55 protein-coding genes (1 of these 55 cut by a window edge) are annotated in these 56,698 nt (G+C 59.7%); 46 read left to right on the top strand and 9 right to left on the bottom strand.

The window, feature by feature from the left end:
- Positions 1-17 precede the first annotated feature (17 nt).
- The 11 genes from ACSJLU_RS17305 to hisP all read left to right on the top strand — a co-directional run bounded on the left by ACSJLU_RS17305 (position 18) and on the right by hisP (position 10,345).
- Positions 18-680, top strand: coding sequence for a DedA family protein (locus tag ACSJLU_RS17305; RefSeq protein WP_380824482.1), 663 nt, complete (start codon positions 18-20; stop codon positions 678-680).
- 232 nt (positions 681-912) lie between these two features.
- Positions 913-1,821 (top strand): acetyl-CoA carboxylase, carboxyltransferase subunit beta, encoded by a 909-nt coding sequence (gene accD, locus ACSJLU_RS17300; protein WP_025303691.1) that lies wholly within the window; start codon positions 913-915, stop codon positions 1,819-1,821.
- A gap of 191 nt (positions 1,822-2,012) precedes the next feature.
- Positions 2,013-3,278 carry a bifunctional tetrahydrofolate synthase/dihydrofolate synthase gene (folC, locus tag ACSJLU_RS17295; protein ID WP_043140120.1) on the top strand — a complete coding sequence of 422 codons (1,266 nt, stop codon included), beginning with the start codon at positions 2,013-2,015 and terminating at the stop codon, positions 3,276-3,278.
- The gene (gene dedD, locus ACSJLU_RS17290) at positions 3,279-4,016 is read left to right on the top strand and encodes a cell division protein DedD (protein ID WP_089196117.1); all 738 of its coding nucleotides are present in this window, start codon (positions 3,279-3,281) and stop codon (positions 4,014-4,016) included.
- Between the two features lie 234 nt (positions 4,017-4,250).
- Positions 4,251-4,751: a colicin V production protein gene (gene cvpA / locus ACSJLU_RS17285; RefSeq protein ID WP_004936119.1), complete on the top strand. Its 501-nt coding sequence runs from the start codon at positions 4,251-4,253 to the stop codon at positions 4,749-4,751.
- 21 nt (positions 4,752-4,772) lie between these two features.
- The gene (purF, locus tag ACSJLU_RS17280) at positions 4,773-6,290 is read left to right on the top strand and encodes an amidophosphoribosyltransferase (RefSeq protein WP_025303688.1); all 1,518 of its coding nucleotides are present in this window, start codon (positions 4,773-4,775) and stop codon (positions 6,288-6,290) included.
- 131 nt (positions 6,291-6,421) lie between these two features.
- Positions 6,422-6,994, top strand: a complete 573-nt coding sequence (locus tag ACSJLU_RS17275) for a UbiX family flavin prenyltransferase (protein WP_019453741.1) — start codon at positions 6,422-6,424, stop codon at positions 6,992-6,994.
- Positions 6,995-7,297: 303 nt separating this feature from the next.
- Complete coding sequence (gene hisJ / locus ACSJLU_RS17270) at positions 7,298-8,080, top strand: histidine ABC transporter substrate-binding protein HisJ (RefSeq protein WP_004936109.1); 783 nt, start codon at positions 7,298-7,300, stop codon at positions 8,078-8,080.
- An 82-nt stretch (positions 8,081-8,162) separates the two neighbouring features.
- A complete protein-coding gene (locus tag ACSJLU_RS17265) occupies positions 8,163-8,849 on the top strand; it encodes a histidine ABC transporter permease HisQ (protein WP_025303686.1) in 687 nt (228 codons plus the stop codon).
- Positions 8,846-9,550: an ABC transporter permease gene (locus ACSJLU_RS17260; RefSeq protein ID WP_025303685.1), complete on the top strand. Its 705-nt coding sequence runs from the start codon at positions 8,846-8,848 to the stop codon at positions 9,548-9,550. Before ACSJLU_RS17265 ends, ACSJLU_RS17260 begins: the two co-directional genes overlap by 4 nt.
- 21 nt (positions 9,551-9,571) lie before the next feature.
- Positions 9,572-10,345, top strand: coding sequence for a histidine ABC transporter ATP-binding protein HisP (gene hisP / locus ACSJLU_RS17255; protein WP_004936098.1), 774 nt, complete (start codon positions 9,572-9,574; stop codon positions 10,343-10,345).
- A 7-nt stretch (positions 10,346-10,352) separates the two neighbouring features.
- Here hisP and ACSJLU_RS17250 read toward each other — a convergent pair whose 3' ends face one another.
- The 3 genes from ACSJLU_RS17250 to yfcG all read right to left on the bottom strand — a co-directional run bounded on the left by ACSJLU_RS17250 (position 10,353) and on the right by yfcG (position 12,396).
- Positions 10,353-11,267, bottom strand: a complete 915-nt coding sequence (locus tag ACSJLU_RS17250; RefSeq protein ID WP_043140109.1) for a TIGR01777 family oxidoreductase — start codon at positions 11,265-11,267, stop codon at positions 10,353-10,355.
- Positions 11,268-11,283: 16 nt separating this feature from the next.
- A complete protein-coding gene (folX, locus tag ACSJLU_RS17245; RefSeq protein ID WP_025303682.1) occupies positions 11,284-11,655 on the bottom strand; it encodes a dihydroneopterin triphosphate 2'-epimerase in 372 nt (123 codons plus the stop codon).
- 111 nt (positions 11,656-11,766) lie between these two features.
- A complete protein-coding gene (gene yfcG / locus ACSJLU_RS17240) occupies positions 11,767-12,396 on the bottom strand; it encodes a GSH-dependent disulfide bond oxidoreductase (protein WP_043140104.1) in 630 nt (209 codons plus the stop codon).
- Between the two features lie 233 nt (positions 12,397-12,629).
- Here yfcG and yfcE point away from each other — a divergent pair, with 233 nt between their 5' ends.
- Together yfcE and yfcD are read left to right on the top strand one after the other, a co-directional pair.
- A complete protein-coding gene (yfcE, locus tag ACSJLU_RS17235; RefSeq protein ID WP_025303680.1) occupies positions 12,630-13,181 on the top strand; it encodes a phosphodiesterase in 552 nt (183 codons plus the stop codon).
- A gap of 99 nt (positions 13,182-13,280) precedes the next feature.
- Positions 13,281-13,826, top strand: a complete 546-nt coding sequence (gene yfcD / locus ACSJLU_RS17230) for an NUDIX hydrolase YfcD (RefSeq protein ID WP_004936086.1) — start codon at positions 13,281-13,283, stop codon at positions 13,824-13,826.
- Between the two features lie 54 nt (positions 13,827-13,880).
- Here the strand turns inward: yfcD and ACSJLU_RS17225 are convergent, their stop codons facing one another.
- Entirely contained in the window at positions 13,881-14,900 is a 1,020-nt protein-coding gene (locus ACSJLU_RS17225; RefSeq protein ID WP_089181150.1) for a LacI family DNA-binding transcriptional regulator, read from the bottom strand.
- Positions 14,901-15,210: 310 nt separating this feature from the next.
- Here ACSJLU_RS17225 and ACSJLU_RS17220 point away from each other — a divergent pair, with 310 nt between their 5' ends.
- From ACSJLU_RS17220 to ACSJLU_RS17200, 5 genes are all read left to right on the top strand, one after another.
- Positions 15,211-15,654 carry a PTS sugar transporter subunit IIA gene (locus ACSJLU_RS17220; protein ID WP_025303677.1) on the top strand — a complete coding sequence of 148 codons (444 nt, stop codon included), beginning with the start codon at positions 15,211-15,213 and terminating at the stop codon, positions 15,652-15,654.
- Positions 15,655-15,746: 92 nt separating this feature from the next.
- Positions 15,747-16,028, top strand: a complete 282-nt coding sequence (locus tag ACSJLU_RS17215; RefSeq protein ID WP_025303676.1) for a PTS sugar transporter subunit IIB — start codon at positions 15,747-15,749, stop codon at positions 16,026-16,028.
- Between the two features lie 23 nt (positions 16,029-16,051).
- Positions 16,052-17,431 carry a PTS ascorbate transporter subunit IIC gene (locus ACSJLU_RS17210; RefSeq protein ID WP_043140091.1) on the top strand — a complete coding sequence of 460 codons (1,380 nt, stop codon included), beginning with the start codon at positions 16,052-16,054 and terminating at the stop codon, positions 17,429-17,431.
- Positions 17,432-17,443: 12 nt separating this feature from the next.
- A complete protein-coding gene (locus tag ACSJLU_RS17205; protein ID WP_089196114.1) occupies positions 17,444-18,295 on the top strand; it encodes a transketolase in 852 nt (283 codons plus the stop codon).
- Positions 18,288-19,247, top strand: coding sequence for a transketolase family protein (locus ACSJLU_RS17200; RefSeq protein WP_043140084.1), 960 nt, complete (start codon positions 18,288-18,290; stop codon positions 19,245-19,247). Before ACSJLU_RS17205 ends, ACSJLU_RS17200 begins: the two co-directional genes overlap by 8 nt.
- A 63-nt stretch (positions 19,248-19,310) precedes the next feature.
- On the opposite strand, the gene pta is transcribed toward ACSJLU_RS17200, so the two are convergent.
- Entirely contained in the window at positions 19,311-21,473 is a 2,163-nt protein-coding gene (gene pta, locus ACSJLU_RS17195; RefSeq protein WP_043140081.1) for a phosphate acetyltransferase, read from the bottom strand.
- Between the two features lie 74 nt (positions 21,474-21,547).
- The gene (gene ackA / locus ACSJLU_RS17190; RefSeq protein ID WP_025303669.1) at positions 21,548-22,750 is read right to left on the bottom strand and encodes an acetate kinase; all 1,203 of its coding nucleotides are present in this window, start codon (positions 22,748-22,750) and stop codon (positions 21,548-21,550) included.
- 358 nt (positions 22,751-23,108) lie between these two features.
- On the opposite strand from ackA, the gene yfbV reads away from it, so the two are divergent.
- The 4 genes from yfbV to ACSJLU_RS17170 all read left to right on the top strand — a co-directional run bounded on the left by yfbV (position 23,109) and on the right by ACSJLU_RS17170 (position 26,806).
- The gene (gene yfbV / locus ACSJLU_RS17185) at positions 23,109-23,564 is read left to right on the top strand and encodes a terminus macrodomain insulation protein YfbV (RefSeq protein WP_004936061.1); all 456 of its coding nucleotides are present in this window, start codon (positions 23,109-23,111) and stop codon (positions 23,562-23,564) included.
- A gap of 143 nt (positions 23,565-23,707) precedes the next feature.
- A complete protein-coding gene (locus ACSJLU_RS17180) occupies positions 23,708-24,202 on the top strand; it encodes a YfbU family protein (RefSeq protein ID WP_016926898.1) in 495 nt (164 codons plus the stop codon).
- Between the two features lie 17 nt (positions 24,203-24,219).
- Complete coding sequence (locus ACSJLU_RS17175) at positions 24,220-24,876, top strand: sugar phosphatase (protein ID WP_049207312.1); 657 nt, start codon at positions 24,220-24,222, stop codon at positions 24,874-24,876.
- A gap of 97 nt (positions 24,877-24,973) precedes the next feature.
- The gene (locus ACSJLU_RS17170) at positions 24,974-26,806 is read left to right on the top strand and encodes an SLC13 family permease (RefSeq protein ID WP_043140070.1); all 1,833 of its coding nucleotides are present in this window, start codon (positions 24,974-24,976) and stop codon (positions 26,804-26,806) included.
- Between the two features lie 27 nt (positions 26,807-26,833).
- Here ACSJLU_RS17170 and yfbR read toward each other — a convergent pair whose 3' ends face one another.
- Together yfbR and ACSJLU_RS17160 are read right to left on the bottom strand one after the other, a co-directional pair.
- Positions 26,834-27,433: a 5'-deoxynucleotidase gene (yfbR, locus tag ACSJLU_RS17165; RefSeq protein ID WP_025303666.1), complete on the bottom strand. Its 600-nt coding sequence runs from the start codon at positions 27,431-27,433 to the stop codon at positions 26,834-26,836.
- Positions 27,434-27,540: 107 nt separating this feature from the next.
- A complete protein-coding gene (locus ACSJLU_RS17160) occupies positions 27,541-28,755 on the bottom strand; it encodes a pyridoxal phosphate-dependent aminotransferase (RefSeq protein WP_025303665.1) in 1,215 nt (404 codons plus the stop codon).
- Positions 28,756-29,611: 856 nt separating this feature from the next.
- Between ACSJLU_RS17160 and lrhA the strand changes: the two genes are divergently transcribed.
- The 14 genes from lrhA to nuoN all read left to right on the top strand — a co-directional run bounded on the left by lrhA (position 29,612) and on the right by nuoN (position 46,332).
- On the top strand, positions 29,612-30,556 hold the full coding sequence (gene lrhA / locus ACSJLU_RS17155) for a transcriptional regulator LrhA (protein ID WP_025303664.1): 945 nt from the start codon (positions 29,612-29,614) through the stop codon (positions 30,554-30,556).
- A gap of 708 nt (positions 30,557-31,264) precedes the next feature.
- The gene (gene nuoA / locus ACSJLU_RS17150) at positions 31,265-31,702 is read left to right on the top strand and encodes an NADH-quinone oxidoreductase subunit NuoA (protein WP_025303663.1); all 438 of its coding nucleotides are present in this window, start codon (positions 31,265-31,267) and stop codon (positions 31,700-31,702) included.
- A 15-nt stretch (positions 31,703-31,717) separates the two neighbouring features.
- The gene (locus ACSJLU_RS17145) at positions 31,718-32,392 is read left to right on the top strand and encodes a NuoB/complex I 20 kDa subunit family protein (RefSeq protein ID WP_004936039.1); all 675 of its coding nucleotides are present in this window, start codon (positions 31,718-31,720) and stop codon (positions 32,390-32,392) included.
- A 96-nt stretch (positions 32,393-32,488) separates the two neighbouring features.
- Positions 32,489-34,285, top strand: a complete 1,797-nt coding sequence (gene nuoC, locus ACSJLU_RS17140) for an NADH-quinone oxidoreductase subunit C/D (protein WP_025303662.1) — start codon at positions 32,489-32,491, stop codon at positions 34,283-34,285.
- A gap of 2 nt (positions 34,286-34,287) precedes the next feature.
- Positions 34,288-34,839 carry an NADH-quinone oxidoreductase subunit NuoE gene (gene nuoE, locus ACSJLU_RS17135; RefSeq protein ID WP_004936034.1) on the top strand — a complete coding sequence of 184 codons (552 nt, stop codon included), beginning with the start codon at positions 34,288-34,290 and terminating at the stop codon, positions 34,837-34,839.
- Positions 34,836-36,182 (top strand): NADH-quinone oxidoreductase subunit NuoF, encoded by a 1,347-nt coding sequence (gene nuoF / locus ACSJLU_RS17130; RefSeq protein WP_015378579.1) that lies wholly within the window; start codon positions 34,836-34,838, stop codon positions 36,180-36,182. Before nuoE ends, nuoF begins: the two co-directional genes overlap by 4 nt.
- Before the next feature lie 77 nt (positions 36,183-36,259).
- Positions 36,260-38,998 carry an NADH-quinone oxidoreductase subunit NuoG gene (gene nuoG, locus ACSJLU_RS17125; protein WP_060447996.1) on the top strand — a complete coding sequence of 913 codons (2,739 nt, stop codon included), beginning with the start codon at positions 36,260-36,262 and terminating at the stop codon, positions 38,996-38,998.
- Entirely contained in the window at positions 38,995-39,972 is a 978-nt protein-coding gene (nuoH, locus tag ACSJLU_RS17120; protein WP_025303661.1) for an NADH-quinone oxidoreductase subunit NuoH, read from the top strand. Before nuoG ends, nuoH begins: the two co-directional genes overlap by 4 nt.
- A gap of 14 nt (positions 39,973-39,986) precedes the next feature.
- Positions 39,987-40,529, top strand: coding sequence for an NADH-quinone oxidoreductase subunit NuoI (gene nuoI / locus ACSJLU_RS17115; RefSeq protein ID WP_025160170.1), 543 nt, complete (start codon positions 39,987-39,989; stop codon positions 40,527-40,529).
- A gap of 13 nt (positions 40,530-40,542) precedes the next feature.
- Positions 40,543-41,100 (top strand): NADH-quinone oxidoreductase subunit J, encoded by a 558-nt coding sequence (nuoJ, locus tag ACSJLU_RS17110; protein WP_019453717.1) that lies wholly within the window; start codon positions 40,543-40,545, stop codon positions 41,098-41,100.
- Positions 41,097-41,399, top strand: a complete 303-nt coding sequence (gene nuoK, locus ACSJLU_RS17105; protein ID WP_004936014.1) for an NADH-quinone oxidoreductase subunit NuoK — start codon at positions 41,097-41,099, stop codon at positions 41,397-41,399. The genes nuoJ and nuoK overlap by 4 nt, the downstream gene beginning before the upstream one ends.
- Positions 41,396-43,243, top strand: coding sequence for an NADH-quinone oxidoreductase subunit L (gene nuoL / locus ACSJLU_RS17100; RefSeq protein WP_019453716.1), 1,848 nt, complete (start codon positions 41,396-41,398; stop codon positions 43,241-43,243). Before nuoK ends, nuoL begins: the two co-directional genes overlap by 4 nt.
- Before the next feature lie 95 nt (positions 43,244-43,338).
- On the top strand, positions 43,339-44,868 hold the full coding sequence (gene nuoM / locus ACSJLU_RS17095) for an NADH-quinone oxidoreductase subunit M (RefSeq protein ID WP_025303660.1): 1,530 nt from the start codon (positions 43,339-43,341) through the stop codon (positions 44,866-44,868).
- Positions 44,869-44,874: 6 nt separating this feature from the next.
- Positions 44,875-46,332 (top strand): NADH-quinone oxidoreductase subunit NuoN, encoded by a 1,458-nt coding sequence (nuoN, locus tag ACSJLU_RS17090; RefSeq protein WP_025303659.1) that lies wholly within the window; start codon positions 44,875-44,877, stop codon positions 46,330-46,332.
- Positions 46,333-46,391: 59 nt separating this feature from the next.
- On the opposite strand, the gene ACSJLU_RS17085 is transcribed toward nuoN, so the two are convergent.
- A complete protein-coding gene (locus ACSJLU_RS17085) occupies positions 46,392-47,267 on the bottom strand; it encodes a LysR family transcriptional regulator (RefSeq protein WP_142591687.1) in 876 nt (291 codons plus the stop codon).
- 288 nt (positions 47,268-47,555) lie between these two features.
- On the opposite strand from ACSJLU_RS17085, the gene ACSJLU_RS17080 reads away from it, so the two are divergent.
- The 10 genes from ACSJLU_RS17080 to menE all read left to right on the top strand — a co-directional run.
- Positions 47,556-48,791, top strand: coding sequence for an MFS transporter (locus tag ACSJLU_RS17080; RefSeq protein WP_380824520.1), 1,236 nt, complete (start codon positions 47,556-47,558; stop codon positions 48,789-48,791).
- 130 nt (positions 48,792-48,921) lie between these two features.
- Positions 48,922-49,431: a DUF1097 domain-containing protein gene (locus ACSJLU_RS17075; RefSeq protein WP_025303656.1), complete on the top strand. Its 510-nt coding sequence runs from the start codon at positions 48,922-48,924 to the stop codon at positions 49,429-49,431.
- 239 nt (positions 49,432-49,670) lie between these two features.
- Positions 49,671-50,435, top strand: coding sequence for a gluconate 5-dehydrogenase (gene idnO, locus ACSJLU_RS17070; RefSeq protein ID WP_025303655.1), 765 nt, complete (start codon positions 49,671-49,673; stop codon positions 50,433-50,435).
- 22 nt (positions 50,436-50,457) lie between these two features.
- The gene (gene idnD, locus ACSJLU_RS17065; RefSeq protein WP_043136539.1) at positions 50,458-51,489 is read left to right on the top strand and encodes an L-idonate 5-dehydrogenase; all 1,032 of its coding nucleotides are present in this window, start codon (positions 50,458-50,460) and stop codon (positions 51,487-51,489) included.
- 81 nt (positions 51,490-51,570) lie between these two features.
- Positions 51,571-51,882 (top strand): stress response protein ElaB, encoded by a 312-nt coding sequence (elaB, locus tag ACSJLU_RS17060; protein ID WP_025303653.1) that lies wholly within the window; start codon positions 51,571-51,573, stop codon positions 51,880-51,882.
- A gap of 380 nt (positions 51,883-52,262) precedes the next feature.
- A complete protein-coding gene (gene menD / locus ACSJLU_RS17055; protein WP_164068449.1) occupies positions 52,263-53,939 on the top strand; it encodes a 2-succinyl-5-enolpyruvyl-6-hydroxy-3-cyclohexene-1-carboxylic-acid synthase in 1,677 nt (558 codons plus the stop codon).
- Positions 53,936-54,706 (top strand): 2-succinyl-6-hydroxy-2,4-cyclohexadiene-1-carboxylate synthase, encoded by a 771-nt coding sequence (menH, locus tag ACSJLU_RS17050; protein ID WP_043136534.1) that lies wholly within the window; start codon positions 53,936-53,938, stop codon positions 54,704-54,706. Before menD ends, menH begins: the two co-directional genes overlap by 4 nt.
- Before the next feature lie 11 nt (positions 54,707-54,717).
- On the top strand, positions 54,718-55,575 hold the full coding sequence (menB, locus tag ACSJLU_RS17045; RefSeq protein ID WP_043136531.1) for a 1,4-dihydroxy-2-naphthoyl-CoA synthase: 858 nt from the start codon (positions 54,718-54,720) through the stop codon (positions 55,573-55,575).
- Positions 55,575-56,558 (top strand): o-succinylbenzoate synthase, encoded by a 984-nt coding sequence (menC, locus tag ACSJLU_RS17040; protein ID WP_060447946.1) that lies wholly within the window; start codon positions 55,575-55,577, stop codon positions 56,556-56,558. Before menB ends, menC begins: the two co-directional genes overlap by 1 nt.
- On the top strand, positions 56,546-56,698 hold the 5' portion of the coding sequence (gene menE / locus ACSJLU_RS17035) for an o-succinylbenzoate--CoA ligase (RefSeq protein WP_049207303.1). The gene runs 1,233 nt beyond the window's last position; only the first 153 of its 1,386 coding nucleotides appear in the window; it begins with the start codon at positions 56,546-56,548; the stop codon falls past the right edge of the window. The genes menC and menE overlap by 13 nt, the downstream gene beginning before the upstream one ends.

Raw genomic sequence — 56,698 nt, 5'->3', positions numbered from 1 at the left:
TATCAATGAGAGAATTTATGGACATCATCAAGTTTATTATTGATTTCATTTTGCATATTGATGTGCACCTGGCCGAGCTGGTCGCACAATACGGCATGTGGATCTACGCTATTCTGTTCCTGATCTTGTTTTGCGAAACCGGCCTGGTGGTGACGCCGTTCCTGCCGGGGGATTCTTTGCTGTTTGTCGCCGGCGCGCTGGCGGCGTTGCCGACCAACGATCTCAACGTGCACACCATGGTGGCGTTGATGGCCGTAGCGGCGATCATTGGCGATGCGGTGAACTACACTATCGGGCGGTTGTTCGGCGAGAAGCTGTTCAGCAACCCGAACTCGAAAATTTTCCGCCGTAGCTACCTGGACAAGACGCATCAGTTCTATGAGAAGCACGGTGGGAAAACGATTATTCTGGCGCGATTCGTGCCGATCGTGCGTACTTTTGCGCCGTTCGTCGCCGGCATGGGGCATATGTCCTATCGCCACTTCGCCGCCTACAACGTGATTGGTGCACTGGTTTGGGTGCTGCTCTTCACTTATGCTGGCTACCTGTTCGGCGATCTGCCGGTGGTGCAGGAGAACCTGAAACTGTTGATCGTCGGGATCATCATCGTTTCGATTCTGCCGGGCGTGATTGAAATTTGGCGTCACAAGCGCGCGGCCGCCCGCCAGCAAAAACAGTAAAAACATCGCTTAACCTGTCGGTTCGACCAGTTTTTTGTCCACAGCGCCGGGCCGATATGGTTTAATGAGCGACATTATGGTCTGTTCCTGCGAACAACCCTGAAGCCGATGCCTCAGTCGCCGCGCTTGCCGCGCCGCGAACGGGCATTTTTTCATTGGGGTGTTTTCAGGGGGATTGTTAAAGCATGAACAGCGGACTGGCGTGTGCCAGGTTCAAACAGAAAGGTCATCGATGAGCTGGATTGAACGAATTCTTAACAAGAGCAATATCACACAAACCCGTAAGGCGAGCATTCCTGAAGGGGTCTGGACCAAATGCGACAGCTGCGGCCAGGTTCTCTACCGCGCCGAGCTGGAGCGTAATCTGGAAGTGTGTCCGAAGTGCGACCACCACATGCGTATGGGCGCGCGCGCGCGTCTGCATACCCTGCTGGACGAAGGCAGTGAAGTGGAGCTGGGCAGCGATCTGGAGCCGAAGGACGTTCTGAAATTCAAGGATTCCAAGCGCTATAAAGATCGTCTGGTCGCCGCACAGAAAGCGACCGGCGAGAAAGATGCGCTGGTGGTGATGAAGGGCACGCTGTACGGTATGCCGATCGTCGCCGCATCCTTCGAATTCGCTTTCATCGGCGGCTCAATGTCTTCCGTGGTCGGCGCGCGTTTCGTGCGTGCGGTTGAGCAGGCGCTGGAGGACAACTGTCCACTAGTGTGCTTCTCCGCCAGCGGCGGCGCGCGCATGCAGGAAGCGCTGATGTCGCTGATGCAGATGGCGAAAACCAGCGCGGCGTTGGCTAAGATGCAGGAGCGCGGCTTGCCGTACATCTCCGTGCTGACCGACCCGACCATGGGCGGCGTCTCTGCCAGCCTGGCGATGCTGGGCGACATCAATATCGCCGAGCCGAAAGCGTTGATCGGCTTTGCCGGCCCGCGCGTCATCGAGCAGACCGTGCGCGAGAAACTGCCGCCTGGCTTCCAGCGCAGCGAGTTCCTGATCGAAAAAGGCGCGATCGACATGATTGTTCGCCGTCCGGAGATGCGCCAAACGTTGGCGAGCATTCTGTCCAAGCTGACCAACCAACCGCAGCCGCATTTCGATGAGGCCGCGCCGGTCATTGAGCCGGAGCCGCAGGCCGACGCCTGAGGCAAAGACAGATCCCGCCCGGGTTCAGCCGCCACTTTGTGGCTAAGTGACGGCTGATGCCCGTTCCCTGCCGGCCGTGGCCTATCGCGCCATGGTTTGCGGGTTGGCGGCGGTTACGAAGCGCATCGCCTTTACCGCGGTGAGGGTGGTGCCCTGATGGATTAATGAACCCAAGTTCAGTGACGGGACTCATGCAAAACCACCAAATTCCCCAAGCCACGTCGCCATTGAGCTCGTGGCTTTACTATCTGGAACGTCTGCACAGCCAGGCGATCGAACTCGGTCTTGAGCGCGTACAGCGCGTCGCGGCGCATCTGGATTTACTGACCCCCGCTCCTACGGTGTTCACCGTTGCCGGCACCAACGGCAAAGGCACGACCTGTCGTACCCTCGAAGCCATTCTGCTGGCCGCTGGCCTGCGCGTCGGCGTCTACAGTTCGCCGCATCTGGTGCGCTATACCGAACGCGTGCGCATTCAGGGGGAAGAGCTGAGCGAAGCAGAGCATAGCCGCTCGTTCGCCGCCATTGAAGCCGGCCGCGGCGAAACGTCGCTGACCTATTTCGAATTCGGCACCCTGTCGGCGCTGCAGCTGTTCAAACAGGCGCGGCTCGACGTGGTGATCCTGGAAGTGGGCCTGGGCGGGCGTCTCGACGCCACCAATATCGTCGATCCGAGCGTGGCGGTGATCACCAGCATTGCGCTCGATCATACCGACTGGCTGGGCAACGATCGCGAAAGCATCGGCCGTGAAAAGGCCGGTATTTTCCGCAGCGGCAAGCCGGCGGTGGTGGGCGAACCCGACATGCCGGACAGCATTCGCCAGGTCGCCGAAACGCTGGGCGCACCGCTGTATCGCCGCGGTGAAGCCTGGAGCTTCAGCGAGCAGGGCGATCGCTGGCAGTGGCAGGGCGGCGACACGCAGCTGACCGATCTGCCGACGCCGAACGTACCGCTGGCCAACGCCGCTACCGCGCTGGCGGCGCTGAACTGTTCCCCGCTGGAAATCGACGAACGCGCGATCTTCACCGGGCTGCAGCAGGCGACGCTGCCGGGGCGTTTCCAGATCGTGCGGCGGGAGCCGATGCTGATCCTCGACGTGGCACACAACCCGCACGCCGCCGGCTATCTGGCCGGGCGTCTGGCCAAGCTGCCGCGCGACGGCGGCAAGGTACGCGCGGTGGTGGGCATGCTGTCCGACAAGGACATCGCCGGCACGCTGGCCTGCCTCAGCGAGCAGGTGGATGAATGGTACTGCGCACCGCTCGACGGACCGCGCGGTGCCAGCGTCGAACAGCTGGCGCAGCATCTGACGGAACCGCGCCGCTTTAATGATGTCGAAACTGCCTGGCGGCAGGCTATGCAGGATGCTGATAAACAGGATATTGTGATCGTCTGTGGATCGTTCCACACCGTGGCGCAGGTGATGGCGGCGTTAGACGAGATGCGGGGAGTGTGAGTGGCGAGTAAATTTCAGAACCGACTGGTTGGAACCGTGATTCTGGTGGCGCTGGGGGTAATCATCCTGCCAGGGTTGCTGGACGGCAAAAAGAAGCATTACGAGGATGAGTTCGCGGCCATTCCATTGGTGCCGAAGGCGGGCGACGTCGAAGAGAACGACGTGCTGCCGCCGGTGACGCAGCCGTTGCCGGCGCAGCCGCCGGAAGGGGCGGGCGCGCTGGTCGAGCAGCAGGCGGCCAACGAAGCGGCGGCGCAACAGGCGGTGCGGCAGAGCGCTCAGCAACCGACGCAGGTGGCGCCGCCGCCGGTCGAGACGCGTCCTCAGCCGGTGCAGCAGCCTAAGCCGAAGCCGGTGGAAACCAAACCGGTGGAAGTGAAACCAAAACCGGTACCGCAGCCGAAGCCGGTGGAGGTGAAACCGGTGCCGAAGCCGGAACCGACGCCGAAACCAGAACCGGCGCCGCAGCCAAAACCGGCGGAAGAAAAAGCGCCGGCCGGGCAAGCCTATGTCGTGCAGCTCGGGGCGCTGAAGAACGCCGCCAAGGCGAACGAGATTGTCGCTTCGCTGCGTCTCTCGGGCTATCGCGCCTTTACCGTGCCGTCAACGCCGGTGCAAGGGCAGATCACCCGCATCTACGTTGGCCCGGACGCTTCCAAGCAGAAGCTGCAGGCGGCGCTGCCGTCGCTGAACTCGATCAGCGGGCTGAGCGGGCAGGTGAAGCCGTACGGCCGTTAAACCCCGCGGGGGCGCAGCAGGATGCGCCCCTGAATTCAGGAGTGGTGGAGAGAAAGCGAGAGAAACCGCGCCTTTTACAGGCGAAATCACCTATGTAGGCGCGGCGATTGGGAATTTTTTAATCGCCGCTTTTTATTTGTAACGTGGTAGGAAATCCCCTACGCAAACGTTTTCTTTTTCTGTTAGAATTCGCCGCGAATTGGATGCAGGGGCGATTCATCATTGGAATAGTTCATGGTCTGGATTGATTACGTCATTATAGCGGTGATTGGATTTTCGGCTCTGGTGAGCCTGATCCGAGGGTTTGTTCGCGAAGCATTGTCACTTGTGACATGGGGATGTGCGTTTTTTGTTGCCAGCCATTTCTACTCTTACCTTGCGGTCTATTTCACTCGTTTTGAAGATGAACTGGTGCGAAACGGCATCGCGATCGCGATTTTGTTCATCGCGACCCTGATCGTAGGGGCTATTGTTAACTATGTGATTAGCTCACTGGTAGAGAAAACCGGGTTGTCGGGCACCGACCGGGTGCTGGGCATCTGCTTCGGCGCACTGCGCGGCGTGTTGATTGTCGCGGCGATCCTGTTCTTCCTGGATACCTTTACCGGCTTTTCACAAAGTGCCGACTGGAAACAGTCGCAGCTGATCCCCCAGTTCAGTTACGTCATCAGGTGGTTCTTTGACTACCTGCAGAGCACGTCGAGTTTCTTGCCGACCCAATTGCCGGGGCGGTAGCGCTGATGAGGAAAAGACAACATGTGCGGTATTGTCGGTATCGCCGGTTTCATGCCGGTAAACCAGTCGATTTATGATGCGCTGACGGTGCTTCAGCACCGTGGCCAGGATGCCGCAGGCATCGTCACCATTGACGCCCACAACGGGTTCCGTTTGCGTAAAGCCAACGGCCTGGTGAAGGATGTGTTTGAGGCGCGCCATATGCAACGCTTGCAGGGCAACATGGGCATTGGCCATGTGCGTTACCCGACGGCCGGCAGCTCGAGCGCCTCTGAGGCCCAGCCTTTCTACGTCAACTCGCCGTTCGGCATTACGCTGGCCCACAACGGCAACCTGACCAACGCCCATGAGCTGCGCCAAAAGCTGTTCGAAAGCGGCCGCCGCCATGTCAACACCACCTCCGACTCGGAAATCCTGCTGAACGTGCTGGCCAGCGAGCTGGATCGCTTCCCGCACTATCCGCTGGAAGCCGACAACATCTTTACCGCGGTCGCCGCTATGCATCAGCAACTGCGCGGCGCTTACGCCTGCGTGGCGATGATCATCGGCCATGGCCTGCTGGCGTTCCGCGATCCCAACGGTATTCGTCCGCTGGTGATCGGCAAGCGCACGCTGGAGGATGGCCGCAGCGAGTACATGGTGGCTTCCGAGAGCGTGGCGCTGGATACCCTGGGCTTTGAGTTCCTGCGCGACGTGGCGCCGGGCGAAGCGGTGTACATCACCACCAAGGGCCAGCTGTTCACCCGCCAGTGCGCAGAGAACCCGAAAACCAACCCGTGCCTGTTCGAATATGTTTATTTTGCGCGCCCAGACTCCTTTATGGACAAGATCTCGGTCTACAGCGCCCGCGTGCGCATGGGCCAGAAGCTGGGTGAGAAGATCGCCCGCGAGTGGGAAGATCTGGATATCGACGTGGTGATCCCGATTCCTGAAACTTCCTGCGATATCGCGCTGGAGATCGCGCGTATTCTCGAGAAGCCATACCGCCAGGGCTTCGTGAAAAACCGCTACGTTGGCCGCACCTTTATCATGCCGGGCCAGCAGGCGCGTCGCCAGTCGGTACGCCGCAAGCTGAACGCCAACCGTGCCGAGTTCCGCGACAAGAACGTGCTGCTGGTGGATGACTCCATCGTGCGCGGCACGACCTCTGAGCAAATCGTCGAGATGGCGCGCGAAGCGGGCGCCAAGCGCGTGTATCTGGCTTCCGCCGCGCCGGAAGTGCGTTTCCCTAACGTCTACGGCATCGACATGCCGAGCGCCAACGAACTGATCGCCCACGGGCGTGAAGTGGATGAAATCCGTCAGATTATCGGCGCCGACGGGCTGATCTTCCAGGACCTCGACGATCTGATCGAAGCGGTGCGCGAAGAGAACCCGGACATCATCCAGTTCGAATGCTCGGTCTTCAATGGTATCTACGTGACCAAAGACGTTGACCAAAGCTATCTGGAATACCTGGAGTCGCTGCGCAGCGACGATGCCAAGGCGATGCGGGTGCAAACCGAAGCGGAAAATCTGGAACTGCACAACGAAGGCTAACGGTCTGCGTTGATCCCTCAAGGTGCATCGCCGCGTCTGCGGCGGTGCACCTTGTTCCTCTGACTTGCTTATCCCTCGCCATTGCGGCAAAGTCTGCCTGATCTTACTTTTTACGGCAGAGGCCATTCTTCATGAAACGACTCATCATCGGCATTTCCGGCGCCAGCGGCGCTATCTACGGCGTGCGCCTGTTACAGGTTTTGCGCGACGTCGCAGAGGTGGAAACCCATCTGGTGATGAGTAATGCTGCACGGCAGACGCTGGCGCTGGAAACGCCGTACAGCCTGCGTGAAGTGCAGGCGCTGGCCGACGTGGTGCACGATGCGCGCGACATCGCCGCCGGCATCTCCTCGGGCTCTTTCAAAACGTTGGGCATGGCGATCCTGCCTTGTTCGATCAAAACCCTGTCTGGCATCGTTAACAGCTACAGTGACGGATTGCTGACCCGCGCCGCCGACGTGGTGCTCAAAGAGCGCCGCCGTTTGGTCTTGTGCGTGCGTGAAACGCCGTTGCATCTTGGTCATTTGCGGCTGATGACGCAGGCGGCGGAGATGGGCGCGGTGATCATGCCGCCGGTGCCGGCGTTTTACCACCAGCCGAAAAGCGTGGAAGACATCATCGATCAAACCGTCAATCGGGTGATCGACCAGTTTGATATCGAATTGCCGACCGATCTGTTCACCCGCTGGCAGGGTGCTAATTAACAGTTTTATCCCTAAATTGGTACATTTGTGCAACACCGCACTGAATTGGGGCGGAGTATGCACCATAATGATCCCACTTCATCACGCTCACTGTTTCATGGTGCCGCCTTATTGCGGTTGCCAGTGGCGCGGCCCCAACCGGCCGATTTAATTTTGCGGTTATCGTCCCAGGAAACAGTATTGTGAAGGCCGGAGCCGTTCCCTCCGCCCGTAGCACCTAATGTGGCACGATTACTGCAAATTGATTTGGTGGGGAAAGTAATGCCCGTAGTGGCATCAAAAAAATCAATTTGAGGGTAATTTATGAAAAAGCGGGTTTTGATTTTGCCGTTAGTTCTGGCTTTGAGCGCCGCCAGCAGCGCCTTTGCCGCCATTCCTTCCACGCTGAAGATTGGCACCGATCCGACTTACGCACCGTTTGAATCCAAAAACGCCAAAGGCGAATTGGTTGGCTTTGACATTGATTTGGCCAAAGAGCTGTGCAAACGCATCAATACCCAATGCACCTTCGTGGAGAGCGACTTCGACGCGCTGATCCCCTCCCTCAAGGCGAAGAAAATCGACGCCATCATCTCTTCGCTGTCCATCACTGAAAAACGCCAGCAGGAAATCGCCTTTACCGACAAGCTGTATGCCGCCAACGCGCGTCTGATCGCGCCGAAAGGGTCCAAGCTGTTGCCTACCGTGGACGCTCTGAAAGGCAAGAGCGTGGGCGTGCTGCAGGGCACCACCCAGGAAGCCTACGCCAACGCCATGTGGCAGCCGAAGGGCATCACCGTCGTGCCTTACCAGAACCAGGATCTGGTTTACGCCGATCTGGCTTCCGGCCGTATTGACGCCGCCTTCCAGGATGAAGTGGCGGGCAGCGACGGCTTCCTGAAACAGCCGCCGGGCAAAGACTATGCGTTCGCCGGCGAATCGGTGAAGGATGACAAGTTCTTCGGCGTCGGCACCGGCATGGGGCTGCGCAAGACCGATACCGAGCTGAAAGCGGCGCTGGACAAAGCCTTCGCCGAGATGCGCAAAGACGGCACCTACGACAAATACGCGAAAAAGTACTTCGACTTTGACGTCTACGGCGGGTAATCCGCTTACCGTTCCATGCTGTGACTGCGGGGCCGGCGTGCCGGCCCCGATGGTTCGGATCCTAGACCACAGGGTGAAGTAGATGCTGCAAGGCTATTCCCAACTGATTTTCGAGGGGGCTCTGGTGACGTTGGAGCTGGCCCTCAGTTCCGTGTTGCTGGCGGTGGTGATCGGCCTGATCGGCGCCGGTGGCAAACTGTCTCATAACCCCTTTATCTCCGGTCTGTTCGGCGCCTATACCACGCTGATCCGCGGCGTGCCCGATCTGGTGCTGATGCTGCTGATCTTTTACGGCCTGCAAATCGCGCTGAACAACATCACCACGCTGCTCGGCTTCTCGCAGATCGATATCGATCCGCTCGGCGCCGGTATCATTACCCTCGGCTTTATCTACGGTGCTTACTTCACTGAGACCTTCCGCGGCGCCTATCTGGCGGTGCCGAAAGGGCAGATCGAAGCGGCGACGGCCTACGGCTTCAGCGGCGCGCAGATCTTTCGGCGCATTCTGTTCCCGGCGATGATGCGTTTCGCTTTGCCGGGCATCGGCAACAACTGGCAGGTGATCCTGAAGGCGACGGCGCTGGTGTCGATCCTCGGCCTGAACGACGTGGTGAAAGCCACGCAGCTGGCGGGGAAAGGCACCTATCAGCCGTTCTTCTTCGCCATCGTGGCCGGCGTGGTGTACCTGATCTTCACTACCGTTTCCAACGGCGTGCTGCTGTGGCTTGAACGGCGTTACTCACTGGGCGTCAAGAGGGCCGAGCTATGATCGAGATTTTGCAACAGTATTGGCAGTCGCTGCTGTGGAGCGACGGCTACCGTTTCACCGGCGTGGCAGTCACGCTGTGGCTGCTGATCGCCTCGGTGGTGATGGGCGGGCTGCTGGCGATCCCGATGGCGGTGGCGCGCGTCTCTTCCCTTCGCTGGGTGCGTTTCCCGGTGTGGCTTTACACCTATGTGTTTCGCGGTACGCCGCTGTACGTGCAGCTGCTGGTGTTCTACTCCGGCATGTACAGCCTCGAGATCGTGCGCGGCACCGAGTTTCTTAATGCGTTTTTCCGCAGCGGGCTTAACTGCACCATCCTGGCGCTGACGCTCAATACCTGCGCCTATACCACCGAGATCTTCGCCGGGGCGATCCGCGCGGTGCCGCACGGTGAAATCGAGGCCGCCAACGCCTACGGTTTCTCGCGCTTCAAGATGTATCGCTGCATCATTTTGCCTTCGGCACTGCGCACCGCGTTGCCGGCTTACAGCAACGAAGTGATCCTGATGCTGCACTCCACCGCGCTGGCGTTTACCGCCACCGTGCCGGATCTGCTGAAGATCGCGCGCGACATCAACGCCGCGACCTACCAGCCGTTCTACGCTTTCGGCATCGCGGCGGTGCTGTACCTGATCATCTCCTACGTGTTAATCAGCCTGTTCCGCAAAGCTGAAAAACGCTGGATGGCACACGTTAGTCACTGATAAATGACGGGAAGAAAAACCATGTCTGAGAATAAATTAGCCGTCACGGAACTGCACAAACGCTATGGCGACCACGAAGTGCTGAAAGGCGTCTCGCTGGCGGCCAACGCCGGGGATGTGATCAGCATCATCGGCTCCTCTGGCTCCGGCAAAAGCACCTTTCTGCGCTGCATCAACTTCCTCGAGAAGCCGAGCGAAGGCTCGATCAGCCTGAACAACGAAGATATTCGCATGGTGCGCGACAAGGACGGCCAGCTGAAAGTGTTCGACAAGAAGCAGCTGCAGCTGCTGCGCACCCGCCTGACCATGGTGTTCCAGCACTTTAACCTGTGGAGCCATATGACGGTGCTGGAGAACGTGATGGAGGCGCCGGTGCAGGTGCTGGGGCTGAGCAAGGCCGACGCGCATGAGCGCGCGGTGCGTTACCTGGATAAAGTGGGCATCGACGAGCGGGCGCGCGGCAAGTACCCGGTGCACCTGTCGGGTGGCCAGCAGCAGCGCGTCTCCATTGCTCGCGCATTGGCGATGGAGCCGGAGGTGCTGCTGTTTGACGAACCGACGTCGGCGCTGGATCCCGAGCTGGTGGGCGAGGTGCTGCGCATCATGCAGAAGCTGGCGGAGGAGGGAAAAACCATGGTGGTGGTGACGCACGAAATGGAATTTGCGCGCCACGTTTCCAACCACGTGATCTTCCTGCACAAAGGGTTGATCGAAGAGCAGGGGCCGCCGGCCGAGCTGTTCGGCAACCCCAAAAGCCCGCGCCTGCAGCAGTTCCTGTCCGGCGCGTTGAAGTAACCTCAGATCAGCGGGCTTCGGCCCGCTGATTAATCACGTCATCCAATGCCTGTTCCAATTCCAGATAGCGGAAGTGGAAGCCGGCCTCTTCCAGGCGCTTCGGCACCGCCCGCTGGCCGCCGAGCACCAGCACCGCCGCTTCCCCCATCAACAGCCGCATGGCGAACGCCGGCACCCGCAGAAACGCCGGGCGATCGAGCACGTTGGCCAATTGGGCGGCGAACTGCTCGTTGTGCACCGGGTAGGGCGCGACCATGTTAAACGGGCCGCTCAGCGTGGCGTGATCCAGTAGATAAATAATGCCGTTGACCATGTCGTCGAGATGGATCCACGGCAGATATTGGCGACCGTCGCCGATCGGGCCGCCCAGCCCGAAGCGGAACGGCGGCAGCATTTTGGCCAGCGCGCCGCCCTGTGGCGCCAGCACCACGCCGGTGCGCAGCAGGCAGACGCGGGTGGCATCGCTTTGCGCCTGCAGCGCCAGCGTTTCCCAGCGTTGACACAGCTGGTGGGTGAATTCGTCGTGCGGTGGCTCCTCTTCGGTCACCACCGCCTGCCCCTGATCGCCGTAGTAGCCGACGGCGGAACCGGAAATCAACACACCGGGCGGCGTGCTGCCGGCCTTGATCAGCTGCGCCAATCGTTCGGTCAGATCCCAACGGCTGCGGCACAGGCGCTCTTTCTGCTGTGCGCTCCAGCGCTTGTCGGCGATAGGTTCGCCGGCCAGGTTGATCACCGCGTCGAATTCATCCAGCGACTGCCGGTCGTCCAGCGTTTGCCAATAGTTCGGCCGATCGCCCAGCCGGGCTCGGGCTCGCCGCTCGTCTCGGGTCAACACCGTAATGTGGTGAGAAAGCGCCAGCAGCCTGGCCGTCAGACTGCTGCCTATCAATCCCGTTGCGCCGGTGATCAGGATCCGCATGGTCGACCTCCCTGAGTTAGTCCCGGCGGTAGCTCATGGTCATGGAAACCGAATCGGCGTAGCGCAGGGCCAGAAGTTTATCTATCTCCACTTCAGCATAGGTTACCCAGGCGTGTTCTTTTACGATGTCGAGCACATCCTGCGTTAATTTTTCCAGCAACGCGAAACGGTTATCTTCCACATGGCGGATGATCGCTTTGGTGATGGTGCGGTAGTTGAGTGCATCGGCGATGTCTTCGCTGTTGCGCGCTTTGTCCGCCGGGTAGTGGATCACCACGTTGATCAGGACGTCCTGTCGGTTGTTGATTTCCTCTTCCTTGATACCGATGAACGTGCGCAGCCGCAGATTTTTAATGCGAATAACGGCGTCGGGTTGACTGAAAGACATCAGAGATTCTCCATAGGTCTGATTATTAGCGTTCAGAATACACGGAAAGTAAGGAAAAGATAACGAGGGGACGATGTGACTCCCCGGCCGACGGGGAGTCGGGGAAGGCGCTTAGCCTTGTTCGGCCAGTTTGTAGGCGCGCTCGGTCGCCGGGCGGTTGCTGATGCGCTCGAACCAGTTGCGCACCGCTGGGTAATCTGCCAGATCGATGCGTTGACGCGGATGCGATACGACCCACGGATAGGTGGCGATATCGGCGATGCTGTAGTTGTCGCCGCCCAGGTACGGGTGTTTTTGCAGTTCAGCTTCCAGCACGCCGTACAGCCGCTTGGTCTCCAGATGGTAACGCTCGATGGCGTAAGGCACCGGCTGCGGCGCGTAGTGATTAAAGTGGTGATTCTGCCCGAGCATCGGCCCGAACCCGGCCACCTGCCAGAACAACCACTGTAGGGTCGCGGCGCGTTCGCGCAGGCCGGTGCTCAGCAGCTTGCCGGTCTTCTCCGCCAGATACAGCAGGATTTCCCCGGATTCGAACAGGCTGATTGGCGCGCCGCCGTCCACCGGTTGCTGATCGACGATCGCCGGGATTTTGTTGTTGGGAGAAATGCTCAGAAAGTCCGGTTTGAACTGGTCGCCGGCGCTGATGTTTACGCGATGGATACGGTAGGGTAAGCCGACCTCTTCCAAAAACAAGGTGATCTTGTGACCATTGGGAGTAGGCGCGTAATACAGGTCAATCATGTTGCCTCCTGCGGTAAGGTGATCTGTAATTCATTACACGTTGCTGCGGTCTTCGCCGCGCACAAAGGTATATCAGAGATCCAACAATAGCAGCTAAGGATAGCAGGCTATGTGGGATTCGTCCGATGCTATCTGCGCAGTTGGATCACAATTCTCTACCGGGGCGGGCGGCGGTTTGCCGTACGGCGCCGGCGCGGTAAAATGACGCTTATTTCCCTCTATAGGACAAGGTTATGAAGCTGATGTTCGCCTCGGATATCCACGGATCGCTGCCGGCCACCGAACGCGTGCTGGAATTATTCGCACAACACGGCGCTGACTGGCTGATTCTTCTGGGTGATTTGCTGAATCACGGCCCGCGCAACGCGCTGCCGGCCGGCTATCAGCCCGCTCAGGTTGCCGAACGATTGAATCGCTATAGCGACAAGATCATCGCCGTTCGCGGCAATTGTGACAGCGAGGTCGATCAGATGCTGCTGACGTTTCCTATCGAGGCGCCGTGGCAACAGGTTCTACTGCAAAAAAGACGATTGTTTTTGACCCACGGTCACCTTTATCATCCTTCGGCACTGCCGCCGTTATCCCGCGGTGACGTCCTGGCCTACGGCCATACGCATCTGCCGCAGGCGGAGCGGCAGGGTGAGATCTATTGCTTCAATCCGGGCTCGGTCAGCATCCCGAAAGGGGGCTTCCCGGCTAGCTACGGCATGTTGGATCGGGGCACTTTGCGCGTGCTGACGCTCGACGACGGCAAGGTCGTCGCGGAGGTGGCGTTAACACGCTAAACGCACTAATTTATACACACACAATAAAAATCTTTGAAAAACACTCATTGATTAACCAGCGCGCGGGATGCATCGCGCCAAAATAGAAGGTTTTAGAGGATGGCGGAACAGGGTCAGGCTGCAGATACCGAATGGGTTGATATCGTCGACGAGCAAAACGAGGTGATTGCGCAATCCAGTCGTCAACAGATGCGGGCGGAGCGGCTGCGTCATCGTGCGACCTATATTGTGGTGCATGATGGGATGGGAAAAATTCTGGTGCAGCGTCGCACCGAGATTAAAGACTTCTACCCGGGCTGGTTGGACGCGACGGCGGGTGGCGTAGTGCAAAGCGGTGAAAACGTGCTGGATTCGGCGCGCCGCGAGGCGGAAGAAGAGCTGGGCATCGCCGGCGTGCCTTTCGCCGAACATGGTCTGTTCTACTTCGAAGAAGAGCAGTGCCGGGTGTGGGGCGCGCTGTTCAGCTGCGTGTCACACGGCCCGTTTGCACTGCAGGAAGAAGAAGTGGCCGAGGTGTGCTGGCTGACGCCGGAAGAGATCACCGCTCGCTGCGACGAGTTTACCCCGGATTCGCTGAAGGCGCTGTCGCTGTGGCTGACGCGCAACAACGAACAGGATTACGGTAAGCCGCTCGACAACCACTGAGGCGCCAACGCGTGAGAAAGCCGGTCATCGACCGGCTTTTTTTACGGTTCGGATTCAGCAGCTGTCGCGGCGGCACAGCGTGGCGGGCAGGGTGCCTTCCGGCAGCCAGGGCTGTTCGTTCAGCCGTGCCAGCAGCGCCTGGCCGGCCTGAATGCCGATATCGCGATGCGGAATGGTCATGGTGGTCAGCGGCGGCTGGCACACCCGGCCGAACTCGCTGTTGCCGAACCCCACCACCGCCAGATTGTCCGGCACCCTGATGCGCCGCCGCTGGCATTCGTACAGTGCGCCGCCGGCCAGTTCGTCCGAGGCGCACACCAGCGCGTCCAGTTCCGGCCAGGCCAGCAAGAATTCCGGCAGCTGCTGCGCACCGGTGCTGAAGCTGGCGGGCTGCGCGGCGTTGATCACCCGATGCGGCGACATATGGTTGCGCAGCAGCGCCTTGTGCCAGCCCTGCAGGTGCTGCTGGAAAATCCACTGTTCCTGATTGGCGCACAGCAGCCCGATATTCTGATAGCCGCTGGCGATCACCGTTTGCGTCAGCTGATACATGGCCGCCACATAGTCGATGCCGATGCTCATATCGATCGGATCGGCGCGCACGGCGCCGATCTCCACCACCGGAATGTTGGCGGCGATCAACGCGTTGCGGGCGTTTTGCGAATGCTCGACGCTGAGCAGCACCGCCGCCGCGAGGTTGTAAGAGAGCAGCGTCTCCAGCAGCTTTTCTTCGCGCTCCAGGTGGTGCTGCGACTCCGCCAGCATGATGTGATAGCCGGCCGGCTGCAGCACTTTCTGCAGGCCGGCGAACATCTCGGCGCAGCCAGATTCGGACAGGCTGGGCACCACCATGGCGATGGTGTAGGACGAGGCCGACGCCAGCGAACTAGCGGCCAGATTGGGCAGGTAGCCCAGTTCGCTCACCGCGGCTTCAATCTTCTCGCGCAGTTTGTCTGAAACCTGCTCCGGCGTGCGCAGCGCGCGCGACACCGTCATGGTGCCGACGCCCGCCAGCTGCGCTACGTCAGCCAACGTCACCCTGCCTGTGCTGCGTCGTTTTTTACCGATCGACATGCCTAATCCCGACTGAAATGCGCGAGCGGCGCATAAAAATGGTGAGGGTGGGAAGCCGACGGCGCGGCTTCGACGATCCCCGTATGCGGCACATTCTACCCCGTTACCCGAAAGAGCGAGAAAAAATTGTGGTTAACGCCATGCCGCCACGCGGTGTTTTGATAGCGCTATCACAGATTCGCATGATAGCGCTTTGGTAGCGCTATCTTTGTGATATCCATCACTGTGTCGCCGAGAGGGGTTGATTAAAGTTTTACCGTCGTCGGTGAATTAATCACCGGCCGAAACCATCAACGTTTGGGAGGGTAATGTGCTGAAAGAGTGGCTGACCGCCGATCATATACAGCTGTGCGAACGGGTGGAGGACTGGCGCCAGGCGGTCACGCTGAGCGCGCAGCCGCTGCTGCAAGGCGGCGTGATTACGCCGAATTACCTGACGGCTATCTTTCATCAGCAGGAGAAGCTCGGCCCTTACTTCGTCCTGGCGCCGGGCATCGCCATGCCGCACGCCAGGCCGGAGGAGGGCGCCAACGCGCTGGGGCTGTCGCTGTTGAAGATCCATCAGGGCGTGAATTTCCATTCCGCGGATAACGATCCGGTTCAGGTGGTGGTGATGCTTTCGGCGCCCGACGGCAACAGCCACATTGAAATGATTTCGCAGTTGGCGGAATTATTTTCCGATAACTCGGCGATGGAGGCGTTATTTCACGCCACAGATAAACGGCAAATTGAGGATATTATCGCCCGCTATTAACGTTTAATCACCAGGAACACGATTAATGCTAACAACGCTGGGAATATGACCGGCGGCGCTACCCTACACGCTAAATTCAACAGGTGGATATTATGAAAATCATGGCGATTTGCGGTTCCGGTCTCGGCAGCAGTTTTATGGTGGAAATGAACATTAAAAAAGTGCTGAAAAAGATGGGGGTGGAGGCCGAAGTCGAACACTCCGATCTGTCGTCCGCTACCCCCGGCGCCGCCGACGTGTTCGTGATGGCGAAAGACATCGCCGACAGCGCCAGCGTACCGGCCGAGCAGCTGGTGGTGATCAGCAACATCATCGACATTAATGAGCTGGAAGCCAAGCTGCGCGCTTACTTCGAAGCCCACTCAATCATCTAAATAAAACGATTGGCGAGGTGGATATGTTTATCCAGGAAACGCTTAAGTTTGTGGTGGATATATTAAAGGTGCCTTCGGTGCTGGTCGGGCTTATTGCGCTGATCGGTTTGCTGGCGCAAAAGAAATCGTTTTCCGACGTGGTGAAAGGCACGGTAAAAACTATTCTCGGCTTTATCGTTTTGGGCGGCGGTGCCACGGTATTGGTCGGATCGCTCAATCCGCTGGGCGGCATGTTCGAACATGCGTTCAATATTCAGGGCATCATTCCGAACAATGAAGCGATCGTCTCCATCGCGCTGGAGAAATACGGCGCCTCCACCGCGTTGATCATGGCGTTCGGCATGGTGGCGAACATCGTGGTGGCACGGTTCACCCGGCTGAAATACATCTTCCTGACCGGCCACCACACCTTCTACATGGCCTGCATGATCGGCATCATCCTGACGGTGGCGGGCTTCGAGGGCGTGCAGTTGGTGTTTACCGGTGCGCTGACCCTGGGGCTGGTGATGGCGTTCTTCCCGGCGATCGCCCAGCGCTATATGCGCCGCATTACCGGCAACGACGATATCGCTTTCGGCCACTTCGGCACCCTGGGCTATGTGTTGTCCGGCTGGATCGGCTCGAAGGTGGGCAAAAACTCGCGCTCGACCGAGGAGATGAACCTGCCGAAAAACCTCAGTTTCTTGCGTGACAGTTCCATTTCGATCTCGATGACCATGATTGTCATCTACCTGATCCTGGCGATCTGCGCCGGGCGGGCCTATGTGGAAAGCGAGCTCAGCGGCGGCCAGAACTACCTGGTGTATTCGATTATCCAGGCCATCACCTTCGCCGCCGGGGTATTCATCATTCTGCAAGGCGTGCGCTTGATTCTGGCGGAGATTGTGCCGGCGTTCACCGGTTTCTCGGAAAAGCTGGTGCCTAACGCGCGGCCGGCGCTGGATTGCCCGGTGGTCTATCCCTATGCCCCCAACGCGGTGCTGATCGGCTTCCTGTTCAGCTTCCTTGGCGGGTTGGCCGGGCTGTTCCTGCTGGGGCAGCTGAAAATGGTGTTGATCCTGCCCGGCGTGGTGCCGCATTTCTTCACCGGCGCTACCGCCGGGGTGTTCGGCAACGCCACCGGCGGGCGGCGCGGCGCGATGCTGGGCGCCTTTGCCAACGGGCTGCTGATCACCTTCCTGCCGGTGCTGCTGTTGCCGGTGCTGGGGGCGCTTGGCTTTGCCAACACCACCTTCTCCGACGCCGACTTCGGCGTGATCGGCATCCTGCTGGGCAACATGGCGCGCTTTATGTCGAAGGAGATGATCATGCTGGCGATCGTCGCCGTGTTCGCGCTGCTGGTGGCGCATAACTTCCTGGGAAAACGCAAAGGCGCGCCGGCCGCTGACCGCGTCGAGAAATAACGAGGCAGACTGATGAACTACACAACGAGCGAAACGGAAATTGAAGAGCTGCAGACCCTGGCGCGCGCGATCCGCCTGGAAACATTGAAGGCGTTGACCGGGCTGGGCTTCGGCCACTACGGCGGCTGCATGTCGGTGGTGGAGACGCTGGCGGTGCTGTACGGCAGCGTGATGCGTATCGATCCGGCGGATCCGGACTGGCCGGAGCGCGATGACTTCGTGCTGTCGAAGGGGCACGCCGGCCCGGCGCTGTACAGCACGCTGGCGATCAAGGGCTACTTCCCGCTGGCGGAGCTGAAGACCCTCAACCAGAACGGCACGCGTCTGCCTAGCCACCCGGACCGATTGCGCACGCGCGGCGTGGACGCCACCACCGGTTCACTGGGGCAGGGCGTGTCGATCGCCGCCGGCATGGCGTTATCCCATCGGCTGGCGGGGCGTCGTAACCGGGTGTTCAGCATCCTCGGCGACGGTGAGCTGAACGAAGGGCAGTGCTGGGAGGCGTTCCAGTTTATCGCCCACCACAACCTGAACAACCTGACGCTGTTCATCGATTACAACAAGCAACAGCTAGACGGTGCGCTGGACGAGGTGATCCAACCGTTCGATCTGGCCGCCAAGTTCCGCGCTTTCGGCTTTGAGGTGCAGACCATCAAGGGCGACGACATCGCGGCGCTGCTGGCGGCGGTGGCGCCGGCGCGCGTCGGTGAACAGCGGCCGCTGGCGATCGTGCTCGACAGCATCAAGGGACAGGGGGTGACCTATCTGGAAAACCTGTCGAACTCACACCACCTGCGCCTGACGCCGGACGTGCAGCTGGAAATCGAAAAAGCCATCGCCGAACTGGAGGCCGCCCATGTTTAACGTAGTGACCCAGTTGGAAAACGACGCCGTCGAAATGCGCAAAGTCTATGCCGGCGCGGTGCGTCGGCAGATAGAAGCGGGCGCACCGATCATCGCGCTGGAGGCCGATTTGATGAGCTCGATGGCGATGGACGGCGTGCACAAGGATCACCCGCAGCACGTGATTAACTGCGGCATCATGGAGGCCAACGTGATCGGCGTCGCCGCCGGGCTGTCGCTCACCGGCAGGGTGCCGTTCGTGCATACCTTTACCGCCTTCGCCAGCCGCCGCTGTTTCGATCAGCTGTTCATGTCGCTGGATTATCAGCGCAACAATGTCAAGGTGATCGCCTCCGACGCCGGGGTGAGCGCCTGCCACAACGGCGGCACCCATATGTCGTTCGAGGACATGGGCATCGTGCGCGGGCTGGCGCACTCGGTGGTGCTGGAAGTGACCGACGCCACCATGTTCGCCGACATTCTGCGCCAGCTGATGGATCTACGCGGCTTCTACTGGGTGCGCACCATCCGCAAGCAGGCGACGCGCATCTACCAGGAAGGCTCGCGCTTTACCATCGGCAAGGGCAACCTGCTGCGCGACGGCGACGACATTACGCTGATTGCCAATGGCATCATGGTGGCGGAGGCGCTGAAGGCGGCGCAGATGCTGGCGCGGCAGGGCGTCAGCGCGGCAGTGATCGATATGTTCACCCTCAAGCCTATCGACCGTGAACTGATCAAAACCTACGCGGCCAAGACCGGACGCATCGTCACCTGTGAAAATCACAGCATTCATAACGGGCTGGGATCCGCAGTGGCGGAGGTGCTGGCGGAAGAGTGCCCGACGCCGATGCGGCGCGTGGGGGTGAAGGAGCGTTACGGTCAGGTGGGCACCCAGGCGTTTTTACAGCAGGAGTACGGCCTGACCGCCGAGCATATTCTGGAGGCTGCCGGGCAGTTGCTGGCGCGTTAGGGAACGCAAAAGAAAAGCGCCGGTCAATGACCGGCGCTTTTTTATCGCTCAACCTGAAGAATATCAGGCCTTGGCGGCGGCAGCGTCAGCCTGGGAAGACTGGATCGCCGTCAGCGCAACGGTGTAGACGATATCGTCAACCAGTGCGCCGCGCGACAGGTCGTTCACCGGCTTGCGCATGCCTTGCAGCATCGGCCCGATGGAAACCAGGTCAGCGGAGCGCTGTACCGCTTTGTAGGTGGTGTTGCCGGTGTTCAAATCCGGGAAGATGAACACGGTCGCCTGGCCAGCCACCGGTGAGTTCGGCGCCTTGGACTTGGCAACGTCGGCCATGATGGCGGCGTCGTACTGCAGCGGGCCGTCGATGATCAGATCCGGGCGTTTTTCCTGCGCCAGACGGGTCGCTTCGCGCACTTTCTCGACGTCGCTGCCCGCACCGGAGTTACCGGTGGAGTAGGAGATCATCGCTACGCGCGGCTCGATGCCGAAGGCCGCGGCGGAATCCGCAGACTGGATGGCGATTTCAGACAGCTGCTCGGCGGTCGGATCCGGGTTGATCGCGCAGTCGCCGTAGACCAGTACCTGGTCAGGCAACAGCATGAAGAATACGGAGGACACCAGCGAGCTGCCCGGTGCGGTTTTGATCAGCTGCAACGGCGGACGGATGGTGTTGGCGGTGGTGTGAACTGCGCCGGAGACCAGACCGTCGACTTCGCCTTGTTCCAGCATCAGGGTGCCGAGCACCACGTTGTCTTCCAGCTGCTCGCGCGCGACCACTTCGGTCATGCCCTTGCTCTTGCGCAGCTCAACCAGACGCGGCACGTAGTTTTCACGTACGGCGACCGGATCGACGATTTCGATGCCTTTGCCCAACTCAACGCCCTGTGCTGCCGCTACGCGCTGGATCTCGTCCGGGTTGCCGAGCAGCACGCATTCCGCGATGCCGCGTTCGGCACAGATGGCCGCCGCTTTCACGGTACGCGGCTCGTCGCCTTCCGGCAGCACGATGCGTTTGCCGGCTTTACGCGCCAGCTCGGTCAGTTCGTAACGGAACGCCGGTGGAGACAGGCGGCGTGAACGCTCAGAGGTGGCGGTCAGCGAGTCGATCCACTCGGTGTTGATGTGGCTGGCCACGTAGTTCTGCACTTTCTCGATGCGCTGGTGGTCGTCCGCCGGCACTTCGAGGTTGAAGCTCTGCAGGCTCAGCGAGGTTTGCCAGGTGTTGGTGTCAACCATGAACACCGGCAGGCCGGTTTGGAAGGCGCGTTCGCACAGCTTCTTGATCGGCTCGTCGATGGCGTAGCCGCCGGTCAGCAGGATGGCGCCGATTTCCACGCCGTTCATCGCCGCCAGGCAGGCGGAGACCAGCACGTCAGGACGGTCTGCGGAGGTCACCAGCAGAGAGCCTGGGCGGAAGTGTTCCAGCATGTGCGGGATGCTGCGCGCACAGAAGGTCACGGACTTCACGCGGCGGGTCATGATGTCGCCTTCGTTGACCACGCGGGCCTTCAGGTGGCGAGCCATGTCGATGGCGCGGGTGGCGATCAGATCGAAGCTCCACGGCACGCAGCCCAGAACCGGCAGCGGGCTGTTGGCGAACAGCTGCGCAGGATCGACGTGGGCGATGCTGGCTTTGGTGGAGTCGTCGAAGATTTCGGACAGGTCAGGACGGGTACGGCCCTGATCGTCGACCGGTGCGTTCAGCTTGTTGATGATAACGCCGGTGATGTTTTTGTTCTTGCTGCCGCCGAAGCTGGTGCGCGCCAGTTCGATGCGCTCTTTCAGCTGCGCCGGGGAGTCGTTGCCCAGCGCCAGCACGAAGACGATCTCGGCGTTCAGGGTTTTGGCGATCTCGTAGTTCAGCGCGTTGGCGAACTGGTGTTTGCGAGTCGGCACCAGGCCTTCGATCAGCACCACTTCCGCGTCTTTGGTGTTCTCGTGGTAACGCGCCACGATCTCTTCCATCAGCACGTCTTGCTGGTTGGAGCTCAGCAGGCCCTCAACGTAGTCCATGCGCAGCGGTTCGGCCGCCGTAATGGTGGAGTTGCTGCTGCGGATGATGGTGGTGGTCTGGTCGAGCGCGTTGTCGCCGGTGCGCGGTTGAGCGATAGGCTTGAACACGCTCAGACGAACGCCTTTTTGCTCCATGGAGCGGATGACACCCAGGCTGACGCTGGTCAGGCCGACGCTGGTGCCGGTGGGGATCAACATAATAGTACGTGACACAGAATAGTCCTCTTCACGATTAACATGAGGCTAAAACAACACCGTCAGCCTGGGCTGACGGTGTTTTGAGAGCATTACGCGGTCAGGCGGGATGCGTCCTGCGCGATGACCAACTCTTCGTTGGTCGGGATCACCAGCGCCAGGCGGCTGCCGTCTTTGGTGATGGCGCCGGATTTGCCGAAGCGAGCGGCCATGTTGCGGTCGTGGTCGATTTCGAAGCCCAGCAGGCCCAGTTTGTTCAGGGTCAGCTCACGCACCATGCCGGCGTTCTCGCCGATGCCGCCGGTGAAGATCACCGCGTCCAGACGGCCTTCCATCAGCGCGCTGTAGGCGCCGACGTATTTGGCCAGACGGTGGCAGAACACGTCCATGGCGCGTTTGGCGTCGGCTTTGCTGTCGTAGTTGTCTTCAACGTAACGGCAATCGCTGGTGACTTCGGTCAGGCCCAGCAGGCCGGATTCTTTGGTCAGCATCTTGTTGATCTGGTCAACGCTCATGCCCAGAGAATCGTGCAGGTGGAAGATGATAGCCGGATCGATGTCACCGCTGCGGGTGCCCATCACCAGGCCTTCCAGCGGGGTCAGACCCATGGAGGTGTCAACGCACTGGCCGTTGCGCACTGCGGTGACGGAGCCGCCGTTGCCCAGGTGGCAAGTGATCACGTTCACTTCTTCTACCGGCTTGTTCAGCATCTTCGCGGCTTCTTGAGTCACGTAGAAGTGGCTGGTGCCGTGCGCGCCGTAGCGGCGAACGCCGTGGTCGCGGTACAGGCTGTACGGCAGGGCGTACAGGTAAGATTCTTCCGGCATGGTCTGGTGGAACGCGGTGTCGAACACGGCAACGTTCTTGTCGGCCAGGTTAGGGAAGGATTTCAGCGCTTCCGCGATGCCGATCAGGTGAGCTGGGTTGTGCAGTGGTGCAAACGGCACGGAATCTTTGATACCCTGCAGAACTTCGTCGTTGATAACGGCAGAAGCGGTGAACTTCTCGCCGCCGTGCACGATGCGGTGGCCGATGGCGGTCAGCTGCGCGGAAAGCTCTGGTTTTTGTGCCAGAATAGTATTAACAATGAAGTTCAGCGCTTCGCTGTGTGCAGCGCCGGCCCCCAGGGCAGCTTCGTGTTTGGCGCCGTCCATTTTCCACTTGATGCGAGCTTCAGGCAGGTGGAAACACTCGGCCAAACCGGAGAGGAATTCGTCGCCGTTAACGGCATCGATGATGGCGAATTTCAGAGAAGAACTGCCGCAGTTAAGAACCAGTACTAGCTTACTCGACATGGAAGTACCTACTTAAATAGTCGTGTTGTTAAAAGAAAATCGAACACACGTGGTGAATTAATCGTCAATCAGACAACAAGCGTAGCGCATAGTGCCGATGACATTTATGATTAACATCATGTGAAGTGCACAAATCACAGGATGATGGAAAAACCGATGATTTCTCTGCGGTTTAAATAATCTTGATTTTTATAGGGCTAAAAGTTGACAAAATTTACGTCATCTTCTACCGGCCACAAGGCCGGCTTAGGATACCGATAGCCCGGTGCAAACACAAAATAAATTTAAAGCTTCAAATTTTTTAGTATGGTCTCTGGCAGCACGCTTTTAGTTTCTTTACGTGACGTTGAGGTACGCAATGACGAGCAAACCGTCCGGTTCCGTAAGCTGGTTTCAGGTCTTCCAGCGCGGGCAGCATTATATGAAAACCTGGCCGTCGGACAAACGTCTGGCACCGGTCTTTCCGGAGAATCGCGTTGCGCGTGCCACCCGTTTCGCTATCCGTTTCATGCCGCCGTTGGCGATTTTCACGCTGACCTGGCAGATCGCGCTGGGCGGCCAGCTGGGCCCGGCGATCGCCACCGCGCTGTTCGCCTGCAGCCTGCCGATGCAGGGCTTGTGGTGGCTGGGGCGCCGTTCGGTCACGCCGCTGCCGCCGACGCTGCTGCAATGGTTCCATGAGGTGCGCAACAAGCTGACGGAAGCCGGGCAGGCGGTGGCGCCGCTCGAAGGCACGCCGACCTATCAGACGTTGGCCGATCTGCTCAAGCGCGCCTTCAAGCAGCTGGACAAAACCTTCCTCGACGATCTGTAAATGAAAAAAGGCCGCGCTGATGCGGCCTTTCTCGTCAAAGCGGCAATAACCCCGGTTTAAATCAAAGAACGGTCGAGTTGTGATTTCCTGCGTTCTTGCGCTGTGCGATGCTCCCGCCATCACACAGAAATGAGGAAATCCTGATGGAAATGACCAACGCCCAGCGGCTGATCCTGTCGAACCAGTACAAGATGATGACCCTGCTCGATCCGGACAACGGCGACCGTTATCGCCGGTTGCAAACCATCGTCGAACGCGGCTTCGGTTTGCAAATGCGCGAACTGGATCGCGACTTCGGCGAACTGAGCGAAGAGGTGTGCCGCACCATCATCAACGTGATGGAGATGCACCATGCGCTGCAGGTTTCCTGGGGCAACCTGAAAGAGAAGCAGGATCTGGACGAGCGCCGCCTGGCGTTTCTCGGCTTCGACGCCGCTACCGAGGCGCGCTACCTGAGCTACGTGCGTTTCCTGGTCAGCACCGAGGGGCGTTATACTCACTTCGATTCCGGTAGCCACGGTTTTAACGCCCAGACCAAAATGTGGGAAAAGTACCAGCGTATGCTGGCGATCTGGCTGGCCTGTCCGCGCCAGTATCACTTGAGCGCCGTTGAGATAGCGCAAATCATCAATGCTTGATTAAGAAGAGGTTTTCTGTGGAGTGTAAGGGTTTTCTGTTCGATCTTGATGGCACCCTGGTGGATTCTCTGCCGGCGGTAGAGCGTGCCTGGACGCACTGGGCCGAGCGCCGCGGCGTCGATCCGCAAGCGGTGCTGGACTTCATTCACGGTAAACAGGCCATTACTTCTCTGCGCCACTTTATGCCGGACGAAAGCGAAGCGGAAATTCAGCGCGAGTTCCAACTGCTGGAGCAGGTGGAAGCGCAGGATACCGACGGCGTTCGCGCGCTGCCGGGCGCCATCGCGCTGCTGGAGCGCCTGAACGCGCTCGGCATCCCTTGGGCGATCGTCACCTCCGGTTCGGTGCCAGTGGCCGGTGCTCGCCGCCAGGCCGGCGGTTTGCCGCAGCCGGCGGTGTTCATCACCGCCGAGCAGGTTAAACACGGTAAGCCACAGCCCGATGCCTACCTGCTGGGCGCCGAGCGCCTGGGGCTGGCGCCGCACGAGTGCGTGGTGGTTGAAGACGCGCCGGCCGGCATTCTTTCGGGTCTGGCTGCGGGCTGTCAGGTGATTGCGGTCAACGCCCCGGCCGATGCGCCGAAGCTGGAGCAGGTCGACCTGCGGCTGGATTCGCTGGCGCAGATCGCCGTCGATAAAACGGCGCAGGGCGCGATCGTTCGCCGGCTGGCCTGAGTGGCATTATCTTCACCCTAATTGATTAGACCCCGCTTCGGCGGGGTTTTTTTATGCTATTTTTTAGACCCTTGGACATTTGCCGGATGAGGCCGTTTTGAACAGCGAATTACTGTGGGTGCTGAGTTTACTGCTGATTGCCATCGTGCTGTTTACCACCAACAAGCTGCGGATGGACGTGGTGGCGCTGTTGGTGATTATCGCCTTCGTGCTGAGCGGCACGCTCAGCCTGCAGGAAGCGACGGTCGGTTTCAGCGATCCCAACGTGATTTTGATCGCCGCGCTGTTCGTGATCGGCGAAGGGTTGGTGCGTACCGGCGTGGCCTATCAGGTGGGCGACTGGTTGGTGAAAGTGGCCGGCAGCAGCGAAACCAAAATGTTGATGCTGCTGATGGTGACGGTCGCCGGGCTGGGCGCGTTCATGAGCTCGACCGGCGTGGTGGCGATCTTTATCCCGGTGGTGCTCAGCGTGACGGCCAGAATGAAGATCGCGCCGGGGCGGCTGATGATGCCGCTCAGCTTCGCTGGGCTTATCAGCGGCATGATGACGCTGGTGGCCACGCCGCCCAACATGGTGGTCAACAGCGAACTGGTGCGGGAAGGCATCCATGGTTTCGGTTTCTTCAGCGTGACGCCCATTGGCCTGGTGGTGCTGGCGCTGGGTGTCGGCTACATGCTGATCGCCCGGCGTTGGCTGGGCAGCGGTGACACCGGCAAAGCCGGAGATGACTGGCAGCGTCGTACCTTCCGCGACCTGATCCGTGATTACAAGCTGACCGGCCGCGCGCGGCGGCTGGCTGTCCGCAGCGCTTCGCCGCTGATCGGACGTTCGCTGGATGAACTGCACCTGCGTGCGCGCTATGGTGCCAACGTGGTGGGCATCGAGCGCTGGAAACGCTTCCGGCGGGTGATGGTCAGCGCCTCCGGCAGCACCGAGCTGCGCGAGGGCGACGTCCTCTTGATCGACATGTCGGACAGCCAGGTCGATCTGCGCGAATTCTGCGGCGAGCAGCGGCTGGAGCCGATGGTGCTGCGCGGCGATTACTTCTCTGAACAGTCGCGCAACGTCGGCATGGCTGAAGTGTCGCTGATCCCGGACTCGGCGCTGCTGGGCAAAAGCCTGCGCGAAGCGGCGTTCCGCAGCCGCTACGATCTGAATGTGGTGGGCATCCGCCGCCACGGCGAGACCCTGAGCGGCAAGCTGGTGGACGAGCCGCTGGAGCTGGGCGACATTTTGCTGGTGATCGGCGACTGGAAGGCGATTCGTCAGCTGCAGGCCAAAACCCACGACTTTATCGTGCTCAACCTGCCGGCCGAAGTGGACGAAGTGGCGCCGGCCATCACCCAGGCGCCGCACGCGCTGTTTTGCCTGGCGTTGATGGTGGCGATGATGCTGACCGACGAAATTCCCAACCCGATCGCGGCGCTGATCGCCTGCCTGCTGATGGGCAAGTTCCGCTGTATCGACATGGAGAGCGCCTATAAATCGATCCATTGGCCGAGCATCATTTTGATCGTCGGCATGATGCCGTTCGCGCAGGCGCTGCAAAAGACCGGCGGGGTGGATCTGATCGTCCGCGGGCTGATGGACGTCGCCGGCGGCGCGGGGCCGCGCGTGATGCTGCTGTGCCTGTTCGTCTTGTGCGCCACCATTGGCCTGTTTATTTCCAATACCGCGACGGCGGTGCTGATGGCGCCGATCGCCATTGCCGCCGCGCGCGAAATGGGCGTCTCGCCATACCCGTTCGCGATGATTATCGCCATCGCCGCGTCCGCCGCCTTTATGACGCCGGTCTCTTCACCGGTCAACACGCTGGTGCTGGGGCCGGGCAATTACAAGTTCGGCGATTTCGTGCGTCTCGGCGTGCCGTTCACCCTGTTGGTGATGGCGGTCAGCGTGATTGTGGTGCCGTGGCTCTACGGTTTTTAACGGCGCAGCGAGGCTGCGCCGGTGGGGTTACAGCGAGCTGTCGAGGCTGATTTCGTCCAATGACAGGCTGAAACTGGGAATGAACACGTCCATAAAGTAGTCCATTTCCGGGCTGCGGCGCTGTTCCAGGGTTTTATCCAGCCGCGCCTTGGCCAGGGTGAATTCATTGTTGCCGGCAGAGAGTTCCTCCAGACATTTCAGGTAGGCGCACAGCGCGTCTGCCTGCTTCACTACCTGCTTTTCATCTTCGCTGTAGTAGTGCTCATCGAGAATGGTGCGGAAATCGTTGCGCAGCTCAGCGGGGATCATGTCCAGCAGCTTTTGCTGGGCGATCTTTTCGATCTTCTTGTATTCATGGGCGATCTGCGGATTGTAGTACTTGATCGGCGTCGGCATGTCGCCGGTGATCACTTCGCTGGCGTCGTGATACATCGCTAACAGCGCAACGCGGTCGGCATTGAGGTTGCCGTTGAATTTGCGGTTCTTGATCACCGCCAACGCGTGGGCGACGAAAGCCACCTGCAGACTGTGTTCGGAGACGTTCTCGGTACGCACGTTGCGCATCAGTGGCCAGCGGTTGATCAGTTTCAGGCGGGACAGATGGGCGAAGAAATGGCTCTGGCTCATGGTGCTCTCTTTAACGGCAAGTGAGGGCCCCATTGTGAAGCAGTGACGGCGAATTTTGCAACCGGGCAATAAGAGAAGGGCGCAGCAAGGCGCTGCGCCCCAGGCGATTACTGGTGGTAACCTTCAAGGAAGCGGCCCAGCTTGCCGACCGCCATTTCCAGTTCGTCTACGCGCGGCAGGGTGACGATGCGCACGTGATCCGGGTAAGGCCAGTTGAACGCCGAACCTTGCACCAGCAGCACTTTTTCCTGTAGCAACAGATCCAGCACCAGCTTCTGGTCGTCGTGGATGTTGAAGCGTTTGGCATCGATGCGCGGGAACATGTACAACGCGCCCTGCGGCTTCACGCAAGAGACGCCCGGGATGTCGTTGAGCAATTCCCAGGTGCGGTTGCGTTGTTCGTACAGGCGGCCGCCGGGCTGAATGAATTCGCTGATGCTCTGATAACCGCCCAGCGCGGTCTGAATGGCGTGCTGCATCGGCACGTTGGCGCACAGGCGCATCGAAGCCAGCATCTCCAGCCCTTCGATATAGCCTTTGGCGTGCTTCTTCGGCCCGTTCAGCACCATCCAGCCCTGGCGGAAGCCCGCCACGCGGTAGGTTTTCGACAGGCCGTTGAAGGTCACGGTCAGCAGATCTGGCGCCAGTGCGGCGATCGAGTGGTGTTCGGCGTCGTCGTACAGGATCTTGTCGTAGATCTCGTCGGCGAAGATGATCAGGTTGTGTTGACGGGCGATCTCGACGATCTGTTCCAACAGCGCTTTGCTGTAAACCGCGCCGGTCGGGTTGTTTGGGTTGATGATCACGATACCGCGGGTGCGCGGGGTGATCTTGCTGATGATATCGTCCAGATCCGGGAACCAGCCGGCCTGCTCATCGCACAGGTAGTGCACGGCCTTGCCGCCGGACAGCGATACCGCAGCGGTCCACAGCGGGTAGTCCGGCGCCGGTACCAGCATTTCGTCGCCGCTGTTGAGCAGCGCCTGCATGGATTGGACGATCAGCTCAGAGACGCCATTGCCAATGTAGATATCCTCAACGGTCACGTCACGCATGTTGCGCGCCTGATAGTGCTGCATGATCGCTTTACGCGCCGAGAAGAGGCCCTTGGAGTCGGAGTAGCCTTGCGCCGTGGGCAGATTGCGGATCACGTCGACCAGGATTTCGTCCGGGGCGTCGAAACCGAACGGGGCAGGGTTGCCGATGTTCAGTTTCAGGACTTTGTTGCCTTCTTCTTCAAGACGTTTAGCTTCTTTAAGCACCGGGCCGCGAATGTCATAGCAGACGTTGTCCAGTTTGCTGGATTTCTCAATGGGGGACATAAAAAGTTGAGCCTTTTGCTGGGATAGGGGCGCTCCTACCGTGGGACGCCGCAACCCGCCCAATGTACTCCTGGCGTAGTTGCTTTTGAAGGGTTTTGCACGCCTTTGGTGCAAATGCATGTCGTAACGGGGGATTTTAGTTATGATAAGCAAAGGTAAAGTTATTTTGTGGTTCATAATTTCATGAACTATAATTTTACTAGGGTTTTGTTCTGTTAAATCAAGCGTCGATAAACGAGACGTGCCGGCGATCGCGGCCGGCAGCAGTGAACTGATAAGCCGAAAGGGAGAATAGGCTTCAATAAACTGTAAAGGAACGATAATACCGGAGTAGTCTGATAGCGGGGTGTCGGTTCGCGCACCACACTAAGGAAAATGACATATTTACATTAGCTTTACTTTATATTTTACCTTAAGCATTGTTTATGTGGTTATAAGATTATTATTTAAAGCAAAAATCTTAATGATTGAATTTATTAAATTCATTGAGTAGTAACATGAAGTCGGTACCGTTAATTATTTATCTTTTTTGCTCTGGAATGCAGTCTGAAGGCCGGTTGATAAGGGTTCTCAGTAGCACGAATGGAGTGGAAATTAGGCAGTATGAATGAGTAAAATCTCAGGTTCGGTGGGGGTTTTCCCTTTTCACCGGTATTCAGTCCCCCGCGTTCTATAAGCACCATCGATAGATCGCATTTTAAAAAGCGATAGAGGTAACGAATCATAAGTAATTTTTTTGCCCTCCACTTATGAGTGGGGTACTGTCATAACAGGCGCCGTCCTTTTCAACGGCGTCTGAGAAACACACCAGGGTAGTAGTTCGTAAATTAGAATTTAAAAAAGTGAAGAATACACTATGACAACTGCAAATCGTCCGATACTTAATCTCGACCTCGATCTGCTAAGAACCTTTGTTGCGGTTGCTGATTTGAATACCTTCGCCGCGGCGGCTGTTGCCGTTTGCCGTACTCAATCAGCCGTCAGTCAACAAATGCAGCGATTAGAGCAACTGGTCGGCAAAGAACTGTTTGCCCGCCATGGGCGCAACAAACTCCTGACTGAGCATGGTATTCAGCTTCTCGGTTATGCCAGGAAGATCCTGCGCTTTAACGACGAAGCCTGTACCTCGCTGATGTACAACAATATAAAAGGTGTTCTGACCATCGGTGCTTCCGACGACACCGCCGATACCATTCTGCCTTTCCTGTTGAACCGCGTGACCGCCATCTATCCGAAGCTGGCCATTGACGTGCGCGTAAAGCGCAGTACGACGATGGTCGATCTGCTGGAAGAGGGCGAGATCGATCTGGCGGTGACCACGGCCGATCCTGCCGGGCACCCGCACATCGTGCTGCGCACGTCGCCGACGCTGTGGTATTGCGCCGCCGATTATCACTATCAGGCCGGCGAACCGATCCCGCTGGTGGTAATGGATGAGCCAAGCCCGTTCCGCGCGCTGGCGATTAAACAGTTGGACGAAGCCGGTATTCCGTGGCGTATCGCCTACGTCGCCTCCACGCTGTCCGCGGTGCGGGCGGCCTGTAAAGCCGGCCTGGGCGTGACCGCACGGCCGATCGAGATGATGAGCCCCGATCTGCGGGTGCTGGGCGCGGTGGAAGGTTTGCCGCCGCTGCCGGATACCCAGTATGCGCTGTGCAAAAACGCGCAGTGCAGCAACGAGCTGGCGATGGCCATCTTCAGCGCGATGCAGGGCGGCAATGACGGCTATGGCTTCAACGGTGCGGAAGGCGGTCTCCAGAGCGATCAGGATGACGCCAGCCTGGTGGACGAAGAAGAATAACGTCGCGGCGCGATATCTGATGAAAAACCTCTGCTTCGGCGGAGGTTTTTTTTGCCCTTTTTTTACCTAAAAATTTATTTATATGTATTTGGCTTGTATTTTCAATTGAATTGGCTGTTTTGTTAACTTTTAAGCGTTAATGAAAAGAGAGTTTGGCCGGGTTTAATACGCTAAGTTCGTTTTTTGAGCAATAAGATTGAATGGGTTAAAGGCATGGTAATAGCAGGGGTATTTTGTTAGCTTATAGCGGCCGTTTTTGCGGCTCAATTTGAGGAAAATTGTTAAAGGGCCACACTTTTTTTGAGGATTTATGCTGAAAACGTGTCCTGGATCAAAAAAATACCCCTAGGTAGTGAGTGGAAGAACAGGGAATTCCTGAGACAATGGTATAGTAAAACTGAAATGTGCATGTTGGTTTATATCTATCTGTTTCTACACAAAAATTAACTGACACGATTTAGCCTGTCCCTGGCGCATCAAATGTTAATCAAATGATACGTATGTAAACTAGTGTGTAGATACTTTTGTCAAAGTTGACAAAAGGTTATAGAAAGGAGTAAAAAGCCCACAGAAAAACGCTGCCTAACTCGCTGTAAAAGCAGTTTGTTTGTGTGGTTATTTATCCTTCCCTTAAATCGATGTGGCGCACTAACTGCCGGTGACAAGAGCAGTGCGATCGACGCCACTTTTGATGAGTAAGCATAGAGTATGTCAACAACCACTGAAGTTATCGCTCATCACTGGGCGCTCGCCGTATTTCTCGTTGTGGCTATCGGGCTCTGCGGCTTAATGCTGCTGGGCGCGTTCTTCTTGGGCGGGAGAGCCCGGGCGCGCGCCAAACACACCCCGTTTGAATCAGGCATCGACTCGGTCGGCACGGCGCGCATGCGCTTGTCCGCCAAGTTCTACCTGGTGGCCATGTTCTTCGTTATTTTCGACGTTGAAGCCTTATACCTGTATGCCTGGTCGGTCTCGGTTCGCGAGAGCGGTTGGGTAGGCTTTATCGAAGCCGCCATTTTCATTTTGGTGCTATTGGCCGGTCTGGTTTATCTGGTGCGCATCGGCGCGTTGGATTGGACTCCGGCGCGTTCCCAACGCCGCAGCAAACCGAGCACGATCACTAACACCAACAGTCATCCGCAGTAACAGCGAGGCATTAAGATGGACTATACGCTCACCCGCATAGACCCGAACGGTGAGAACGACCGTTATCCCCTGCAAAAACAGGAGATCGTCGCCGATCCCCTGGAACAACAGGTCCACCGCACGGTTTACATGGGTAAACTCGAACATGCGCTGCATGACATGGTGAACTGGGGGCGTAAAAACTCTATTTGGCCGTATAACTTCGGCCTTTCGTGCTGTTACGTGGAGATGGTGACGTCGTTTACCGCCGTTCACGACGTGGCGCGTTTCGGTGCGGAAGTGTTGCGCGCCTCCCCGCGTCAGGCTGACCTGATGGTGGTGGCCGGTACCTGTTTCACCAAGATGGCCCCGGTCATCCAGCGCCTGTACGAGCAGATGCTGGAACCGAAGTGGGTGATCTCGATGGGCGCCTGCGCCAACTCCGGTGGTATGTACGACATCTATTCCGTGGTGCAGGGCGTGGACAAGTTCCTGCCGGTCGACGTGTACATTCCCGGCTGCCCACCGCGTCCGGAAGCCTACATGCAAGCGCTGATGCTGCTGCAGGAATCTATCGGCAAAGAACGTCGCCCGCTGTCGTGGGTTGTCGGCGATCAGGGCGTTTACCGCGCCAATATGCAGTCTGAAAGAGAGCGTAAACACGGCGAGCGCATCGCGGTGACCAACCTCCGGACGCCTGACGAGATTTAAGACGTTCATTTAACGTCCATCTTAGTGCGCTATTGGTTAACACAGCGAAAAGTGAAACTTGCGGCGAATAACCCTTTAGTGTGGTGAAAAAAAATTATGACAGATTTGACGACGCACGACGCCTTGCCTGCCTGGCAGACCCGAGATCACCTTGACGACCCGGTGATCGGCGAACTGCGCAACCGTTTTGGGCCGGAAGCCTTTACTGTTCAGGCCACCCGTACCGGCATGCCCGTGGTATGGGTTAAACCTGACCAGTTACTGGAAGTAATGACGTTCCTGAGAAAACAGCCGAAGCCGTATGTCATGCTGTTCGATCTGCATGGCGTGGACGAACGTCTTCGCACCCACCGCGACGGCCTGCCCGCTGCGGATTTCTCCGTTTTCTACCATCTGATTTCCATCGAGCGCAACCGCGACATCATGCTGAAGGTGGCGCTGTCTGAAAAAGACCTGCACGTGCCCACGGCGACCAAGGTATTCCCGAACGCCAACTGGTATGAGCGCGAAACCTGGGAAATGTTCGGCATCACCTTCGACGGCCACCCGCACCTGTCGCGCATCATGATGCCGCAGACCTGGGAAGGGCACCCGCTGCGCAAGGACTACCCGGCGCGCGCCACCGAATTCGATCCTTTCGTGCTGACCAAGCAGAAAGAAGATCTGGAGATGGAAGCGCTGACCTTCAAGCCGGAAGACTGGGGCATGAAGCGCGGCACCGAGAACGAAGACTTCATGTTCCTCAACCTCGGCCCGAACCACCCGTCTGCGCACGGTGCGTTCCGCATCATTCTGCAGCTGGACGGCGAAGAGATCGTCGACTGCGTGCCGGACATCGGTTATCACCACCGCGGCGCCGAGAAGATGGGCGAGCGTCAATCCTGGCACAGCTACATTCCGTACACCGACCGCATCGAGTATCTCGGCGGCTGCGTGAACGAAATGCCTTACGTGCTGGCGGTCGAGAAGCTGGCCGGCATTAAGGTGCCTGAGCGCGTCGACACTATCCGCGTGATGCTGTCCGAGCTGTTCCGTATCAACAGCCACCTGCTGTATATCTCCACCTTCATTCAGGACGTCGGCGCGATGACCCCGGTGTTCTTCGCCTTTACCGACCGTCAGAAAATCTACGATCTGGTGGAAGCGATTACCGGCTTCCGTATGCACCCGGCCTGGTTCCGCATCGGCGGCGTCGCGCACGATCTGCCGCGCGGTTGGGATCGCCTGCTGCGTGAATTCCTCGACTGGATGCCGAAACGTCTGGATTCTTACGTGAAAGCGGCGCTGAAGAACAGCATCCTGAAAGGCCGTTCCATCGGCGTAGCGTCTTACAACGCCAAGGAAGCGCTGGAGTGGGGTGTGACCGGTGCCGGCCTGCGTGCTACCGGCGTTGAGTTCGACGTGCGTAAATGGCGTCCTTACTCCGGCTATGAGAACTTCGACTTCGAAGTGCCAGTGGGCGACGGCAACAGCGACTGCTACACCCGCGTGATGCTGAAGGTGGAAGAGCTGCGCCAGAGCCTGCGCATCCTCGAACAGTGCCTGAACAACATGCCGGAAGGCCCGTTCAAGGCCGATCACCCGCTGACCACGCCGCCGCCGAAAGAGCGCACGCTGCAGCACATTGAAACGCTGATCACCCACTTCCTGCAGGTTTCCTGGGGCCCGGTGATGCCAGCCAACGAATCATTCCAGATGATTGAAGCCACCAAAGGGATCAACAGCTACTACCTGACCAGCGACGGCAGCACCATGAGCTACCGCACCCGGGTACGTACGCCGAGCTTTGCGCACCTGCAGCAGATCCCATCGGTCATCCGAGGCAGCCTGGTTTCCGACCTGATCGTCTATCTGGGTAGTATCGATTTTGTAATGTCAGATGTGGACCGCTAACTATGCATGATCAAAAAGACAATCACGCAGTCAACGATGCGCTCGAGCCCATCAATGCAGCCGCTCCTCAGAGCGGCGTTGATGCATTTGTACTGAGCGCGGAAGAACGTGATGCGATCGAGCACGAAAAGCACCATTACGAGGATCCGCGCGCCGCTTCCATCGAAGCACTGAAAATTGTGCAGAAGCAGCGCGGCTGGGTTCCGGACGGTGCGATTTACGCCATCGCGGAAGTGCTGGGCATCCCCGCCAGCGACGTAGAAGGCGTGGCCACGTTCTACAGCCAGATTTTCCGTCAGCCAGTAGGACGTCACGTGATCCGTTATTGTGACAGCGTTGTTTGTCACATCACCGGTTACCAGGGCATTCAGGCCGCTATCGAGAAGAAGCTGAACATCAAGCCGGGTCAAACCACTTTTGATGGCCGCTTCACGCTGCTGCCGACCTGCTGTCTGGGCAACTGCGATAAAGGGCCGACCATGATGATTGATGAGGACACTCACAGTCAGTTGAAGCCTGAAGATATCGAGACGCTACTGGAGCAGTATCAATGACCAAGCACATTGTACGCACTCCCGAAACGCATCCGCTGACCTGGCGTCTGCGCGATGACAAGCAGCCGCTGTGGCTGGACGAATACCGCAGCAAAAACGGCTATGCCGGCGCAGAGAAGGCCCTCAAAGGCCTGGCCCCGGACGAGATCGTCGGCCTGGTGAAAGATTCCGGGCTGAAGGGCCGCGGCGGCGCGGGCTTCTCCACCGGTTTGAAGTGGAGCCTGATGCCGAAGGACGAATCCATGAACATCCGTTACCTGCTGTGTAACGCCGATGAGATGGAGCCGGGCACCTATAAAGACCGCCTGCTGATGGAGCAGCTGCCGCACCTGTTGGTGGAAGGCATGCTGATCTCCGCGTTCGCGCTGAAAGCCTATCGCGGGTACATCTTCCTGCGCGGCGAGTACATCGAAGCGGCGGCGCACCTGCGTCGCGCCATCGCGGAAGCCACCGAAGCCGGCTATCTGGGCAAGAACATTCTCGGCACCGGGTTTGATTTCGAGCTGATTGTGCACACCGGCGCCGGCCGTTACATCTGCGGCGAAGAGACCGCGCTGATCAACTCGCTGGAAGGCCGCCGCGCCAACCCGCGCTCCAAGCCGCCATTCCCGGCCAGCGCCGGCGTCTGGGGCAAGCCGACCTGCGTCAACAACGTCGAAACGCTGTGCAACGTGCCGGCCATTTTGGCGAACGGCGTGGAGTGGTACACCGGCATCTCCGGCAGTGAAGACAAAGGCACCAAGCTGATGGGCTTCTCCGGCCGGGTGAAAAATCCGGGCGTCTGGGAGCTGCCGTTCGGTACCACCGCGCGCGAGATCCTGGAAGACTACGCCGGCGGCATGCGCGACGGTCTGCGTTTCAAAGCCTGGCAGCCGGGCGGCGCGGGCACCGACTTCCTGACCGCCGATCACCTCGACCTGCCGATGGAATACGGCGCGATCGGCAAAGCCGGCAGCCGTCTCGGCACCGCGCTGGCGATGGCGGTAGACCACGAGATCGGCATGGTGCCGCTGGTGCGTAACCTGGAAGAGTTCTTCGCCCGCGAGTCCTGCGGCTGGTGTACGCCATGCCGCGACGGCCTGCCGTGGAGCGTGAAGATCCTGCGTGCGTTGGAAAACGGCGAAGGGCAGCCGGGGGATATCGAAACCCTCGAACAGCTGTGCCGCTCCCTCGGCCCGGGCAAAACCTTCTGCGCCCACGCGCCAGGTGCCGTAGAGCCACTGCAAAGCGCGATTAAATATTTCCGTGAAGAGTTCGAGGCGGGTATCGCCGTGCAGCACTTCGGCAACGCCCATGCGATTGGCGGCATTCAGCCGAACAATCTGCTGAAGCAGCGCTGGTAAGCCGAACTCGCCCGAACACGGCCAGAATTTTTGATTAACGCCTGCCGCAAGGCAGGCCACTTGGAAGCATGCTGACTATGGCTACGATTCATGTAGACGGCAAAGAGTATGAGGTAGACGGGGCGGACAACCTGCTGCAGGCTTGTCTTTCCCTCGGCCTTGATATTCCTTACTTTTGCTGGCATCCGGCGCTGGGAAGCGTCGGCGCTTGCCGCCAATGTGCGGTAAAGCAATACCAAAACGCGGAAGATACGCGCGGCCGTTTGGTGATGTCCTGTATGACCCCGGCATCCGATGGCACCTTCATCTCCATCGATGACGGCGAAGCGAAGCAGTTCCGTGAAAGCGTGGTCGAGTGGTTGATGACCAACCACCCGCACGATTGCCCGGTCTGTGAAGAAGGCGGTAACTGTCACCTGCAGGATATGACGGTAATGACCGGCCACAGCTTCCGCCGCTACCGCTTCACCAAGCGTACCCACAACAACCAGGAGCTGGGGCCGTTTATCTCGCACGAGATGAACCGCTGCATCGCCTGCTACCGCTGCGTGCGTTACTACAAAGACTATGCGGACGGCACCGACTTCGGCGTGTACGGCGCGCACGACAACGTCTACTTCGGTCGCCCGGAAAGCGGCACGCTGGAAAGCGAGTTCTCCGGCAACCTGGTGGAAGTGTGCCCGACCGGCGTATTCACCGACAAAACGCACTCCGAACGCTACAACCGTAAATGGGACATGCAGTTCGCGCCGAGCATTTGCCAGCAGTGCAGCATCGGCTGTAACACCAGCCCGGGCGAACGCTATGGCGAGCTGCGCCGTATCGAAAACCGTTACAACGGCAGCGTGAACCACTACTTCCTGTGCGACCGCGGTCGTTTCGGTTACGGCTACGTCAACCAGAAAGATCGTCCGCGTCAACCGCAGCAGCTGCGCGGCGATGACTGGATCACCCTGAACGCCGAGCAGGCGATGCAGGGCGCGGCGGACATCCTGCGTCAGGCGAAGAAAACCATCGGCATCGGCTCCCCGCGCGCCAGCCTGGAAAGCAACTTCGCACTGCGCGAGCTGGTCGGCGCCGAGAACTACTACACCGGGATCGCTCAGGCGGAGCAATCACGCCTGGCGCTGATGCTGAACGTGCTGAAAAACGGCGGCGTCCATACGCCGGCGCTGCGTGAGATCGAAGATTACGACGCGGTGCTGGTGCTGGGCGAAGACCTGACGCAAACCGGTGCGCGTATCGCGCTGTCCGTGCGCCAGGCCGTCAAGGGAAAAGCTCGCGCGATGGCGGCGGCGCAACGTGTTGCCGACTGGCAGATCGCGGCGGTGCAGAACATCGGTCAGCACGCCAAGTACCCGCTGTTCACCACTAACATCGACAACACCCGCCTGGACGACATTGCCGCCTGGAACTACCGCGCGCCGGTGGACGAGCAGGCACGCTTCGGCTTCGCCATCGCGCACGCGCTGGATAGCGCAGCGCCGGCGGTGAACGATCTGGCCGACGGCCTGAACAAGAAAGTCGATATCATCGTGCAGGCGCTGACCGGCGCACGCAAACCGCTGATCGTGACCGGCAGCAACGCCGGCAGCGAAGCCATCATCGAAGCGGCGGCCAACATCGCCAAAGCGTTGAAGGGCCGCGGTTCCGACGTCGGCATCACCTTCGTGGCGGGCGCCGCCAACAGCATGGGTCTGGCGATGATCGGCGGCGGTTCGCTCGATCAGGCGTTGGAACAGCTGGCGAGCGGCGCAGCCGACACCGCCATCGTGATGGAAAACGATCTCTATCGTCATGCGCCGGCGGCGCAGGTGGACGCAGCGTTGGCCAAGGTCAACAACCTGATCGTCGCCGATCACCAGCGCACCGCGATCATGGACAAAGCCAACCTGATCCTCTCCTCGGCCAGCTTTGCCGAGAGCGACGGTACGCTGATCAACCAGGAAGGCCGCGCGCAGCGCTTCTTCCAGGTATACGATCCGGCTTACTACGACGACGCCAAGAAGAATCAGTTCACCGTGATGCTGGAAAGCTGGCGCTGGATGCACTCGCTGCACTCCACCTACACCAGCCGCCATGTGGACTGGACTCAGCTCGATGACGTGATCGCCGCTTGCGTCGCCGCGTTGCCGCAGCTGCAGGGCATCGTCGATGCCGCGCCGGACGCGACGTTCCGCATTCGCGGTCAGAAGCTGGCGCGTTCGCCGCACCGTTCCAGCGGCCGTACCGCCATGCGCGCCAACATCAGCGTGCACGAGCCGCGTCAGCCGCAGGATAAAGACACCATGTTCGCCTTCTCGATGGAAGGGAACAACAGCCCGCTGGCCGATCGTCAGCAGATCCCGTTCGCCTGGGCGCCAGGCTGGAACTCACCGCAGGCATGGAACAAGTTCCAGGCCGAAGTGGGCGGCAAACTGCGCCACGGCGATCCGGGCGTGCGCCTGATCGAAGCGGGGGAGGGCAGCCTCGGTTACTTCGACCGCGTGCCAGCCGCCTTCAATCCGAACGACGGCTGGCGTGTCGCGCCTTACTACCACCTGTTCGGCAGCGATGAAATGTCGCAGCGCTCTCACGTGATCCAGCAGCGCATGCCGGAAGCTTACGTGATGGTCAACCCGGCCGACGCGGCGACCCTTGGCGTCAACGCGGGCAGCCTGGTGGAGTTCAGCTGTGCGGGCCAGACCTTGCGTCTGCCGGTACGTCTGAGTGAAACCCTGACCCAGGGCCAGGTTGGTTTGCCGCTCGGCTTGCCAGGGATCCCGCCGATTTTGGTGGGTGCTAAGGTAGACAATCTGCGGGAGGCAGCACGATGAGCTGGTTTACCCCTGAGGTGATCGACATTCTGATCGCCGTTCTTAAAGCGGTCGTGATCCTGTTGGTGGTCGTGGCGTGCGGGGCGTTCATGAGCTTCGGCGAACGCCGCCTGCTCGGCCTGTTCCAGAACCGTTACGGACCGAACCGCGTAGGCTGGGGCGGCTCGCTGCAGCTGGTCGCCGACATGATCAAAATGTTCTTCAAGGAAGACTGGGTACCGAGATTCTCCGACCGGGTGATCTTCACCCTGGCGCCGATGATCGCCTTTACTTCCCTGTTGCTGGCATTTGCCATCGTTCCGGTCAGCCCGACCTGGGCGGTGTCCGATCTCAACATCGGTATTCTGTTCTTCCTGATGATGGCCGGCCTGGCGGTGTACGCCGTGCTGTTCGCCGGATGGTCGAGCAACAACAAATACTCGCTGTTGGGCGCGATGCGCGCCTCCGCGCAAACCCTGAGCTACGAAGTGTTCATCGGCCTGTCGCTGATGGGCGTGGTGATGCAGGCGGATTCGTTCAACATGCAGGCCATCGTTGAATCCCAGGCGCACGTCTGGAACGTCATTCCGCAGTTCTTCGGCTTCGTGACCTTCGCGATCGCCGGCGTGGCGGTGTGCCACCGTCACCCGTTTGACCAGCCGGAAGCCGAGCAGGAACTGGCCGACGGTTACCACATCGAATATTCCGGCATGAAGTTCGGTCTGTTCTTCGTGGGGGAATACATCGGTATCGTCACCGTGTCCGCCCTGATTGTGACGTTGTTCTTCGGCGGCTGGCAGGGTCCGTTCCTGCCGCCATTCATCTGGTTCGCGTTGAAAACGGCCTTCTTCATGATGATGTTCATCCTGATCCGTGCCGCGCTGCCGCGTCCGCGTTATGACCAGGTGATGTCCTTCGGCTGGAAAGTGTGCCTGCCGCTGACGCTGCTGAACCTGCTGGCAACCGCCGCGGTCATTTTGTACAACGCTCAATAAGGGGTGAATAAACCATGACATTGAAAGAGTTAGTGGTTGGTTTCGGCACCCAGGTGCGCAGCATTTGGATGATTGGCATGCATGCCTTCGCCAAGCGCGAAACCCAGATGTATCCGGAAGAACCGGTTTACCTGCCGCCGCGCTACCGTGGCCGCATCGTGCTGACGCGCGATCCGGACGGCGAAGAGCGCTGCGTCGCCTGTAACCTGTGTGCGGTGGCCTGCCCGGTCGGCTGTATCTCGCTGCAAAAAGCGGAACAGAAAGACGGCCGTTGGTATCCGGAGTTCTTCCGCATCAACTTCTCGCGCTGCATTTTCTGTGGCCTGTGCGAAGAGGCTTGCCCGACTACCGCTATCCAGCTGACGCCGGATTTCGAACTGGGTGAGTACAAGCGTCAGGATCTGGTGTACGAAAAAGAAGATCTGTTGATCTCGGGGCCGGGTAAATATCCGGAATATAACTTCTACCGGATGGCCGGTATGGCGATTGACGGCAAAGCCAAAGGCGAAGCCGAAAACGAAGCCAAACCGATCGACGTCAAAGGTCTGTTGCCCTAAGGAGCCAGCAAGCATGGAAATTGCATTTTATCTGGCAGGTTTGATTGCGGTGGCCGCGACGATTCGCGTGATCACCCATACCAACCCTGTGCATGCGCTGCTGTATCTGATCGTCTCGTTACTGGCGATCTCGGCAGTCTTCTTCTCTCTCGGCGCCTACTTTGCCGCCGCGTTGGAAATCATCGTCTATGCGGGCGCCATCATGGTGCTGTTCGTGTTCGTGGTGATGATGCTGAACCTCGGCAACGTGCAGCAGCAAGAGCGCGACTGGATGAAGCCGACGGTGTGGATCGGGCCTGGCCTGCTGTCGCTGGCGCTGCTGGTGGTATTGATCGTCGCGATCCGCAGCGTATCCGATCAGGGTATCAGCGGTGAGATGGTCGACGCGAAGGCGGTGGGTATCAGCCTGTTCGGGCCTTACGTACTGGCGGTTGAGCTGGCTTCAATGCTGCTGTTGGCGGGTCTGGTTGTCGCCTTCCATATCGGCCGCGAGCACAAGCCTGGCGAGGTGCTGAGCAACGCGCCGGCGAGTGGCGAAATGGCGAGAAGAAAATCGGAGGAGCAAGCATGATCCCTCTTCAACACGGCCTGATCCTGGCGGCTATCCTGTTTGTGCTCGGGCTGACCGGGCTGCTGGTGCGCCGCAACCTGCTGTTTATGCTGATCAGCCTGGAAGTGATGATCAACGCTGCGGCGTTGGCGTTTATCGTGGCGGGAAGCTACTGGGGCCAGGCGGATGGGCAGGTGATGTACATCCTGGCGATCAGCCTGGCGGCAGCCGAGGCCAGTATCGGCCTGGCGCTGCTGCTGCAGCTCTACCGTCGTCGTCATACCCTGAATATTGATACTGTCAGTGAGATGCGCGGATGAACCTATTATATTTAACAATTCTGCTACCGCTGATCGGGTTCCTGCTGTTGGCATTTTCCCGCGGTCGTTGGTCTGAAAACACGGCGGCCACCGTCGGCGTGGGTTCTATCGGCCTGGCTGCGCTGGTCACGGTGTATGTGGCGATGGATTTCTTCGCCCAGAAAGCCGCCGGCGTGCAGCTGTTCGAGCAAAGCCTGTGGACCTGGATGGCCGTCGGCAACTTCAATATCGGCGTGACCCTGGTGCTGGACGGCCTGTCGCTGACCATGCTGTCGGTGGTCACCGGCGTCGGCTTCTTCATCCACATGTTCGCTTCCTGGTACATGCGCGGTGAAGAGGGCTATTCGCGCTTCTTCGCTTACACCAACCTGTTTATCGCCAGCATGGTGGTATTGGTGCTGGCGGACAACCTGCTGCTGATGTATCTGGGTTGGGAAGGCGTGGGCCTGTGCAGCTACCTGTTGATCGGTTTCTACTATAAAGATCCGGCCAACGGCGCGGCGGCGATGAAAGCCTTTATCGTCACCCGCGTGGGCGACGTGTTCCTGGCGTTCGCGCTGTTCATCCTCTACAACGAGCTGGGCACGCTGAACATCCGCGAGCTGATGATCCTGGCGCCGCAGAAACTGGCGGTGGGCGACACGGCCATCACCTGGGCGACCCTGATGCTGCTGGGCGGCGCGGTCGGTAAATCGGCGCAGCTGCCGTTGCAAACCTGGTTGGCGGACGCGATGGCGGGCCCAACCCCGGTTTCCGCACTGATCCACGCGGCGACCATGGTGACCGCGGGCGTCTATCTGATCGCCCGTACGCACGGCCTGTTCCTGATGGCGCCGGAAGTGCTGCACCTGGTGGGCATCGTCGGTGCGGTCACTCTGCTGCTGGCCGGCTTCGCCGCGCTGGTGCAGACCGACATCAAGCGCGTGCTCGCTTACTCCACCATGAGCCAGATCGGTTACATGTTCCTGGCGCTGGGCGTGCAGGCATGGGACGCGGCGATCTTCCACCTGATGACCCACGCGTTCTTCAAGGCGCTGCTGTTCCTGTCGTCCGGTTCGGTGATCCTGGCTTGCCACCACGAGCAAAACATCTTCAAGATGGGCGGCCTGCGCAAGAGCATCCCGCTGGTGTACGTCTGCTTCCTGGTGGGCGGCGCGGCGCTGTCTGCGTTGCCGCTGGTCACGGCCGGCTTCTTCAGTAAGGACGAGATCCTGGCGGGCGCGATGGCCAACGGTCACATCAATCTGATGGTTGCCGGCTTGGTTGGTGCGTTCATGACCTCGCTGTACACCTTCCGTATGATTTTCATCGTGTTCCATGGCGAAGAGAAAATCAAAGCGCATGCCGGTAAAGGCATCACTCACCATCTGCCACTGCTGGTTCTGCTGGTGCTGTCTACCTTCGTCGGCGCGATGATCGTGCCGCCGTTGCAGGGCGTGCTGCCGGATACCACCGAACTGGCGCACGGCAGCGTGCTGACGCTGGAAATCACCTCTGGCGTGGTGGCTATCGTCGGCATTCTGCTGGCGGCCGCGCTGTGGCTGGGCAAACGCAGCCTGGTCAACAGCATCGCCAACAGCGCGCCGGGTCGTTTCTTCTCGACCTGGTGGTTCCATGCCTGGGGCTTCGACTGGCTGTATGACAAAGTGTTCGTCAAGCCGTACCTGGGCATTGCGAAGCTGCTGCAGCGCGATCCGCTGAACTCGCTGATGAACCTGCCGGCCGTCTTCTCCCGCTGGGGGAACCGCGGTCTGACGGTGAGCGAGAACGGCCAGGTGCGTTGGTATATAGCGTCTATGGGTGTGGGTGCAGTGGTCGTATTGGCTCTGTTGATTTTGGTTTAATTGAATAATTTAAACAGACGCATTTTTCGGGCGTAGCGCCGGGCAGGCGCTACGTACAAAGTTTGAAATTATTCGTATAAGGGACACAAAACGCCATGCTATTACCTTGGCTAATTCTTATCCCCTTTATCGGCGGTCTGCTGTGCTGGCAGCTTGAGCGCTTCGGTACTAAGGTGCCGCGCTGGATAGCGCTGATCGCAATGGGGCTGACGTTGGCGCTCTCTCTGCAGTTGTGGATGCAGGGCGGCTATACCTTGACCACGCCGAAAGGCATTCCGCAGTGGCAGAGCGAATTCCTGCTGCCGTGGATCCCGCGCTTCGGCATCTCCATCCACCTGGCGCTGGACGGTCTGTCGCTGCTGATGGTGGTGTTGACCGGTCTGCTGGGCGTGCTGGCGATCCTCTGTTCCTGGCGTGAAATCCAGAAGTATCAGGGCTTCTTCCACCTCAACCTGCTGTGGATCTTGGGCGGCGTTATCGGTGTGTTCCTCGCCATCGACATGTTCCTGTTCTTCTTCTTCTGGGAAATGATGTTGGTGCCGATGTACTTCCTGATCGCGCTGTGGGGGCACAAAGCGTCGGACGGTAAAACCCGTATCACCGCGGCGACCAAGTTCTTCATCTACACCCAGGCCAGCGGTCTGGTGATGCTGATTGCGATCCTGGGCCTGGTGTTCGTGCATTACAACGCCACCGGCGTGTGGACCTTCGATTACGAAGACCTGCTGCAAACGCCGATGTCCCACAACGTGCAATATCTGCTGATGCTGGGCTTCTTCATCGCCTTCGCGGTGAAAATGCCGGTGGTGCCGCTGCACGGCTGGTTGCCGGACGCGCACAGCCAGGCACCGACCGCAGGTTCCGTCGACCTGGCGGGCATCTTGCTGAAAACCGCGGCCTACGGCCTGCTGCGTTTCAGCCTGCCGCTGTTCCCTGAGGCTTCGCACGAGTTCGCGCCAATCGCCATGTGGCTGGGCGTGATCGGCATCTTCTACGGCGCCTGGATGGCGTTCGCGCAGACTGACATCAAGCGTCTTATCGCCTACACCTCGGTATCGCACATGGGCTTCGTGCTGATTGCCATCTACACCGGCAGCCAGCTGGCTTACCAGGGTGCCGTGATCCAGATGATCGCGCACGGTCTGTCCGCCGCCGGTATGTTTATTATCTGCGGCCAGCTGTATGAGCGTCTGCATACCCGCGACATGCGTCAGATGGGCGGCCTGTGGGGGCGTATCAAATTCATCCCTGCGCTGTCGCTGTTCTTCGCCGTGGCTACGCTGGGGATGCCGGGTACCGGTAACTTCGTCGGTGAATTCATGATTCTGTTCGGCAGCTACCAGGTGGTGCCGGTGATCACCGTGATCTCTACCTTCGGTCTGGTGTTCGCTTCGGTTTACTCGCTGATCATGATGCAGCGCGCTTACTACGGTGCGCCTAAATCCGACCAGCCGCTGCAGGGCATGACCGCGCGCGAACTGTTCATCATTCTGCTGCTGGTGGTGTTGCTGGTTCTGCTGGGGGTTTACCCGCAGCCGATTCTGGATACTTCCAACGCGGCGATGAGCAACGTGCAACACTGGTTTGGTTCGTCAGTTTCAGCAATTTCAACAACAAGGCCGTAATTCGCCATGACAATAACTCCTCAACAACTGATCGCACTGCTGCCGCTGTTGATCGTCGGATTGACGGTGGTGGTTGTGATGCTAGGCATTGCGTGGCGACGCGACCACTTTATCAACGCCACCCTGACCGTGATCGGTCTCAACCTGGCGCTGCTTTCGCTGTACTTTGTCGGCCAGGCAGGCCCAATGGACGTCACCCCGCTGCTGCGGGTTGACGGCTACTCGATGTTCTACACCGGGCTGGTGCTGCTGGCGAGTCTGGCGACCTGCACCTTCGCCTATCCGTGGCTGGTCGGCTATCCGGATAACCGCGAAGAGTTCTACTTGCTGGTGCTGATCGCCGCCATGGGCGGCATCCTGCTGGCGAGCGCCAACCATCTGGCTTCGCTGTTCATCGGTATCGAGCTGATCTCGCTGCCGCTGTTCGGCCTGGTGGGTTATGCCTATCGTCAGAAGCGCCCGCTGGAAGCTGCCATCAAGTACATGCTGCTGTCCGCCGCCGCGTCGTCGTTCCTGCTGTTCGGCATGGCGCTGCTGTACGCTGAATCCGGCGATCTGTCGCTGGCCGGCCTCGGCAAGAGCCTGCAGGAAAACATGATGCACCAGCCGCTGATCCTGGCCGGTATGGGCATGATGATCGTCGGTCTGGGCTTCAAGCTGTCGCTGGTGCCGTTCCAACTGTGGACGCCGGACGTGTATCAGGGCGCGCCTGCGCCGGTCTCGACCTTCCTGGCAACCGCCAGCAAGATTGCGATCTTCGCGGTCGTGATGCGTCTGTTCCTGTATGCCCCAGCCGCCGACAACGAAGCGCTGCGCCTGGTGCTGTCGATCATCGCGTTCTGCTCTATCTTGTTCGGCAACCTGATGGCCATCAGCCAGACCAACATCAAGCGTCTGCTGGGTTACTCGTCGATCGCTCACCTGGGCTACCTGCTGGTGGCGCTGATTGCGGTGCAAACCCATCAGCTGTCGCTGGAAACCGCCGGCGTTTATCTGGCCGGTTACCTGTTCAGCAGCCTGGGCGCCTTCGGCGTGGTCAGCCTGATGTCCAGCCCATACCGCGGCCCGGATGCGGATTCGCTGTTCTCTTACCGCGGCCTGTTCTGGCATAAGCCAATCTTGTCTGCGGTGATGACGGTGATGATGCTGTCGCTGGCCGGTATTCCGATGACGCTGGGCTTTATCGGTAAGTTCTTCGTGATCGCGATGGGCGTCAGCGCACACCTGTGGTGGCTGACCGGCGCAGTCGTGGTAGGCAGCGCCATCGGCCTGTACTACTACCTGCGCGTGACCGTCAGCCTGTTCCTCAGCGCGCCGGAATCGCTGCAGCGCGACACCCCGAACAACTGGGCGTTGACCGCCGGTGGCGTCGTGGTGCTGATCTCCGCCGCGCTGGTGCTGCTGTTGGGTGTTTATCCGCAGCCGCTGATTTCGCTGGTGCAGATGGCGCAGCCGACGTTCTGATAACGCTTCAGACAGTAAAAAGGTCGCTTCGGCGGCCTTTTTTTATGGAGAAACGGCACTTAGCCGTAATGGGCGCTAAACGACGTTTCCAGCGCCTGCACCACCGCGCGCACGCGGGCGACACGCTGCAAATCGGGATGCAGCACCAGCCAGATATCCACCCAGTCTTTATTCTCTGGCAACAGGCGCACCAGCTCCGGGTCTTTATCCGCCAGAAACGCGGAGAGCAGGCCGATGCCTAGCCCGCTGCGAGTGGCGGAGCGCAGCAGCAGCTGTGAATTGCATTGCAGCACGACGTTGGGCTCGTGCAGGGCTTCGCCGCAGAAATTGTTCCAGTGGCGCGGCACCAGCTTGCGCGGGAACATCAGCAGATCGTGACCGCGCAGCTGCTCGCCTTTGACCGGCATACCTCGCCGAGCCAGATAGTGCGGGCTGGCGTACAGGCCCATCTCGATGGTGGCCAGCCGCTTGATGATCAGTTCATCGTCATCGGGGCGTGCACCGCGGATCGCCAGATCCGCGCCGTGATAAGAGATATCGGCGATGTTCAGTGCCGTCAACAGCGTGACGGTGATGGCCGGATAGCGTTCCCGCAGATCTTGCAGCGCGGGTATCACGAAGGCTTCGGCCAGGGTATCGGTGGTGGCGATGCTCACGTGGCCGTGCAGGCTGTCATCGCCGCTGGCGGCTTTGCGGTTGATCGCCTGCACCGCATTCTCCATCTTCATCACGTCCGCCAGCATTTCTTCCCCCAACGGGCTGAGGGCGAAGGATTTCGGCGTGCGGATAAACAGCTTGGAACCGAGAGCGTCTTCGAAAGCGGAGAGCCGTCGACCGACGGTCGCCTGATCGACATGCAGCTGGTTGGCGGCTTTGCGTAGCGTGCCACAGCGTGCGACGGCCAAAAAGAAGCGCGCGTCGTCCCAATTCATCATGCCATTTCCTCTCTGCAGATTTGTCGGCGCCGTGGGGCACAGGCCGAGCCAGGCGAACAATAACGGTTTCTATCATAAAGCGTTGTTCTGCCCGGGGGGAGAGAAAGACGGTTAGCGGGCTGCACATCGGCGGTTATTTCTCCGGTGATGCAAGAATGCATCAGGGTGATTCATTCTTGACGATACTTCGCCCGTCGCCGGAACGCTATGATAAGCGCCGTTCCCGGCAGGCCGGGTGAGGAAAATGTCGACGGCAGGCCGCCGTCTGCCGACTTTGGGAGTTGAAACATGTCAGAAAATACCGCCAGCCAGATTGCGGCGCCGCAAAATGCTCAGGCGTCGGGCAGGACAATTTTATTGTTCCTGGCGCTGGCTTTGATGTCGGCATTGCTGAACAGCAGCGCGCCGACGCCGCTTTATCCGCTGTATCAGCAGCAGCTTACGCTAAGCTCGGTCAGTCTGACCGTCATCTACGGCGCCTATGCCGCCGGCGTGCTGATCTCTTTGTTCGGCGTCGGCAATCTGGCCGGCAAAGTAAAGGATTTACGCAGCATGATCGTGCCGGCATTGCTGGTGGTGTTGAGCGGCGCCCTGCTGTTCGCGCGGGCTGATACCTTTGCCATGATGCTGATGGCGCGGCTGTTGGCCGGGGTGGGCACCGGGGCGCTAACCGGCGCGGCGAACATCGCGTTGGTGCGGTTTGGGCCGCGCGACGGCGGCAAAAATGCGGCGTTGATCGCGACGCTGTCATTCACCACCGGATTGGCGCTGGGCCCGATCTTCAGCGGCATCGCCTTGCAGACCGGTTTCCATCCCACGACGCTGCCATTTGTTTTCATCATGGTCATGGCCGCCGTGGCTGCGTTGGGCGTGATGTTCTCGTGGCCGCGTGGCGTGGTTACGGCGCCGAGCCATGTTACGTCGGCCGAGACAGAAAAAAGCTCGCTGCTCGATGGCTTGCGCGCCACCGGCGGTAAATTCTTTGTGTGTGCAGGGGCTTTATTTATCTGTTGGGCGCTGGCCGCCAGTATTTTGGCAATCGGCCCCGGCGTGGCGGAAACGCTGTTAGGCCTGCACGCTCGTGGCGTCTTTGGCTATGCGATTGCGGTGTATCTGCTGATCGCCGGTATCAGCCAGATCCTGAGCCGCCGCGTTAACGCCCGTCATTCGCTGTTGTTCGGTTGCCTGGCGCAGGTGCTGGCGGCAGTGGTGTTCACCATGGCGATCCAGTGGCATTCTCTTGGGCTGGCGGCGGTGGGGCTGGTGGTGGCCGGCTATGCTTATGGCGCCATTTTCGTCGGCAGCGCGACCCTGGTGAACCTGATTTCGCCGCTGACCAGCCATGCGCGTTTGCTTTCGCTGTTTTACGTTATCGCTTATATCGCCAACTGGGTGCCGATCTTGCTGGGCGTGGTGGTCGATCGCGTCGATCTGAATCAGGCAACCCATTTGCTGTTCCTGGGCAGCACCGTGGTGTGCCTGTTGTTGGCATGGAAGACGTCCCGGGTGGGGTTCCCTCGCTAATTACTTTGTGATGAATATCTATTTTTTATAATTAATAATTCTTTAATTACATTTATAGTGTGATTTTCATCGCATAAATTGGCCTGTTTTCGGGTAAACTGCGCGCTTTCTTTTTGCTGCAGGTCACTTTATGAACGTTCTTTTCGCCATTGCCGTCACCACCGGGATCCTGTCCGGCGTTTGGGGATGGGTTGCCGTCAGCTTGGGCCTGATCGGTTGGGCCGGCTTTCTCGGCTGCACGGCGTATTTCGCCTGCCCGCAGGGCGGACTGAAAGGGCTGTTGATCGGCGCGTTGACCTGCTGCAGCGGCGTCTTCTGGGCAATGGCGATCATCCACGGCAGCGAACTGGCGCCGCAGTGGAATCTGCTGGGGTATCTGCTGACCGGCATCGTGGCGTTCCTGATGTGCATTCAGGCTAAACAGCAGTGGCTGGGATTCGTACCCGGCACCTTTATCGGCGCCTGTGCGACCTTCGCCGGCGGCGGCGATTGGCCGCTGGTGACGCTTTCCCTGCTGGTGGGCCTGCTGTTCGGCTATGCGATGAAAAACAGCGGTCTGTGGTGGGCGGCACGCAGCGATAAAGCCCGCGCTACGCCGCCGATGGACCCGAATGCCGGCTCAAACGGTGCCGCCGAGTGAGTTGCTGCCGCGCCGCTGTGCGGCAGTATCTCCTGATAACCAGGACGGTAACGCTGTTGAAAATTGTCTATTTTAAAAGGGATAGGTATTGACTCTTCCTGTAGGGATTGCGTGAGATCACGTTAAAAGTAACAGGGTTTCGTAACATTATTTTCAGTGATTTCCATCACGTTTTTACCGGTAACAATCGGCTGAGATAGAGGCCTGTCCGATTGGAGGCCTGAAGGCCGGGAATCACCATGCACAACCTGTTTTCTCTGGATAACAAAACCGTCTTAATCACAGGTGCCTCGCGCGGCATTGGTTTTCTGCTGGCGCGCGGCCTGGCACAGCAAGGCGCGCATATTCTGATCAACGCCACCACCGAAGAACATGCCCGGCACGCCGCCGATCGCCTGCGTGAAGAGGGACTGCGCGCCGATGCGGCGGCGTTCGACGTCACCGACTCCCAGGCGGTGCATGCCGCCATCGACCGTATCGAAGCGGACATCGGCGCGATAGACGTCTTGATCAACAACGCCGGTATCCAGCGCCGTCACCCGTTCACCGAATTTCCGGAGCAAGATTGGGACGACATCATCGCCGTCAACCAGAAGGCGGTCTTCATCGTGTCGCAGACCGTAGCGCGTTATATGGTGCCGCGCCGGCGCGGCAAGATAATCAATATCGGTTCGATGCAAAGCGAGCTGGGGCGGGACACCATCACCCCTTATGCGGCGTCCAAGGGCGCGGTGAAAATGCTGACGCGCGGCATGTGCGTGGAGCTGGCGCGCTACAACATTCAGGTCAACGGCATCGCCCCCGGCTACTTCAAAACCGAGATGACGCAGGCGCTGGCCGACGATCCGGCCTTCACCGCCTGGCTGACCCAACGCACGCCTGCCGCGCGCTGGGGCGATCCTCAGGAGTTGATCGGCGCGGCGGTGTTCCTGGCCGCCGACGCCTCCGCCTTCGTCAACGGGCAGTTGCTGTTTGTCGATGGCGGCATGTCTGCGGCGGTGTAATCTTTTTTCGTGGAGTCTGGAGATGAAAATTCAAACCCAGTCCTGCGTGGTCAATGGCAAGCGAGACGTGGCGGTGATCGCGCAAGAAGTGGATTATCGGGGGCAGGGAACGCTGGTAAAAATCAGCCGCGGCGGCATCTGCGGCTCGGATCTGCATTACTTCCAGGAAGGCAAGGTCGGCAATTTTCAGGTGCGTCAGCCGATGGTGCTGGGCCATGAGGTGATCGGTGAGGTGGTCGCCAGCGATTCGCCGCAGCTGCCGGTCGGGCAGAAGGTAGCGCTCAATCCCAGCAAACCCTGCGGGCAGTGCAAATACTGTCTGGCGCAGCAAAGCAATCAATGCGTCGAGATGCGCTTTTTCGGCAGCGCGATGTATTTTCCGCACGTCGACGGCGCTTTTACCCAATACAAAGTGGTGGATAGCGCGCAGTGCATTCCTTACGCCGCCGATCGCGACGACAGGGTAATGGTGTTCGCCGAACCGCTGGCGGTGGCTGTCCACGCGGCGAAGCAGCCCGGCGATGTGACGGGGAAAAAGATTTTCGTGTCCGGCGTTGGCCCGATCGGCTGCCTGCTGGTGGCGGCGCTGAAAGCGCTGGGCGCCGCCGAGATTGTCTGCGCCGATCTCAGTCCGCGCTGCCTGGCGATCGCGAGGCAAATGGGGGCCGATCGGTGCCTGCATGCCGCGGACGACGATTTTAGCGGTTATCTGCAGGACAAGGGGTATTTTGACGTCGCCTTCGAAGTGGCTGGGCACCCGCAGTCGCTGCAGCGCTGTCTGGAGATCACCTGCGCCAAAGGCACTGTGGTGCAGGTGGGCATGGGCGGCAGCTTCCCCGATTTTCCGCTGATGTTGTTGATTGCCAAGGAACTGAATCTGCTTGGATCGTTCCGCTTCGTGGCGGAGTTCGCGTTGGCGGTGGCCTGGCTGGCCGACGGCGTGATCGATCCGCTGCCGTTGCTGTCGGCGGAATTCGCCAGCGGGCAGTTGGCGCAGGCGCTGACGTTTGCCGGCGATAAACGCCAGGCTGCCAAGGTGCAATTGGTGTTTTAGGGTAAAAGTCCGATGGCCGCAGGCGGCGATCCTTGTCTATAGTGTAGGAACGCTTAATTTTTCAACCACGGAGATCTCACGATGGCAAGACATACGGATGCTGAGCAAACTACGCTGGATGACGATCTGAGAATGCTGACCGAGACGCTGGAAGAAGTGCTGCAATACACCGGCGATCGCGCGGATCAGGCCTACATCGACATCAAGTCGCACGCCGAGCAGGCGCTGAGTGAGGTCAAGGCGCGCTGGGCGAACACCGGCGAATCTTACTATGCGCGCGCCAAAGAAGCGGTGCACCGCACCGACGACTACGTGCGGGACAAACCCTGGCACAGCGTGGGCATCGGCGCCACCGTCGGGCTGGTGCTGGGATTGTTGCTGGCTCGCAAATAAACCATGCCATCGGGGCGGCGCAGGCCGCCCCGTGTTTTTCTTCAGACTGTGTTGTTCATTCCGCCGTTTTACCGAAAGCTTTTCCTTACCCTGCCTATACTTCCCGCTAGCCGCCGTTGGAGCACCCCTATTTCCCTTGTTTTTATATGGACGGATTGAGCCGACGCCGCCGCAAGTGTAAAGTGTTTGTGTATTTATTGTTTGTTTTTTGTTCTAAATCAAATAATTATCTGGTGTAAACACCCAGGGATATACGGCGTTCTTGCGCTGGCGCAAAAGCCGTGAAAATAACACCTCATATAATACAGAGCGTAACTACAGGCGCGGCGTCTGTCGGCTGCGTCGGAGACGATCTCTGCTAACTGACTTGTGAGCGAACTATGTCGACAAGTGTTTTTAATCGCCGGTGGGCGGCTGTGCTGCTCGAGGCGCTGGCCCGCCATGGGGTGCGGCATGTTTGTATCGCTCCGGGATCGCGCTCCACGCCGCTGACGCTGGCCGCCGCGGCCAACCGATCGTTTATCTGCCATACCCATTTTGATGAGCGCGGGCTCGGTCATCTGGCACTCGGGCTGGCGAAGGCGGCGCGTGAGCCGGTGGCGGTGATCGTCACGTCCGGCACCGCGGCGGCGAACCTTTACCCGGCTTTAATCGAAGCCGGCCTGACCGGTGAACGGCTGGTGTTTCTCACCGCCGATCGGCCGCCGGAACTGATCGACTGCGGCGCCAATCAGGCGATCCGTCAAAACGGCCTCTACAGCAGCCACCCGACGCTGGCGATCGATCTGCCGCGTCCTACGCCGGATATTCCGGCCGCGTGGCTGGCCTCCAGCGTCGACAGCGCGATGGCGCGCTTGCAGCATGGCGCTTTGCATATCAACTGCCCGTTCGCCGAACCGCTGTACGGCGGCGATGAGCGTCACTATGCCGATTGGTCCGCCGCGCTGGGCGACTGGTGGCAGAGCGATCGGCCTTGGCTGCAGGAAAGCGAGACGCATGCAGTGCCATTGCCGCAGCCGGACTGGTTTTTCTGGCGACAAAAGCGCGGCGTGGTGCTCGCCGGCCGCATGAACGCACAAGAGGGCGCACAGGTGGCGGAATGGGCCGAAACGCTGGGTTGGCCACTGATCGGCGATGTACTGTCGCAGACCGGGCAACCGCTGCCCTGTGCCGATTTGTGGCTCGCGCATCCGCAGGCGCAGCGCCTGTTGCAAGACGCGCAGCTGGTGGTGCAGTTCGGCGGCAGCTTGACCGGCAAACGCCTGCTGCAGTGGCAGGCGCAGTGCCGGCCGGAAGAGTATTGGGTCATCGACGAGCTGCCGGGGCAGCTCGATCCGGCCCAGCACCGGGGGCGGCGCCTGCGCGCCGGCGTGGCGCAGTGGTTGGCGCAGCATCCGGCGCAACCGCGCGCGCCGTGGGCCGCCGGGCTGGCTGCGCTGGCGGATAAGGCGCTGACGGCGGCGTCCACGCATCTGTACGATAACTTTGGCGAAGCGCAGCTGGCGCACCGCCTGCCGGAACTGTTGCCGGAGAACGGCCAGCTGTTTCTCGGCAACAGCCTGGTGGTGCGACTGATCGACGCGTTAACGCCATTGCCCGTCGCTTACCCGGTATTCAGCAACCGTGGCGCCAGCGGTATCGACGGTCTGATTTCCACCGCCGCCGGCGTACAACGTGCCACCGCCAGGCCAACGTTGGCGGTGGTGGGCGACCTTTCCGCACTGTATGACCTCAATGCGCTGGCGCTGCTACGCCACTGCTCGGCGCCGACGGTGCTGATCGTCGTCAATAACAACGGCGGCCAAATTTTCTCGCTGCTGCCGACGCCCGAAGAAGATCGTCAGCGCTTTTACTGCATGCCGCAGAACGTCGAGTTCAGCCATGCGGCGGCGATGTTCCAGCTTGACTACGCGCGGCCGGAGAACTGGAGCCAGCTGCAACAAGCGGTTGAGCAAGGCTGGCGGCGCGGCGGCGCCACGCTGATAGAACTGCAGGTGTCGCCGAGTGAAGGGGCCGAAAGCCTGCAATACCTGGTACAACAGATGGCGGTGCAATGATGCTGGCGACGCGAATTTTGCAACAGGGCGAAGCGGGCCGCCCGTGGCTGGTGTGGCTGCACGGCCTGCTCGGCAACAACAATGAATGGCGGGTGATCGCCGCGCGCTGCCCGGAATGGCCGTCGCTGGCCATCGATCTGCCCGGCCACGGCGATTCCGTGGCGGTGGGCTGCCGCGGCTTCGACGACATCAGCGCGCAAATCGCCGCGACCCTGCAACTGCGCAATATTGAACGTTATTGGCTGGTGGGCTACTCGCTCGGCGGGCGCATCGCCATGTATCACGCTTGCCACGGCCGCCATGACGGCCTGCAAGGGGTGATCGTCGAGGGTGGCAATCCGGGGCTGGAGGACGAACAACAGCGCCGCGATCGTTGCGAGCAGGATGCACGATGGGCGGCGCGTTTTCGCAGTGAGCTGATTGCCGAAGTCCTGGCGGACTGGTATCAGCAGCCGGTGTTCAAAGAGCTTAGCCATGTGCACCGCCAGGCGCTGATCGCCGCGCGTTCGGTCAACAGCGGCCCGGCGATTGCCGACATGCTCGAAGCCACCTCGCTCGGGCGGCAGCCTTATCTGGCGCCGCAGCTGCGCCAACTGACCGTGCCGCTGCGGGTGCTGTGCGGTGAGAACGACCCCAAATTTCAACGGCTGGCGCGCGACGCCGGGTTGCCGTTGCGCATCGTGCCGCAGGCCGGCCACAACGCGCATCTGGCCAATCCGCAGGATTTCGTCGCCGAGCTGCAGACATTTCTCGTTAACCCTGGTTAAAGGAACCGAACATGCTTTATCCGAATGAAGAACACCTGTATGCCGCTATCGCCTGGCAGGATTGCACCGGCGATTTCGAAGACATCCTGTATCACAAATCCGCCGACGGCATCGCCAAAATCACCATTAACCGGCCGCAGGTGCGCAACGCGTTCCGCCCGCAAACGGTCAAAGAGATGATCGACGCGCTGGCCAACGCCCGTTACGACGACGGCATCGGCGTCATTATTCTGACCGGCGCCGGCGATAAGGCCTTCTGCTCCGGCGGCGATCAGAAAGTGCGCGGCGACTACGGCGGCTATCGCGACGACAGCGGCGTACACCACCTCAACGTGCTGGACTTCCAACGCCAGATCCGCACCTGCCCGAAGCCGGTGGTGGCGATGGTGGCCGGTTATTCGATCGGCGGCGGCCACGTGTTGCACATGATGTGCGATCTGACCATCGCGGCGGATAACGCCATCTTCGGCCAGACCGGTCCGAAAGTGGGCTCGTTCGACGGCGGCTGGGGCGCGTCTTACATGGCGCGCATCGTCGGCCAGAAGAAGGCGCGCGAAATTTGGTTCCTGTGCCGCCAATACGATGCCGCCGCCGCGCTAGACATGGGCCTGGTCAATACCGTGGTGCCGCTGGCCGAACTGGAAAAAGAGACGGTGCGCTGGTGCCGCGAAATGCTGCAGAACAGCCCGATGGCACTGCGCTGTCTGAAGGCGGCGCTGAATGCCGACTGCGACGGCCAGGCCGGTTTGCAGGAGCTGGCGGGCAACGCCACCATGCTGTTCTACATGACCGACGAAGGGCAGGAAGGGCGCAACGCGTTCAACGAGAAGCGCCAACCGGACTTCAGCAAATTCAAGCGTAACCCGTAATGAGCGGAACAAACCGCAGCGCGGCGCTATACCGTTACAGCCTGCCGATGGAGGCGGGCGTGGTGCTGCGCAATCAACGGTTGAAAACGCGTGACGGGTGGGTGGTGCAGCTGTGTCAGGGCGAGCATGAAGGTTGGGGCGAGATCGCGCCGCTGCCGGAATTCAGCCGGGAAACGCCGGCGCAGGCCGAACAGGCCGCGTTGGGCTGGCTGCAGGCCTGGTTGGCGGGCAACGAACCGGAGCACAGCGCGTTGCCCTCGGTGGCCTTTGGGCTCAGCTGTGCGCAGGCCGAGCTGGAGCAGCGTTTGCCGATGCAGGCGGATTTTCGCAAGGCGCCGCTGTGCACCGGCGATCCGGATGAGCTGTTCGAGACATTGAGCGCTTTGCCGGGCGAGAAAGTCGCCAAGGTGAAGGTGGGGCTGTATGAGGCAGTGCGGGACGGCATGATCGTCAACGTGTTGCTGGAGGCGCTGCCGGATCTGCGGCTGCGGCTGGACGCCAACCGCAGCTGGACCCGCGCCAAGGCTGACGGCTTCGCCAGGTATGTTAACCCGGCATGGCGCGATCGTATCGCCTTCCTGGAAGAGCCCTGCAAGACCCGTGATGAATCGCGCGACTTCGCCCGGGCGACCGGTATCGCCATCGCCTGGGATGAGAGCGTGCGGGAGGCGGACTTTGTGGTGCAGGCCGAGCCGGGCGTGGCGGCCATCGTGATCAAGCCGACGCTGGTCGGCAGCCTGGCGCGTTGCCAGACGCTGGTGGCGCAGGCGCACGCGGCGGGCCTGACGGCGGTGATCAGCTCCAGCCTCGAATCCAGCCTGGGGTTGACTCAACTGGCGCGCATCGCCCATTGGCTGACGCCGGATACCGTGCCGGGCCTGGACACGCTGGGGTTGATGCAGGCGCAGGTGCTGCGCCCGTGGCCGGGCAGCGCGTTGCCGCTGCTGGATGTCTCGGCGCTGGAGTGCCTATGGCGCCGTTGAACGATTGGCCGTGGCGACACTGGGCGCGCACTCAGCCGCAGGCGACGGCGCTGATGCTCGGCGAACAACCGCTGAGCTGGCTGGCGTTGCAGAGCCAGGTGGATGAGCTGGCGGCGGATTTCCAGCATCAGGGCGTTGAA

Origin of the sequence: Serratia bockelmannii, assembly GCF_051803255.1 — a bacterium.
Taxonomy (GTDB): domain Bacteria; phylum Pseudomonadota; class Gammaproteobacteria; order Enterobacterales; family Enterobacteriaceae; genus Serratia; species Serratia bockelmannii.
The sequence above is the reverse complement of the archived record's forward strand: the minus strand, read 5'-3'. Positions and strand labels throughout refer to the sequence as shown.

Bases quoted from the DNA above. Each gene is read 5' to 3' on its own strand.
- menD (WP_164068449.1), top strand. From the start codon at position 52,263: ATGTCGACAAGTGTTTTTAATCGCCGGTGGGCGGCTGTGCTGCTCGAG.
- yfcE (WP_025303680.1), top strand. From the start codon at position 12,630: ATGAAGCTGATGTTCGCCTCGGATATCCACGGATCGCTGCCGGCCACC.
- ACSJLU_RS17305 (WP_380824482.1), top strand. From the start codon at position 18: ATGGACATCATCAAGTTTATTATTGATTTCATTTTGCATATTGATGTG.
- idnO (WP_025303655.1), top strand. From the start codon at position 49,671: ATGCACAACCTGTTTTCTCTGGATAACAAAACCGTCTTAATCACAGGT.
- nuoN (WP_025303659.1), top strand. From the start codon at position 44,875: ATGACAATAACTCCTCAACAACTGATCGCACTGCTGCCGCTGTTGATC.
- nuoH (WP_025303661.1), top strand. From the start codon at position 38,995: ATGAGCTGGTTTACCCCTGAGGTGATCGACATTCTGATCGCCGTTCTT.
- nuoE (WP_004936034.1), top strand. From the start codon at position 34,288: ATGCATGATCAAAAAGACAATCACGCAGTCAACGATGCGCTCGAGCCC.
- ACSJLU_RS17205 (WP_089196114.1), top strand. From the start codon at position 17,444: ATGAACTACACAACGAGCGAAACGGAAATTGAAGAGCTGCAGACCCTG.
- nuoM (WP_025303660.1), top strand. From the start codon at position 43,339: ATGCTATTACCTTGGCTAATTCTTATCCCCTTTATCGGCGGTCTGCTG.
- yfcD (WP_004936086.1), top strand. From the start codon at position 13,281: ATGGCGGAACAGGGTCAGGCTGCAGATACCGAATGGGTTGATATCGTC.
- ACSJLU_RS17180 (WP_016926898.1), top strand. From the start codon at position 23,708: ATGGAAATGACCAACGCCCAGCGGCTGATCCTGTCGAACCAGTACAAG.
- nuoC (WP_025303662.1), top strand. From the start codon at position 32,489: ATGACAGATTTGACGACGCACGACGCCTTGCCTGCCTGGCAGACCCGA.
- menC (WP_060447946.1), top strand. From the start codon at position 55,575: ATGAGCGGAACAAACCGCAGCGCGGCGCTATACCGTTACAGCCTGCCG.
- nuoJ (WP_019453717.1), top strand. From the start codon at position 40,543: ATGGAAATTGCATTTTATCTGGCAGGTTTGATTGCGGTGGCCGCGACG.
- menH (WP_043136534.1), top strand. From the start codon at position 53,936: ATGATGCTGGCGACGCGAATTTTGCAACAGGGCGAAGCGGGCCGCCCG.
- purF (WP_025303688.1), top strand. From the start codon at position 4,773: ATGTGCGGTATTGTCGGTATCGCCGGTTTCATGCCGGTAAACCAGTCG.
- lrhA (WP_025303664.1), top strand. From the start codon at position 29,612: ATGACAACTGCAAATCGTCCGATACTTAATCTCGACCTCGATCTGCTA.
- nuoK (WP_004936014.1), top strand. From the start codon at position 41,097: ATGATCCCTCTTCAACACGGCCTGATCCTGGCGGCTATCCTGTTTGTG.
- ACSJLU_RS17215 (WP_025303676.1), top strand. From the start codon at position 15,747: ATGAAAATCATGGCGATTTGCGGTTCCGGTCTCGGCAGCAGTTTTATG.
- ACSJLU_RS17275 (WP_019453741.1), top strand. From the start codon at position 6,422: ATGAAACGACTCATCATCGGCATTTCCGGCGCCAGCGGCGCTATCTAC.
- elaB (WP_025303653.1), top strand. From the start codon at position 51,571: ATGGCAAGACATACGGATGCTGAGCAAACTACGCTGGATGACGATCTG.
- yfbR (WP_025303666.1), bottom strand. From the start codon at position 27,433: ATGAGCCAGAGCCATTTCTTCGCCCATCTGTCCCGCCTGAAACTGATC.
- ACSJLU_RS17145 (WP_004936039.1), top strand. From the start codon at position 31,718: ATGGACTATACGCTCACCCGCATAGACCCGAACGGTGAGAACGACCGT.
- ACSJLU_RS17075 (WP_025303656.1), top strand. From the start codon at position 48,922: ATGAACGTTCTTTTCGCCATTGCCGTCACCACCGGGATCCTGTCCGGC.
- hisJ (WP_004936109.1), top strand. From the start codon at position 7,298: ATGAAAAAGCGGGTTTTGATTTTGCCGTTAGTTCTGGCTTTGAGCGCC.
- nuoG (WP_060447996.1), top strand. From the start codon at position 36,260: ATGGCTACGATTCATGTAGACGGCAAAGAGTATGAGGTAGACGGGGCG.
- ackA (WP_025303669.1), bottom strand. From the start codon at position 22,750: ATGTCGAGTAAGCTAGTACTGGTTCTTAACTGCGGCAGTTCTTCTCTG.
- ACSJLU_RS17080 (WP_380824520.1), top strand. From the start codon at position 47,556: ATGTCAGAAAATACCGCCAGCCAGATTGCGGCGCCGCAAAATGCTCAG.
- ACSJLU_RS17225 (WP_089181150.1), bottom strand. From the start codon at position 14,900: ATGTCGATCGGTAAAAAACGACGCAGCACAGGCAGGGTGACGTTGGCT.
- yfbV (WP_004936061.1), top strand. From the start codon at position 23,109: ATGACGAGCAAACCGTCCGGTTCCGTAAGCTGGTTTCAGGTCTTCCAG.
- menB (WP_043136531.1), top strand. From the start codon at position 54,718: ATGCTTTATCCGAATGAAGAACACCTGTATGCCGCTATCGCCTGGCAG.
- accD (WP_025303691.1), top strand. From the start codon at position 913: ATGAGCTGGATTGAACGAATTCTTAACAAGAGCAATATCACACAAACC.
- ACSJLU_RS17160 (WP_025303665.1), bottom strand. From the start codon at position 28,755: ATGTCCCCCATTGAGAAATCCAGCAAACTGGACAACGTCTGCTATGAC.
- nuoL (WP_019453716.1), top strand. From the start codon at position 41,396: ATGAACCTATTATATTTAACAATTCTGCTACCGCTGATCGGGTTCCTG.
- cvpA (WP_004936119.1), top strand. From the start codon at position 4,251: ATGGTCTGGATTGATTACGTCATTATAGCGGTGATTGGATTTTCGGCT.
- nuoI (WP_025160170.1), top strand. From the start codon at position 39,987: ATGACATTGAAAGAGTTAGTGGTTGGTTTCGGCACCCAGGTGCGCAGC.
- ACSJLU_RS17085 (WP_142591687.1), bottom strand. From the start codon at position 47,267: ATGATGAATTGGGACGACGCGCGCTTCTTTTTGGCCGTCGCACGCTGT.
- idnD (WP_043136539.1), top strand. From the start codon at position 50,458: ATGAAAATTCAAACCCAGTCCTGCGTGGTCAATGGCAAGCGAGACGTG.
- hisP (WP_004936098.1), top strand. From the start codon at position 9,572: ATGTCTGAGAATAAATTAGCCGTCACGGAACTGCACAAACGCTATGGC.
- ACSJLU_RS17250 (WP_043140109.1), bottom strand. From the start codon at position 11,267: ATGCGGATCCTGATCACCGGCGCAACGGGATTGATAGGCAGCAGTCTG.
- nuoA (WP_025303663.1), top strand. From the start codon at position 31,265: ATGTCAACAACCACTGAAGTTATCGCTCATCACTGGGCGCTCGCCGTA.
- folX (WP_025303682.1), bottom strand. From the start codon at position 11,655: ATGTCTTTCAGTCAACCCGACGCCGTTATTCGCATTAAAAATCTGCGG.
- nuoF (WP_015378579.1), top strand. From the start codon at position 34,836: ATGACCAAGCACATTGTACGCACTCCCGAAACGCATCCGCTGACCTGG.
- ACSJLU_RS17265 (WP_025303686.1), top strand. From the start codon at position 8,163: ATGCTGCAAGGCTATTCCCAACTGATTTTCGAGGGGGCTCTGGTGACG.
- ACSJLU_RS17210 (WP_043140091.1), top strand. From the start codon at position 16,052: ATGTTTATCCAGGAAACGCTTAAGTTTGTGGTGGATATATTAAAGGTG.
- ACSJLU_RS17260 (WP_025303685.1), top strand. From the start codon at position 8,846: ATGATCGAGATTTTGCAACAGTATTGGCAGTCGCTGCTGTGGAGCGAC.
- yfcG (WP_043140104.1), bottom strand. From the start codon at position 12,396: ATGATTGACCTGTATTACGCGCCTACTCCCAATGGTCACAAGATCACC.
- ACSJLU_RS17200 (WP_043140084.1), top strand. From the start codon at position 18,288: ATGTTTAACGTAGTGACCCAGTTGGAAAACGACGCCGTCGAAATGCGC.
- folC (WP_043140120.1), top strand. From the start codon at position 2,013: ATGCAAAACCACCAAATTCCCCAAGCCACGTCGCCATTGAGCTCGTGG.